At 71.8% G+C, this 56166-nt stretch carries 52 protein-coding genes, 3 tRNA genes and 3 pseudogenes (1 of these 58 only partly in view); 26 read left to right on the forward strand and 32 right to left on the reverse strand.

Features of this window, described 5'->3' with window-relative positions; translation table 11 throughout:
* Positions 1-17 precede the first annotated feature (17 nt).
* Together ABZ671_RS19455 and ABZ671_RS19460 are read right to left on the reverse strand one after the other, a co-directional pair.
* Positions 18-1118, reverse strand: coding sequence for a D-alanine--D-alanine ligase family protein (locus ABZ671_RS19455; protein WP_357859638.1), 1101 nt, complete (start codon positions 1116-1118; stop codon positions 18-20).
* A 187-nt stretch (positions 1119-1305) separates the two neighbouring features.
* The gene (locus tag ABZ671_RS19460; protein ID WP_357859641.1) at positions 1306-1536 is read right to left on the reverse strand and encodes a hypothetical protein; all 231 of its coding nucleotides are present in this window, start codon (positions 1534-1536) and stop codon (positions 1306-1308) included.
* Between the two features lie 271 nt (positions 1537-1807).
* Between ABZ671_RS19460 and ABZ671_RS19465 the strand changes: the two genes are divergently transcribed.
* Positions 1808-2653, forward strand: a complete 846-nt coding sequence (locus tag ABZ671_RS19465; RefSeq protein WP_357859644.1) for a helix-turn-helix transcriptional regulator — start codon at positions 1808-1810, stop codon at positions 2651-2653.
* 9 nt (positions 2654-2662) lie between these two features.
* On the forward strand, positions 2663-2866 hold the full coding sequence (locus ABZ671_RS19470) for a DUF397 domain-containing protein (RefSeq protein WP_357859647.1): 204 nt from the start codon (positions 2663-2665) through the stop codon (positions 2864-2866).
* 26 nt (positions 2867-2892) lie between these two features.
* Here the strand turns inward: ABZ671_RS19470 and ABZ671_RS19475 are convergent, their stop codons facing one another.
* The 4 genes from ABZ671_RS19475 to ABZ671_RS19490 all read right to left on the reverse strand — a co-directional run bounded on the left by ABZ671_RS19475 (position 2893) and on the right by ABZ671_RS19490 (position 6740).
* On the reverse strand, positions 2893-3678 hold the full coding sequence (locus ABZ671_RS19475; RefSeq protein ID WP_357859650.1) for a putative protein N(5)-glutamine methyltransferase: 786 nt from the start codon (positions 3676-3678) through the stop codon (positions 2893-2895).
* Positions 3679-3878: 200 nt separating this feature from the next.
* Positions 3879-4994 carry a cystathionine gamma-lyase gene (locus ABZ671_RS19480; RefSeq protein ID WP_357859653.1) on the reverse strand — a complete coding sequence of 372 codons (1116 nt, stop codon included), beginning with the start codon at positions 4992-4994 and terminating at the stop codon, positions 3879-3881.
* Positions 4995-5001: 7 nt separating this feature from the next.
* Positions 5002-6018 carry an NAD(P)H-dependent glycerol-3-phosphate dehydrogenase gene (locus ABZ671_RS19485; protein ID WP_357859655.1) on the reverse strand — a complete coding sequence of 339 codons (1017 nt, stop codon included), beginning with the start codon at positions 6016-6018 and terminating at the stop codon, positions 5002-5004.
* Entirely contained in the window at positions 6015-6740 is a 726-nt protein-coding gene (locus ABZ671_RS19490; RefSeq protein WP_357859658.1) for a lysophospholipid acyltransferase family protein, read from the reverse strand. Before ABZ671_RS19490 ends, ABZ671_RS19485 begins: the two co-directional genes overlap by 4 nt.
* 122 nt (positions 6741-6862) lie before the next feature.
* On the opposite strand from ABZ671_RS19490, the pseudogene cofC reads away from it, so the two are divergent.
* The 11 genes and pseudogenes from cofC to ABZ671_RS19545 form a co-directional block, all read left to right on the forward strand.
* Positions 6863-7474, forward strand: a pseudogene (gene cofC / locus ABZ671_RS19495) (2-phospho-L-lactate guanylyltransferase); the annotation flags it as partial.
* A gap of 30 nt (positions 7475-7504) precedes the next feature.
* Positions 7505-7702, forward strand: a complete 198-nt coding sequence (locus ABZ671_RS19500) for a cold-shock protein (protein ID WP_357859838.1) — start codon at positions 7505-7507, stop codon at positions 7700-7702.
* A gap of 84 nt (positions 7703-7786) precedes the next feature.
* On the forward strand, positions 7787-9952 hold the full coding sequence (locus ABZ671_RS19505) for an RNA degradosome polyphosphate kinase (protein WP_357859841.1): 2166 nt from the start codon (positions 7787-7789) through the stop codon (positions 9950-9952).
* Positions 9953-10245: 293 nt separating this feature from the next.
* A complete protein-coding gene (locus tag ABZ671_RS19510) occupies positions 10246-11235 on the forward strand; it encodes an ABC transporter permease (protein WP_357859661.1) in 990 nt (329 codons plus the stop codon).
* A 38-nt stretch (positions 11236-11273) separates the two neighbouring features.
* Complete coding sequence (locus ABZ671_RS19515) at positions 11274-13013, forward strand: ABC transporter substrate-binding protein (RefSeq protein WP_357859665.1); 1740 nt, start codon at positions 11274-11276, stop codon at positions 13011-13013.
* A 136-nt stretch (positions 13014-13149) separates the two neighbouring features.
* Positions 13150-14133, forward strand: a complete 984-nt coding sequence (locus tag ABZ671_RS19520; protein WP_357859668.1) for an ABC transporter permease — start codon at positions 13150-13152, stop codon at positions 14131-14133.
* Between the two features lie 69 nt (positions 14134-14202).
* Complete coding sequence (locus ABZ671_RS19525) at positions 14203-15342, forward strand: ABC transporter ATP-binding protein (protein WP_357859671.1); 1140 nt, start codon at positions 14203-14205, stop codon at positions 15340-15342.
* A 9-nt stretch (positions 15343-15351) separates the two neighbouring features.
* Positions 15352-16434, forward strand: coding sequence for a dipeptide ABC transporter ATP-binding protein (locus ABZ671_RS19530; protein ID WP_357859674.1), 1083 nt, complete (start codon positions 15352-15354; stop codon positions 16432-16434).
* Between the two features lie 22 nt (positions 16435-16456).
* Complete coding sequence (locus ABZ671_RS19535) at positions 16457-17338, forward strand: NUDIX hydrolase (RefSeq protein ID WP_357859677.1); 882 nt, start codon at positions 16457-16459, stop codon at positions 17336-17338.
* A 183-nt stretch (positions 17339-17521) separates the two neighbouring features.
* Positions 17522-17641, forward strand: a pseudogene (locus ABZ671_RS19540) (IS607 family transposase); the annotation flags it as partial.
* Between the two features lie 5 nt (positions 17642-17646).
* A complete protein-coding gene (locus tag ABZ671_RS19545) occupies positions 17647-17775 on the forward strand; it encodes a helix-turn-helix domain-containing protein (RefSeq protein ID WP_357859844.1) in 129 nt (42 codons plus the stop codon).
* A gap of 747 nt (positions 17776-18522) precedes the next feature.
* Here the strand turns inward: ABZ671_RS19545 and ABZ671_RS19550 are convergent.
* From ABZ671_RS19550 to leuC, 4 genes are all read right to left on the reverse strand, one after another.
* On the reverse strand, positions 18523-18777 hold the full coding sequence (locus ABZ671_RS19550; RefSeq protein ID WP_357859680.1) for a hypothetical protein: 255 nt from the start codon (positions 18775-18777) through the stop codon (positions 18523-18525).
* 130 nt (positions 18778-18907) lie between these two features.
* Positions 18908-19594: an HU family DNA-binding protein gene (locus tag ABZ671_RS19555; RefSeq protein ID WP_357859683.1), complete on the reverse strand. Its 687-nt coding sequence runs from the start codon at positions 19592-19594 to the stop codon at positions 18908-18910.
* A gap of 160 nt (positions 19595-19754) precedes the next feature.
* The gene (gene leuD / locus ABZ671_RS19560; RefSeq protein WP_357859686.1) at positions 19755-20342 is read right to left on the reverse strand and encodes a 3-isopropylmalate dehydratase small subunit; all 588 of its coding nucleotides are present in this window, start codon (positions 20340-20342) and stop codon (positions 19755-19757) included.
* 15 nt (positions 20343-20357) lie between these two features.
* Positions 20358-21800, reverse strand: a complete 1443-nt coding sequence (leuC, locus tag ABZ671_RS19565; RefSeq protein WP_357859689.1) for a 3-isopropylmalate dehydratase large subunit — start codon at positions 21798-21800, stop codon at positions 20358-20360.
* A 49-nt stretch (positions 21801-21849) separates the two neighbouring features.
* On the opposite strand from leuC, the gene ABZ671_RS19570 reads away from it, so the two are divergent.
* Positions 21850-22536 (forward strand): IclR family transcriptional regulator, encoded by a 687-nt coding sequence (locus ABZ671_RS19570; protein ID WP_013284529.1) that lies wholly within the window; start codon positions 21850-21852, stop codon positions 22534-22536.
* A gap of 185 nt (positions 22537-22721) precedes the next feature.
* On the opposite strand, the gene ABZ671_RS19575 is transcribed toward ABZ671_RS19570, so the two are convergent.
* The 4 genes from ABZ671_RS19575 to ABZ671_RS19590 form a co-directional block, all read right to left on the reverse strand.
* A tRNA-Glu gene (locus tag ABZ671_RS19575) sits at positions 22722-22797 on the reverse strand.
* Between the two features lie 204 nt (positions 22798-23001).
* Positions 23002-23074 (reverse strand) — tRNA-Glu (locus ABZ671_RS19580).
* A gap of 134 nt (positions 23075-23208) precedes the next feature.
* A tRNA-Gln gene (locus ABZ671_RS19585) sits at positions 23209-23280 on the reverse strand.
* Between the two features lie 106 nt (positions 23281-23386).
* Positions 23387-24190 (reverse strand): fumarylacetoacetate hydrolase family protein, encoded by an 804-nt coding sequence (locus tag ABZ671_RS19590; protein ID WP_357859691.1) that lies wholly within the window; start codon positions 24188-24190, stop codon positions 23387-23389.
* A 176-nt stretch (positions 24191-24366) separates the two neighbouring features.
* Here ABZ671_RS19590 and ABZ671_RS19595 point away from each other — a divergent pair, with 176 nt between their 5' ends.
* A complete protein-coding gene (locus tag ABZ671_RS19595; RefSeq protein ID WP_357859694.1) occupies positions 24367-25752 on the forward strand; it encodes a hypothetical protein in 1386 nt (461 codons plus the stop codon).
* 34 nt (positions 25753-25786) lie between these two features.
* Entirely contained in the window at positions 25787-26650 is an 864-nt protein-coding gene (locus ABZ671_RS19600) for a 3-methyladenine DNA glycosylase (RefSeq protein ID WP_357859696.1), read from the forward strand.
* Positions 26651-26734: 84 nt separating this feature from the next.
* Here the strand turns inward: ABZ671_RS19600 and ABZ671_RS19605 are convergent, their stop codons facing one another.
* From ABZ671_RS19605 to ABZ671_RS19645, 9 genes are all read right to left on the reverse strand, one after another.
* On the reverse strand, positions 26735-27859 hold the full coding sequence (locus tag ABZ671_RS19605; protein WP_357859699.1) for a cellulose binding domain-containing protein: 1125 nt from the start codon (positions 27857-27859) through the stop codon (positions 26735-26737).
* 85 nt (positions 27860-27944) lie between these two features.
* On the reverse strand, positions 27945-28538 hold the full coding sequence (locus ABZ671_RS19610) for a GNAT family protein (protein WP_357859702.1): 594 nt from the start codon (positions 28536-28538) through the stop codon (positions 27945-27947).
* A 57-nt stretch (positions 28539-28595) separates the two neighbouring features.
* Positions 28596-29021, reverse strand: coding sequence for an alternative ribosome rescue aminoacyl-tRNA hydrolase ArfB (gene arfB / locus ABZ671_RS19615; protein ID WP_357859704.1), 426 nt, complete (start codon positions 29019-29021; stop codon positions 28596-28598).
* Between the two features lie 9 nt (positions 29022-29030).
* Positions 29031-29327, reverse strand: a complete 297-nt coding sequence (locus tag ABZ671_RS19620) for a hypothetical protein (protein WP_357859707.1) — start codon at positions 29325-29327, stop codon at positions 29031-29033.
* 121 nt (positions 29328-29448) lie between these two features.
* A complete protein-coding gene (locus tag ABZ671_RS19625; RefSeq protein ID WP_357859711.1) occupies positions 29449-30309 on the reverse strand; it encodes a trypsin-like peptidase domain-containing protein in 861 nt (286 codons plus the stop codon).
* Positions 30310-30356: 47 nt separating this feature from the next.
* The gene (locus ABZ671_RS19630) at positions 30357-31316 is read right to left on the reverse strand and encodes a VWA domain-containing protein (protein WP_357859714.1); all 960 of its coding nucleotides are present in this window, start codon (positions 31314-31316) and stop codon (positions 30357-30359) included.
* On the reverse strand, positions 31313-32329 hold the full coding sequence (locus ABZ671_RS19635) for a DUF58 domain-containing protein (protein ID WP_357859717.1): 1017 nt from the start codon (positions 32327-32329) through the stop codon (positions 31313-31315). Before ABZ671_RS19635 ends, ABZ671_RS19630 begins: the two co-directional genes overlap by 4 nt.
* Entirely contained in the window at positions 32326-33381 is a 1056-nt protein-coding gene (locus ABZ671_RS19640; protein ID WP_357859719.1) for a MoxR family ATPase, read from the reverse strand. The genes ABZ671_RS19635 and ABZ671_RS19640 overlap by 4 nt, the downstream gene beginning before the upstream one ends.
* Before the next feature lie 213 nt (positions 33382-33594).
* Positions 33595-34119, reverse strand: coding sequence for a hypothetical protein (locus ABZ671_RS19645; RefSeq protein WP_357859722.1), 525 nt, complete (start codon positions 34117-34119; stop codon positions 33595-33597).
* Between the two features lie 394 nt (positions 34120-34513).
* Between ABZ671_RS19645 and ABZ671_RS19650 the strand changes: the two genes are divergently transcribed.
* A complete protein-coding gene (locus ABZ671_RS19650) occupies positions 34514-35449 on the forward strand; it encodes an endonuclease/exonuclease/phosphatase family protein (RefSeq protein ID WP_357859846.1) in 936 nt (311 codons plus the stop codon).
* Positions 35450-35502: 53 nt separating this feature from the next.
* On the opposite strand, the gene cimA is transcribed toward ABZ671_RS19650, so the two are convergent.
* On the reverse strand, positions 35503-37083 hold the full coding sequence (gene cimA, locus ABZ671_RS19655) for a citramalate synthase (RefSeq protein ID WP_357859725.1): 1581 nt from the start codon (positions 37081-37083) through the stop codon (positions 35503-35505).
* Positions 37084-37444: 361 nt separating this feature from the next.
* On the opposite strand from cimA, the gene ABZ671_RS19660 reads away from it, so the two are divergent.
* The 5 genes from ABZ671_RS19660 (at position 37445) to ABZ671_RS19680 (ending at position 41270) form a co-directional block, all read left to right on the forward strand.
* Positions 37445-38005 carry a peroxiredoxin gene (locus tag ABZ671_RS19660; RefSeq protein ID WP_357859728.1) on the forward strand — a complete coding sequence of 187 codons (561 nt, stop codon included), beginning with the start codon at positions 37445-37447 and terminating at the stop codon, positions 38003-38005.
* A gap of 2 nt (positions 38006-38007) precedes the next feature.
* Complete coding sequence (locus tag ABZ671_RS19665; protein ID WP_357859731.1) at positions 38008-38538, forward strand: carboxymuconolactone decarboxylase family protein; 531 nt, start codon at positions 38008-38010, stop codon at positions 38536-38538.
* Positions 38539-38625: 87 nt separating this feature from the next.
* The gene (locus ABZ671_RS19670) at positions 38626-39036 is read left to right on the forward strand and encodes a PRC-barrel domain-containing protein (RefSeq protein WP_357859734.1); all 411 of its coding nucleotides are present in this window, start codon (positions 38626-38628) and stop codon (positions 39034-39036) included.
* A gap of 58 nt (positions 39037-39094) precedes the next feature.
* A complete protein-coding gene (locus ABZ671_RS19675; RefSeq protein ID WP_357859737.1) occupies positions 39095-39844 on the forward strand; it encodes a tyrosine-protein phosphatase in 750 nt (249 codons plus the stop codon).
* 37 nt (positions 39845-39881) lie between these two features.
* Entirely contained in the window at positions 39882-41270 is a 1389-nt protein-coding gene (locus ABZ671_RS19680; protein WP_357859740.1) for an acyltransferase, read from the forward strand.
* Between the two features lie 14 nt (positions 41271-41284).
* On the opposite strand, the gene ABZ671_RS19685 is transcribed toward ABZ671_RS19680, so the two are convergent.
* Positions 41285-42382: a branched-chain amino acid aminotransferase gene (locus ABZ671_RS19685; RefSeq protein WP_357859743.1), complete on the reverse strand. Its 1098-nt coding sequence runs from the start codon at positions 42380-42382 to the stop codon at positions 41285-41287.
* Between the two features lie 161 nt (positions 42383-42543).
* Positions 42544-43575 carry a 3-isopropylmalate dehydrogenase gene (locus ABZ671_RS19690; protein WP_357859746.1) on the reverse strand — a complete coding sequence of 344 codons (1032 nt, stop codon included), beginning with the start codon at positions 43573-43575 and terminating at the stop codon, positions 42544-42546.
* A gap of 148 nt (positions 43576-43723) precedes the next feature.
* Here ABZ671_RS19690 and ABZ671_RS19695 point away from each other — a divergent pair, with 148 nt between their 5' ends.
* A complete protein-coding gene (locus tag ABZ671_RS19695) occupies positions 43724-44566 on the forward strand; it encodes an FAD:protein FMN transferase (protein ID WP_357859748.1) in 843 nt (280 codons plus the stop codon).
* Positions 44567-44911: 345 nt separating this feature from the next.
* Complete coding sequence (locus tag ABZ671_RS19700) at positions 44912-45268, forward strand: hypothetical protein (protein ID WP_357859750.1); 357 nt, start codon at positions 44912-44914, stop codon at positions 45266-45268.
* 67 nt (positions 45269-45335) lie between these two features.
* On the opposite strand, the gene serA is transcribed toward ABZ671_RS19700, so the two are convergent.
* The 5 genes and pseudogenes from serA to ABZ671_RS19725 all read right to left on the reverse strand — a co-directional run bounded on the left by serA (position 45336) and on the right by ABZ671_RS19725 (position 53268).
* On the reverse strand, positions 45336-46934 hold the full coding sequence (gene serA / locus ABZ671_RS19705) for a phosphoglycerate dehydrogenase (RefSeq protein WP_357859753.1): 1599 nt from the start codon (positions 46932-46934) through the stop codon (positions 45336-45338).
* 277 nt (positions 46935-47211) lie between these two features.
* Positions 47212-48243 (reverse strand): annotated as a pseudogene (gene ilvC, locus ABZ671_RS19710) (ketol-acid reductoisomerase); the annotation flags it as partial.
* Between the two features lie 70 nt (positions 48244-48313).
* Positions 48314-48829: an acetolactate synthase small subunit gene (gene ilvN / locus ABZ671_RS19715; RefSeq protein ID WP_357859756.1), complete on the reverse strand. Its 516-nt coding sequence runs from the start codon at positions 48827-48829 to the stop codon at positions 48314-48316.
* Entirely contained in the window at positions 48830-50707 is a 1878-nt protein-coding gene (locus ABZ671_RS19720; protein WP_357859759.1) for an acetolactate synthase large subunit, read from the reverse strand.
* 182 nt (positions 50708-50889) lie between these two features.
* Positions 50890-53268: a bifunctional diguanylate cyclase/phosphodiesterase gene (locus ABZ671_RS19725; RefSeq protein ID WP_357859761.1), complete on the reverse strand. Its 2379-nt coding sequence runs from the start codon at positions 53266-53268 to the stop codon at positions 50890-50892.
* Between the two features lie 112 nt (positions 53269-53380).
* On the opposite strand from ABZ671_RS19725, the gene ilvD reads away from it, so the two are divergent.
* Positions 53381-55228, forward strand: a complete 1848-nt coding sequence (gene ilvD, locus ABZ671_RS19730; protein ID WP_357859764.1) for a dihydroxy-acid dehydratase — start codon at positions 53381-53383, stop codon at positions 55226-55228.
* A 91-nt stretch (positions 55229-55319) separates the two neighbouring features.
* Positions 55320-56030: a hypothetical protein gene (locus ABZ671_RS19735; protein ID WP_357859766.1), complete on the forward strand. Its 711-nt coding sequence runs from the start codon at positions 55320-55322 to the stop codon at positions 56028-56030.
* Between the two features lie 21 nt (positions 56031-56051).
* Here ABZ671_RS19735 and ABZ671_RS19740 read toward each other — a convergent pair whose 3' ends face one another.
* Positions 56052-56166: the end of a dihydrofolate reductase family protein gene (locus ABZ671_RS19740; RefSeq protein ID WP_357859768.1), read on the reverse strand. It continues 485 nt past the right edge of the window; the window shows 115 of its 600 coding nt (coding positions 486-600); the start codon falls outside the window, past its right edge; the stop codon is at positions 56052-56054.

Here is a 56166-nt window from a genome sequence, read left to right on the forward strand (position 1 = left end):
GCCGCCGCGCCGGTCGGTCAGCGACCGGCGCGGCGGAGGGCGGCGCGGATGAGGCGGTGGACCAGCTTGGGATATTCCAGCCCGCTCGCCGCCCACATGCGCGGGAACATCGACGTCGGGGTCATCCCCGGCATGGTGTTGATCTCGTTGAGGTAGACGTCCAGCTCGGGGGTGACGAAGAAGTCGACCCGGGCCAGGCCGGAGCAGTCCAGCGCGGTGAACGCGCGGGTGGCGTACTCCTGCACCTGGCGGGTGACCCGCTCGGGCAGGTGCGCGGGGACGTCGAACTCGCAGACTTCGTCGGCGTGGATGTACTTGGCCTCGAAGTCGTACCAGTCGCGGCCGCCGACCATCCGCACCTCGGCCAGCACCGACGCCTCCGGGGCGCCGCCGGCCTCGCCCTCCAGCACGCCGCACTCGATCTCGCGACCGACGACGGCCCCCTCGACCAGCACCTTGGTGTCGATCTCCCGGGCGACGGCGACCGCCGCGTCGAGCAGCGACCAGTCGTCGACCTTGGTAATGCCGAAGGAGGAGCCGGCCCGGGACGGCTTGACGAACACCGGCAGGCCCAGCCGCTCCTTGTCCTCCTCGGTCATGGTCATCCCGTTGCGCAGCACCACGTACGGGCCGACCGGGATGCCCTCGGCGGCGCAGAGCTTCTTGGTGAACTCCTTGTCCATGGCGGCGGCGGAGGCGAACACGTTCGCCCCGACGTACGGGATGTCGGCCATCTCCAGCATGCCCTGGATGGTGCCGTCCTCGCCGTACGCGCCGTGCAGCACCGGGAAAACCACGTCCACGTCCGCGAGGGCCCGCGGGCCCTGCGTCGGGTCGAGCACCATCAGGCCACCCGCCGCCGGGTCCGCGCGCAGCACCAGCTCGGCCCCGGATCCGGAGGTGATCTCCGGCAGCTTGCGGTCCTGGATCGCCAGCTGGTTCGGGTCGCCGCTGGCCAGCACCCACTGGCCCTGCCGGGTGATGCCGACCGGGACCACCTCGAACTCGTCCGGGTCCAGCGCGCTCAGCACGCTGCCCGCGCTGACGCAGGAGATGCCGTGCTCGGGGCTGCGACCACCGAAGACGATCGCCACACGGATCTTGCCAGGGGTGGTCACTGGTGGTCACCTCTTCGTCGCGACTACGGCTGGTCGTGCTCGCCGGTGGCGCTCACCCGGTTGACCTTACTGCGCGTGCCGAGAGCGGGCAGCCGATACCCGGGGAGACGGGCGGCCGGCGGCGGGACCTGCCACCGGCCGCCCGACGGCCCGCCCCGACTCGTTCGGGTCTGCGAGGCGGGCGGATTCAGCCCGGGTGTACCGAAACACGGGGACGGCGACCGACCGCGATGACCTTGACCCGCTGCCGTCCGGCGCGGACCATGCCCAGCGCCATGAAGGCGCCGGCGATCCGGTCCGCCGCATCCCGGCTGCTCGCCCCGACCACCTGTCGGCGGCGCTCCGGGCTCACCCGCTCGTTGCGCGCCATGCCGTCGAGAGGCCGGACGTCGGTGAGGACCACGAGAAAGCGGGTCATGCCCGTCCACCGCCGTCCGGGGGGCAGCAGCGCGTCGTCATGCGATCCCCTTCCGTCGGTTCGCCGGTAGGGGCACGCGGCGGTCAGGCCGTGGGGGAGTTTCAACCCGACCACCGCGCGCCCCATCCCCTCCGGTCGCTCACCGCCACCGTCGCCACGACAACCGGCGGTGAGGACGTGGATACAGATTGACAGGTGGACACGCGTGAATGCAACTCTCATCGGCATTCTCTCATGCCCATCTTCCCGTTGAATGTGCGACCATCGATGCATGGCGCCTAAGACCGCCCGAGCCCGACGGCTCGGCATCGCCCTGCGAACCCACCGGGAGGCCGCCGGCCTGACCCTCGAGGCCGCGGCCGACGAGATCAACAGCACCCGGAGCACCCTGTCCCGCTACGAGAACGCCCAGACCCTGGTCACACCGGCCACCGTGCGCGCCCTGCTCACCCTCTACGGAGTGAGCCCGGACGACATCGCCGCGGCCGTGCAGCTGGCCAAGGACGCCCGAAAGCCCGGCTGGTGGGTCTCCTACTCGTACCTGCTGGACCGGCGGACCATCGACTTCATCGCCCTGGAGGCGGAGGCCACCGGGATCGCCAATTTCGAACCCTCGGTGGTGCCCGGGCTGCTCCAGACCGCCGACTACATCCGCGGCGTGATGCGCGGCGGCCCGCACACGCTCAGCGACGAGCAGGTGGAGCAGCGGGTCCACCTGCGGCTCGACCGGCAGCAGCGGCTCACGGATGACGAACCACCGATATTCGACGCCATCCTCGACGAGGGCGCGCTGCTTCGCCCGGTCGGCGGCCGGTCCGTGATGGAGGCCCAGTTACAGCACCTGCTGAAGATGGGCGAACTGCCCAACATCACCGTGCAGGTGATCCCACTCACGGCCGGCTACCACCGAGGCACCCGGGGCTCGCTGCACATTCTGGAGTTCGCCGACCCGGAGGACCCGATCATCGCCTCCGTGGAGACGGTCGCCGGGCAGATGATCCTGGACCGGCCGGGCGACCTGCGTACCTGCACCAAGATCATGGAGCACCTGCGGACCGTGGCGCTGAGCCCGGCGGCCAGCCGGGATCAGCTCCTCCGCCTGCTGAACGAGAGGTAGAACGTTGTGTTGACAAACGCCAGGAACAGCCCCCGCCCGCCGGTCAGCGGCTGGCGCAAGAGCAGCCACAGCGGCGACGAGGGCGCGTGCGTCGAGGCGGCGCTGCTGCCGGAGGCGGTCGCGGTCCGCGACTCCAAGGACCCGGCCGGCCCGGTGCTGGTCTTCTCCCCGGCCTCCTGGGCTGCCTTCACCAGCGCGCCGCCGCACCGCTGATCCCGCCCTTCGCCCTCGGCCCGTCGTCAGCCGGGCCGACGGGCGGTGACGGCCGTGGCGTCCAACTCCTCATCGTGCACCACGGTCGGCACCAGTCCCGCCGCGGCCAGCACCCCGCAGAGCGCCTCGGCCTGAGCGGCGCTGACCTCGACCGCCAGGTGCCCGCCCGGGGTGAGCCACTCGGCCGCCCCGGCCGCCACCCGGCGCAGCACGGCCAGCCCGTCCACGCCGCCGTCCAACGCCACCGGCACCTCGTACAGCCTCGCCTCCGCCGGCAGCAGCGCCAGCGCGCCACTCGGCACGTACGGAGCGTTCGCCACCACCAGGTCGAGCCGGCCCCGCCACTCGGACGGGACGGCCCCGAACAGGTCGCCCTGATAGACGGGCACACCCAGCGGGGCGAGGTTGCGGCGGGCGCAGGCCACGGCGGCCGGGTCGATGTCGGCGGCGGCCAGCCAGCGCGGGTCGAGCCGGCCGTGCAGCACCAGCGCGGCGGCGCCCGAGCCGCAGCAGAGGTCCAGCACTGCGGGCGCCGGCCCGGCGACCGCCGCGGCGGCGGAGACGAGCAGTGCGGTCCGACCCCGGGGCACGAACACCCCGGGGTCGACGGCGACTCGCAGGCCGCAGAACTCGGCCCAGCCGAGCAGGTGCTCCAGCGGCCGGCCGGCGACCCGGCGATCGACGAGGTCGGCCAGCGCCTGGCCCGTGTCGGCGGCGCCGATCAGCAGCTCCGCCTCCTCCTCGGCGTAGACGCAGCCGGCGGCGCGAAGCCGGGCGACGAGGGCGGAACGGTCAGGATGAGACGGTGCCATGGACATGCCTTTCGGGAACGCCTCGTCGGCACTCCCGGCGTCGCCTAGTTTCGGGGCGACGCGGACTCGGAGGGAGCGCCGGTCCTTCGCTGCTGGATCGGTCCCACCTCCTCCGGTCGGGGCCCTCGCGGGCCGTGGCTGCCCGTCACGATAGCGGAGCCGACGCCGTCGGGCCGCCCCGGCGGTCGGCCTGAGGCGCGTCAGGCCGCGCTGGCGTCCAGCGCGGCGGCGACGTCCGCTACCAGGTCGGCGGTGTCCTCGATGCCGCAGGAGAGCCGGACGAAGCCGGGGGCGGTGTCGTCGCCCCACTGGGCCCGCCGGTCGGCGGTGGTGTGCACCCCGCCGAACGAGGTGGCGGCGGCGACCAGGCGGGACGCGTCGAGGAACCGGGCCACCCGGTCGGCATCACCCAGGTCGAACGAGAGCACCCCGGGCATTCGTCGCATCTGGACCGAGGCGACCGGGTACGCCGGGTCCTCCGGCAGCCCGGGCCAGCGCAGGCCGGCGACGTCGGCGCGGCCGGCGAGCAGCCGGGCCAGGGCCGCTGCGTTGGCGGTCTGCCGGGCCAGCCGCAGGTCCATGGTGGCCAGCGAGCGGTGCGCCAGCCAGCAGTCGAAGGGTCCGGGCACCCCGCCGGTGGTGGTGCGCCAGGCGGTCACCGGGTCGAGCAGTTCGGCGCGGCGGGTCGCCACGTAACCGAGCAGCAGGTCGGAGTGGCCGGTGAGCGCCTTGGTGCCGGAGGCCACCACCACGTCGGCGCCGAGGTCCAACGGCCGCTGCCCGAGCGGCGTGGCGGTGGTGTTGTCGACCGCGACCAGGGCCCCGGCGGCGTGCGCGGCGGCGGCCAGCGCCGGCACGTCGGCCACGTCCAGGCCGGGGTTCGCCGGGGTCTCCAGCAGCACGAGCCGGACCCCCTCGAACGAGGGGTACGGGCCGGCGGTCGGCACGAAGTCGACGCGTACGCCGATGCCAGCCAGCGTGTCGGTGGCGAACCCGCGTACCGGGAAGTAGCCGTCGGTGGGGAGAAGCACCGTGTCGCCGGGGCGCAGCAGCGCCAGCAGCAGCCCGGTGATGGCCGCCTGGCCGGTGGCGAAGACTCGGCAGTCCCCGCCCTCCAGCTCCCCGATGGCCGCCTCCAGCAGCCGCCGGGTCGGGTTGTCGGGGCGGCCGTACCCGTTGGGTGCCGCCGCCGGCCCCTGCCACGGGTCGAGATGGTAGGGCGCGGCGAAGACCGGCCCGGGCAGAAACGGCGCCCCCGGCGTCGGCGCGGGCAGCCCGGCGTGCACGCTGCGGGTGCCGTCACCCCAGTCGGTCATCGCCGTCTCACTCGTACGACTCGGGCTTCGCGGTCCGGCTCATCAGGGCGTCCACGGCGAGCCGCGGGTCCATCCCCTCGTGGCAGATCCGCTCGACCTGCTCGGTGATCGGCATCTCCACCCCGTGTGCCCGGGCCAGGTCCCGGACGGCCAGCGCGCTCTTGACCCCTTCTGCGGTCTGCCGGGTGGCCACCTGCGCCTGCTCCAGCGTCGCACCTCGACCCAGGTGCTCGCCGAAGGTGCGGTTGCGGGCCAGCGGCGAGGAGCAGGAGGCGACCAGGTCGCCCATGCCGGCCAGGCCGGCGAAGGTGATCGGGTCGGCGCCGAGCGCCACCCCCAGCCGGGCGGTCTCGGCCAGGCCGCGGGTCATCAGCATGGCGCGGGTGTTGTCGCCGAAGCCCATCGCGGTGGCGATCCCGTACGCCAGGGCGATCACGTTCTTCACCGCCCCGCCCAGCTCGCAGCCGACCACGTCGTCGTTGGTGTACGGGCGGAAGTACGGGGTGCGGATCGACGACTGGACCAGGGTGGCCCGCCGGCTGTCGGTGCCGGCGACGACGGTCGCGGCGGGCTGCTCGGCGGCGATCTCGGGGGCCAGGTTGGGCCCGGAGACGACCACCACCCGGTCGGCGGGCACCCCGGCCGCCTCCATGATCACCTGGCTCATCCGCTTGGTGGTGCCGAGCTCGATGCCCTTCATCAGGGAGACCAGCGTGGCGTCGGGGTCCAGGTACGGGGTCCACGCGGCGAGGTTGCCGCGCAGCGTCTGCGACGGCACGGAAAGCACCACCACCTCGGCCCCGGCGATCGCCTCCTCGGCGTCACCGGTCGCGGTGACCCGGTCGGGCAGCCGCACGTCGGGCAGGTATTCCGGGTTGCGGCGCTCGGTCCGGATCGCCTCGGCCACCGACCGCCGCCGGGCCAGGATCGTCACATTCCGACCGGCGTCCGCGAGGATCTTGGCGAACGCCGTCCCCCAGGACCCCGCCCCCAGCACCGCCACATGCCCGCCCCGCTCGCTCATTCCTTCACCTCGCGGCTGCGGGTAGCTGCGGGACGCGCCCACAGCGGCGGTGGGGTGCCGCCGCGGATCTCGGCGACCATGTCGCGGATCCGGAGCATGATCTCGTCGGTCATCTCCTCCAGCGTGGCCCGGGTCGGCGTGGCACCCGCCCACTTGCTCAGGTCGATCGGCGGCCCGGCCACCACCGTCACCGGGGTCCGTGGGCGCAGCCCGAGCCGAGAGGTGCGCGGGTTGAACATCCGCTCCGGTCCCCACATGGCGACCGGGATCACGGGCGCGCCGGTGGCCAGCGCCAGCCGGGCCGCCCCGGTCTTGCCCTTCATCGGCCAAAGGTCCGGTTCACGAGTGATGGTCCCCTCCGGGTAGATCACCACCGCGCCACCCGCCCGCACCGCGGCGACCAGCTTGTCCAGCGACCTGGCCGCCTCGACGGTGCCGCGCTCCACCGGAATCTGTTGGCACCGGTGCAGGATCCCGCCGATCACCGGCACCCGGAACAGGCTGGCCTTGCCCAGAAACCGCGGCCAGCGCCCCGCGTCGTGGATGAAGTGCGCGGAGACCAGCGGGTCGGCGTGCGAGACGTGGTTCGGCACGATGATGATGCCGCCTTCGTGGCGCAGGTGCTCCATGCCCCGCCAGGTGCGCCGCGTCCAGACGATCAGCACCGGCTTGACCAGCACCACGGCCAGCCACTGCCAGAATCCCAGCCTCCGCGGTGCCACCCTGCCTCCTCGTAGTGCCCCGACCCGACCCGCACGCCACGCCACGCCCGCGACGAAATCATGCCTGCTCGCCCTGAGTCCGGCCAGTGAGGGTACCGCCGTCCGACTGGCAGGATGGTCACGTGCCCGAGCCGACCTGGACCGTCGTGGTGCCGGTGAAGCGCCTCGGGGCGGCGAAGAGCCGCCTGCGGGGCGCGCTGCCCGGCGTACCCCATGAGGAGCTGGCGCTGGCGCTGGCGGCCGACACGGTCCGCGCGGTGCGGGCCTGCCCGGCCGTGGGCGAGGTCCTGGTGGTCAGCGACGACGCGCGGGTGGCGACCGAGGCGACGGCGTCCGGCGCGCGGGTGGCACCCGACCCGGGTGCCGGGCTGAACGCGGCCTTCCGGCACGGCGCGGCGGTCGCCGGCCCGCGCGCCCCGGTGGCCGGCCTCACCGCCGACCTGCCGGCGCTGCGCCCGGGCGAGCTCGCCGCGGCGCTGCGGGCCGTCGAGGCCAATCCGCCCGGGGTACGCGGGTTCGTGGCCGACGCCCCGGCCAGCGGCACCGTGCTGCTCGCCGCGCCGGCCGGCGTACCGCTGGACCCCCGGTTCGGGGTGGGCTCGGCGGCGGCGCACGCGGCGAGCGGGGCGCTGCCGCTGGACGGCGACTGGCCGACCCTGCGCCGGGACGTGGACACTCCCGCCGACCTGGCCGCCGCCGTACGGCTGGGTCCGGGTCCACGCACGGCGGCGCTGCTGCGCCGGGCCGTCGGGTACGGTGCTGGCATGCAGGGCACGGTGGCCACCTACGACGCGTCGACCCGCAGCGGCCTGCTGTTGCTCGACGACGGCACCGAGCTGCCCTTCCCGGCCCGCGCCTTCGACGCCTCCGGGCTGCGGCTGCTCCGGCTCGGCCAGCGGGTCCGGATCGAGCGGGACGCGGCGGGTGAGATCGTCCGCGTGACGTTACCGACGATGGCCTGAGCAACCTGCCCCGAGTTCATTTTCGGTTCACCAGAATCGGGGAATCATGAGGGGGTGAGCACCCCTCGCGAGCACCCCGAGAACATGCCGACCGGCCTGGACCTCGCGGCGGCCTCCGCCGGTCTGGAGGAGTCACTCGACCCGGTCGAGGGCCCCGGCCTGTACGCCGACCGGGCGGCGGCGCAGCCGCTGCCCGAGGACCGGTTTCTCAACCGGGAGCTCTCCTGGCTCGACTTCAACGCCCGGGTGCTGGCGCTGGCCGAGGATCCGCGTACGCCGCTGCTGGAACGGGTGAAGTTCCTGGCCATCTTCGCCAGCAACCTCGACGAGTTCTACATGGTGCGGGTGGCCGGGCTGAAGCGGCGGCTCTCCGCCGGCCTGCCGGTCCGCGGCGGCGACCGGCTGCCGCTGCGTACGCAGCTGGAGTTGATCGCGGAGAAGGCCGCCGACCTGGTCGCCCGGCACGCCGGTTGCTTCGTCGAGGACGTGCTGCCGAGGCTGGCCGAGGAGGACATCCGGATCCTGCGCTGGGGTGAGCTGGACGATCCGGAGCGGGAACGGCTGCGCACCTGGTTCCGGGAGCACATCTTCCCGGTGCTCACCCCGCTCGCGGTGGACCCGGCGCACCCGTTCCCGTACATCTCGGGGCGGTCGTTGAACCTCGCCGTCTCGGTACGGGACCCGGACGGCGGTTCGGAGCTGTTCGCCCGGGTGAAGGTGCCCAACAACGTGCCGCGTTTCGTCCGGGTGTCCCGAGACGCCCCCGGCGTCCGGTTCATCCCGGTGGAGGACCTCATCTCGGTGCACCTCGGGCAGCTCTTCTCCGGCATGCAGGTGGTGGAGTGCCACCTGTTCCGCATCACCCGCAACGCCGAGGTGGAGGTGGACGAGGACCGCGACGAGGACCTGCTCCAGGCGCTCGAGCGGGAGCTGGCCCGGCGCCGCTTCGGCCCGCCGGTCCGGCTGGAGGTCGCCGCCTCGATCTCCGACCGCATGCTGGAGCTGCTCGTCCGCGAGCTGGACATGCACGACCAGGAGGTGCTGCGGGTGCCCGGCCTGCTGGACCTTTCCGCGCTCTGGCAGGTCTACGGCGAGGCCGACCGCCCCGAGCTGAAGGATCCACCGTTCGTGCCGGCGACCCATCCCCGGCTCACCGAGGGCGAGGTGCCGCGCAGCGTCTTCGCCACCCTGCGCGACGGCGCCGTGCTGGTGCACCACCCGTACCACTCGTTCGCCACCAGCGTGCAGCGCTTCATCGAGCAGGCCGCCGCCGATCCGGGCGTGCTGGCCATCAAGCAGACCCTCTACCGCACCAGCGGCGACTCCCCGATCGTGGACGCGCTGGTCGACGCGGCCGCCGCCGGCAAGCAGGTGGTGGTGCTGGTGGAGCTGAAGGCGCGCTTCGACGAGGTGGCGAACATCGGCTGGGCCCGCACCCTGGAACGCGCCGGCTGCCACGTCGTCTACGGCCTGGTCGGTCTGAAAACGCACTGCAAGACCGCCCTGGTGGTACGCCAGGAGGGCAATCAGATCCGCCGCTACTGCCACCTCGGCACCGGCAACTACCACCCGAAGACCGCCCGGACCTATGAGGACTTCGGCCTGCTCACCGCCGACCCGGAGATCGGCGCGGACCTGACCGATCTGTTCAACGTGCTCACCGGCTACAGCCGGCAGACCGCGTACCGGCGGCTGCTGGTGGCTCCGCAGGGCATCCGCAGTGGCCTGATCGAGCGGATCGAGCGGGAGATCGCGCACGTCCGGCTCGGCATGCCGGGCCTGGTGCAGATCAAGGTGAACGCGCTGGTGGACGAGGAGGTCACCGACGCCCTTTACCGGGCCTCCCGGGCTGGCGTGCATGTCGACCTGCTGATCCGGGGGATGTGCACCCTGCGCCCGGGGGTGCCGGGGCTGTCGGAGAACATCCGGGTCCGCTCGATCCTCGGCCGGTTCCTGGAGCACTCGCGCATCTTCCGGTTCGGCAACAACGGCGACGCCGAGTTCTGGATGGGGTCGTCCGACCTGATGCACCGCAACCTGGACCGGCGGGTGGAGGCGCTGGTGCAGGTGAGCGACCCGGTGGCCCGGGCCGAGCTCGACTATGTGTTGACCGCCGCATTCAGCCCGGAGGTGGACGCGTTCGAGTTGGCCGCGGACGGAAGTTGGAGCCGGCGTACCGGCACCGGAGACGAGCCGCTGGACCACCTGCAGGATCTGCTGCTGCGCCGAATCGGCGCGACGGCCGGCTGAGTGGGCGTCAGCGTCCCCTTAGGTCAGTAGTTATTGAACTGTAACGTAAATTGCGTTGTAATCGTTGTCCGCGCATGGGTGTTACGGTTGGGATACCCACTGTGGCCAATTGATCATGACGTTTTTCCCCACAGGCCAATGACGTAATGTATCTGTTATCGACGGGGCTGCCAAAGGTATTCCCTCACCCATGAACGATCACTAGGTTTCCAAGTGTGGATGGGTCAGGGGCGGCAGCCCAAGGGAAGCTTGGCAGTGCCGGCGATTCCCGCGGGGCCGAGAAGCCTTTCGTCGTGGTCAGTTCCGAGTCTCGGCCGCCGAGCCCACGGCTCGGGTCGGACGGGAAGCCGGCCACGACGAGCAGGTCACCGATACGGATCGCACTGATTCGGCTGCGGCAGGACAAGGTGGCGATGGTCTGCCTCGCCATCTTCATCGCCTATGTCCTGATTGCGATCTTCGCACCGCTGCTGGCCAAACTGGAGGGCCAGGACCCGTACACCAACGATTTCACGCTGACCGACCGCTACGGCTTCCCGATCGACGGCCCCAACAGCGAGCACTGGTTCGGGGTGGAGCCCCGGCTGGGCCGCGACCTGTTCGCCCGCTGGGTCTACGGTGCCCGCCCGTCGCTGATGGTCGCCGGTCTGGTAACCGTCATCACGACGATCGTCGGTGTGGTGGTGGGTTTGATCGCGGGCTTCTTCGGTGGCTGGATCGACCGGGTGCTCGGTTGGGTCATCGACTTCGTGTTGAGCCTGCCCTACCTGCTCTTTGCCATCGCGATGCCGGCCGTGATCATCTCCGTCGTCTACGGCGCGGTGGAGAACACCGACCCGGCGCAGGTCGGCCAGGTCCGCCTTTTCTCCCTGGTCGCGGTCCTTTCCTTCTTCGGGTGGGCGAGCCTCGCCCGGCTGATCCGCGGGCAGGTGCTGTCGCTGCGCGAGCGGGAATTCGTCTCGGCGGCCAAGGTGCTGGGCGTGGGCAACCGGTCGATCCTGTTCAAGGAGTTGCTGCCCAACCTGGTCGCGCCGATCGTCATTTCGATGTCACTCGCCCTGCCCGGCTACATCGTGGCCGAGGCGGGCCTGACCTTCCTCGGCGTCGGGCTGACCGAGCCGACGCCGTCCTGGGGCGTCACCATCGCCGCCGCCCAGACCTACTACCGGACCGAGCCGCTCTACCTGTGGCTGCCGGTCCTCGGCATCACGATCCTGGTGCTCGTCCTGAGTCTCCTCGGAGACGCCGTCCGTGACGCCTTCGACCCCAAGACCCGTCGTTGACGGGTCATCCAGCAAGCAACTGAGAGGAGTGCGAGGTCGTGAGGAAACTAACGGCTTTCGTCGCGGTGGCCGCCCTGGCCACCGTGGGCGTGACAGGCTGTGGCGACTCCAAGTCCAAGGACAAGGGCTCGCAGGGCAAGTCCGAGATCGCCCAGGATCAGATGGCGGCCGACCCGAACGCCAAGGGGCCGGCGCCGGAGGTGCCGGGGGCGCGCAGCGGCGGGACGCTGACGGTCTACTCGCAGTCGACGCCGAACACGTTCGACCCGACCGACATCTACTACACGGACAGCAATGAGATCGGCAAGCTGCTGTTCCGTACGCCCACACAGTTCACCATGCGCAAGGGCATGCCGGTGCTGGTGCCGGACCTGACCGACCTCGGGACGGTCTCCGACGACAAGCTGACGTGGACGTTCAAGATGCAGTCCGGCATCAAGTACGCCGACGGCACGGACGTCAAGGTCGAGGACATCGCGTACGCGATCAAGCGGTCGTTCGCCCACGACGTGTTCATCAACGGGCCGACGTACCAGACCGACTACTTCAAGGGCGCCGACGCGTACAAGGGCCCCTACGTCTCCGGTGACAAGTACGACGGTGTGGAGACGCCGGACGCCAACACCCTGGTGATCCACCTCGACAAGCCCTTCGCCGACCTGCCGTTCTACATGACCTTCCCGATGTTCACGCCGATCCCCAAGGCGAAGGACAACCGGCAGGACTACAAGAACAACCCGATGACGACGGGCCCCTACCAGTTCGACGCCTTCACCCCGGGCACCGAGCTCAAGCTCAAGAAGAACACCTACTGGGACGCCAAGACCGACCCGGCGCGCCACCAGTACGTCGACGCCTGGGACTTCAAGTGGGGCCAGGACGACGTCAAGACCCAGCAGCAGGTGCTCAACAGCGCCGGCCAGGACGCCAACGCCCTCAACTACGCGAACATCGACTCCTCGCTGATCCCGCAGCTGACCGGCGACAAGATGAACCAGCTGGTCAAGGGCTCCAGCCCGTGCACCATCGTGTACCAGATGGACACCCGCAAGATCCCGCTGGAGGTCCGCAAGGCGATCGCCAAGGCCTGGCCGTACGACCAGATCTGGAAGGCGGCCGGCCTCAACGACTACATCGCCGAGCCGGCCACCACCATCCTGCCGCCCAGCGTGCCCGGCTACAACAAGTACGCCCCGGTGGCCGACCTGACCGGCGAAGGCCAGGGCGACCCGGCCGCGGCCAAGAAGATGCTTGAGGAGGCGGGCAAGCTCGGCTTCGAGGTCAGCTGGTACTACGACAACACCAAGCCGATCCCGCAGCAGGTCACGCAGATCCGGTCGGAGGCGCTGAAGGCGGCCGGCTTCACGCCGAAGCCGATCGGCGTTGCCACCGCCGACCTGCGCTCCAAGGCCAACGACTACGACGAGAAGTCGCCGGTCAACATGGGCCAGTCGCCCGGCGGCTGGTGCTCGGACTGGCCGACCGGTGGTAGCTGGTTCCCGGTCCTGTTCCGCAGCCAGAGCCTCAAGGACAACCTGAGCTGGGGCATGATGAGCGACCCGGCGCTCGACGCCGAGATCGACGCCGCTGCTGCCCTGCCCGCCGCGGACGCCGCGGCCAAGTGGGGCGAGCTCGACAAGAAGATCATGGAAATGTACGTGGCGATCCCGCGCTACTACGACAAGATGGCCATCCTGGTCGGCACCAACGTCGGTGGCGGTGAGGGCGACGGCACGGTCGGTATGCCGTTCCTGCAGAACCTCTACCTCAAGAGCTAGCCAGCCCTTTGTGGGCCGCTCCCGGCCGAGCAGCTCGACCGGGAGCGGCCCGCCACCCGATACCCCCCAATCATCTGCGATTCCTTCCCGCCCGGACCGCGGTCCGGCGTCAGCACGACTTTTGAGGAGCCCGGCGATGCTGACCTACATCCTGCGGCGGATCGCCATCGCGATCTCCGTGATCGTCGTGACGATGGTGGCCAGCTTCGGTCTCTTCTTCCTCGCCCCCACCGATCCGGCGGGTGCCATGTGCGGTCGCAACTGCACCCCGGAGCGGATCGCGGACATCACCAAGAGCCTCGGCCTCGACGAGCCGTTCCTCGCGCAGGTCACCAACTACATGAAGGGCGTCGTCGTCGGCCGCACCTTCAGCTCCGGGGGCACCACCGTCGAATGCCCCGCTCCCTGCCTGGGCTACTCCTATCAGCTGGGTCAACCGGTCACGAAGCTGATCGGCAACGCACTGCCGGTGACCGTGTCCATCGTCATCGGCGGCGCGGTGGTCTATCTGTTCATCGGCGTGCTCACCGGGACCGTCGCGGCGCGGCTCCGCGGCACCTCGGTGGACCGGCTGACCGTCGGCGCGTCGTTGGGAATCAGTTCGGTCCCGTATTTCGTCGTGGCGCTGCTGGCAGCCCTGTACGTGGCCGGGACGATCCTGCCGAGATCCGAGTACACCTCGTTCTTCGACAATCCCTTCGCCTGGGCGGCCGGGCTGGTCAGCGCATGGGTCATCCTGGGCCTCACCAACGCCGCTGGTTACACCCGTTATGCCCGGGCGGCGATGATCGAGTCGCTCGGTGAGGACTACGTGCGGACGGCCCGGGCCAAGGGCATCAGTGAGCGCCGCGTCGTCTACCGGCACGGTCTGCGGGCGGCGATCACACCGATCGCGACGATCCTCGGGCTCGACCTCGCGTTCCAGCTGACCGGAGCGATCTTCACCGAGGCGATCTTCGGCCTGCCGGGGCTCGGCGTGCTGACGCTGCGGGCCTTCTCCTTCTTCGACCTGCCGGTGCTCATGGGCGCCGTCCTGGTCGGCTCTGTCGCGCTGGTCGTCATGAACCTGATCGTCGACATCGTTTACACCGTTCTCGATCCTCGGGTGAGGCTTGCATGATCCACACAGGGCGCGCGTGGCAACACGCCTTCGGCGCAGCGACCGGGACTTTCGAGACGAGGCGACAGCATGGCTGAGGAGACCGTGGGAGCCCACGTTCCAGCGGCTCGCGACGCCGCCGACGCCGCCGGCGTGGGGAAGCCGGAGACCGTCGGCCGCGCCCGGCGTGCTCAGGGCCGACCGGACGGTGAGCCGTACCTGTCCGTACGGGACCTCACCGTCGCCTTCCCGACCTCGGACGGCGAGGTGCATGCCGTCCAAGGGCTCAGTTATTCGGTGCCGCTGGGTCGTACGGTGGCCATCGTCGGTGAGTCCGGCTCGGGCAAGAGCGTGTCGAGCATGGCGATCATGGGTCTGCATGATCCCAGGAGCACTCGGGTCGCCGGTTCGATCAGCCTGGGCGGCACCGAGATCGTCGGCATGAGCCAGGAGGGGCTGCGGCGCCACCGTGGGGCCGACGTCGCGATGATCTTCCAGGATCCGCAGTCCTCGCTGCACCCGTTCTTCACAGTGGGCAACCAGATCATGGAGGCCTACCGGGAGCACAACAACGTGTCCAAGCGCGCCGCGCGGGAGCGGGCGGTCGAGATGCTGAGCATGGTCGGCATCCCGAGCCCCCGGCGCCGGTTGGACGACTTCCCCCACCAGTTCTCCGGCGGGATGCGCCAACGCGTCATGATCGCGATGGCGCTGGTGAACAACCCCAAACTGCTCATCGCCGACGAGCCGACGACGGCCCTCGACGTCACGGTGCAGGCGCAGATTCTCGACCTCATCATGGATCTGCAGCAGGAGTTCGGGTCCGCGGTGCTGTTCATCACCCACGACCTCGGCGTCGTGGCGGAGATCGCCGACGACATCCTCGTCATGTACGGCGGCAGATGCGTCGAGTACGGCCCGGTGAACTCGATCCTCGCGGCACCGGCGCACCCGTACACCTGGGGGTTGCTCGGCAGCATCCCGGCGGTGTCCGGGGCGTCGGCCCGGCTGCGCCCGATCCCCGGCACGCCGCCGAGCCTGCTCGCGCTCCCCAAGGGCTGCTCGTTCCACCCGCGTTGCGAGTACGTGTCCCGCGTCCCGAACGCGGCCTGCCGGGAGGAGTTGCCGGAGTTGAGGCCGCGCACCACAGACGGCGCACGGATGTCCCGATGCCACCTCTACCAACCTGACCAGCTCTTCGAGGCCGAAGTTCTGCCTCGGCTGCCTTGAGGGAACCTCATGACAACGACTGCCACCGAGTCCGCAGCGCCCCCGGCCCGCGCCCGCATCCCGAGCGTGCCGGGCGCCCCGTTGCTGGAGCTCAAGGACCTCGTCATGCACTTCCCCCTCCGCGGCGGTGGCCTGCTGCGGCGTAGCTCGAGCGCGGTGCAGGCGGTCAACGGCATCTCGCTGACCCTGCGTGAAGGGGAGACCCTCGGCCTGGTCGGCGAGTCCGGCTGCGGCAAGACGACCACCGGCCGGCTGATCACGCGGCTGCTGAAGCCGACGAGCGGGCAGATCCTCTACCAGGGGGTCGACATCGCCCAGCTGGACGAGCGGCAGCTGCGCCCGTACCGGCGGGAGATCCAGCTGATCTTTCAGGATCCGTACTCGTCGCTGAACCCGCGTCACACGGTCGGCACGATCGTGGGTACGGCCCTTCGGGTGCACGACATCGTGCCGAAGGGGAAGGAGATCCCCCGGGTACAGGAGTTGCTCGAGGTGGTGGGGCTCAACCCCGAGCACTACAACCGTTACCCGCACGAGTTCTCCGGCGGTCAGCGGCAGCGCATCGGCATCGCTCGGGCGCTGGCGGCCCGGCCGCGCGTCATCGTTGCCGACGAACCGGTCAGTGCGCTCGACGTCTCCATTCAGGCGCAGGTCATGAACCTCCTTGAGGATCTGCGCAAGGAGTTCGGCATAGCGTTCATCTTCATCGCCCACGATCTCGGCGTCGTGCGGCACTTCTGTGACCGGGTCGCCGTGATGTATCTCGGCCAGGTCGCCGAGATCGGCCCACGCGAATCTGTCTACACCGCGCCGCGGCACCCGTACACCCAGGCATTGCTCTCCGCAGTGCCGGACCTCGGCGTGGTGCGCGGTACGCCGCCGAAGCAACGCATTCGGCTCGCCGGGGATGTGCCCAGTCCGGTCGATCCGCCCTCGGGCTGCCGGTTCCGCACCCGCTGCTGGAAGGCAGCGGAGATCTGCACCACCACTGCGCCGCCGCTGGAGGAGAAGGCGGCAGGGCAGCTCGTGGCCTGCCATTTCGCGGCCCCGCCGGCGGCCTCGCTCGTTGCGGAAACCGGCGACGACGCCTGAGCGCGGCCCTTACCGTGAGCGGATGACGGACGACGAGCCGGTGGGCATCCGAGCGGCGGGCGGGGTCGTCTGGCGTCCGGGGGCCGGTGGCGTCGAAATCTGCCTGGTGCACCGCCCCCGGTACGACGACTGGTCACTGCCCAAGGGCAGGCTGGACGCCGGGGAACACCCGCTGCGGGCCGCCGTCCGCGAGGTCGCCGAGGAGACCGACGTACGGGCCGTGCCGCAGGTGCGCCTGCCCACGGTCCGCTACCGCAGCGAGGGGCGGCCGAAGACGGTCGACCACTGGTCGATGCGGGCCGCCGCGAGCGGCGGATTTCAGCCGGGCACCGAGGTCGACGACGTGCGCTGGTTCGGGGTCGACGAGGCGGTACGCCGGATCAGCTACCCACGCGACGCCGAGGTGATCGCCGCGTTCGCGGCGCTGCCGCCGGTCACCAACACCGTGCTGCTGCTCCGGCACGCACACGCCGGCCGGCGAGGCACCTGGACCGGCCCTGACACCGGGCGGCCGCTGGACGCGCAGGGCTGGGCCCAGGCGCGGGCGCTGGCCGAGCTGGTGGCCGTGGTCCGCCCGGTACGACTGCTCGCCGCCTCGGCCCGCCGCTGCGTGCAGACCCTCGATCCGGCCGCCGCACTGCTGGACCTGCCGATCGAGGTGACCGGCGACCTGGACGAACCGAAGCCCGGCCAGCAGCCGGACGAGTGCGCCCTGGCCGCGGCGGCCTGCCTCACCGCCCTGGCCGCCGCCGGCGACCCGGTCGCGGTGTGCAGCCAGGGCAAGGTGATGCCGGGCCTGCTGGAACGCCTCACCGGCCGGACGGACGACTTCACCACCCCCAAGGGCGGCGGCTGGCTGCTCGCCTTCGCCAACGACCACCTACTCGCCGCCGACCGCTTGTAAGGAAGGGCCCCCTGTTAACGCCTCCGGTAGAGCAGGGGCCCCTTGTTAACGGCCGCCCCCCGGGGCGGGGGCGGGGCGGGGGCGGGGCGGGGCTCAGCCCAGGGTGCGGGTGACCGCGACGGGAAGGTGGTCGCTGGCCGTGGTACGCGGGGTGGCCACGTCGCCTGCGGTAAGCCCGGGCCGGTCGGGGACGTCACGGAGGTCTTGACCTCGTTGTGCGCGCGTCTTTACGGCCGTCGGGCTGGCGCGGATCGGGCGCGTCGGGCGGTCGAGGCCGCCACCACGCAGGACCCGCCGTCGTGACGGCGATGCAGGCGTACCGGTTCGCCCTGGACCTGACCCCGTCACAGGAGCGGGCGGTGCTGGCGCACGCGGGCGCGGCCAGGGTGGCGTACAACTGGGCCTTGGCCAGGGTGAAGGCGGCCGCCGCCGCGTAGTAGACGACCGTCGCGATGGCGAAGAGCAGCATCCCGCCGACGGCGGCGTAGCCACGCCGCGAGGAGGCGTTCTCGGTGCCGTTGCCGGCATCCGTGTCGGCGAGGGCGAGACAGCCGGCAAGGCCGCCGGCGACCAGCACGTACGCCGGTCTCAGCCAACCGGTCCGGCCGGCGGCGAAGAGCACCACCCCCGTCAGCAACGCGGCCGGCCAGAGCACCCGGGCGAGGTGCCTCGGCGGTCGGGTGAACGCCGCCAACAGGAACACTCCGACGGCGACTTCGGCGAAGGTCGAGACGTGTTCCGGCGGGAGGCCCAGCCCGGGAAAGTCGGACGGGTGAGCCCGAAGCCCGCGTGCTGTGGCCGTAGGACTCGGCGGCGTTCCACAGTGCCGGGGAGAGGGCCACCTGACCGGCCAGCAGCACCGCTGGGCCGGCCAGCAGCCAGGCCCGTGCGCCGCCTTGACCGTACGCCGCTGATGCGGCCCGGATCGCCGCCGTGCTGCGGGCCTGTGCGGCAAGGAACGCCCCGACCAACAGCGCGCTGAGCGGCCACGCCAGCCGACCGTCCCGCCAGACCAGGTCCGCCGTGCCGAGCAGGGCGTGACCGACCGCGTTGCCGGACCAGGCCCAGCACCAGTCCGCGCACCGGCCGCTCGGTGCGGGCGGCGGTGGCGGCGAGCCAGAGCAGGCCGGCGAGGAGCCCGGCGCAGGCCAACCAGAACTGGAGCCGACCGCCGGGCCCGGGGGTCAGGGCGAGCCGGGCCGCCGCCAGTACCCCGGCCGCCGCCAGACCAACCGGCCGGGGCCGAGCCGGCGTACGAACGGCGGAGCGGCGGGCGCGGCGAGGAACCAGGCGAGCGCGAAGGCGCCGAGGAGTTCGGCCGGGGTTCCGGCCGCCTGCCCGAAGATGGTGATGACCGAGGGCAGCCAGATTCGAAGGACGTCCAGCAGGATGACGACGCCGAGGGCGAGCGCGGCGGTGGGTAGCTGGCGGTGGCGCACGGCGCCTCTTCTCGTGGCCGACGGGGGTTTCGGCACGAGGATTCTGCGGGCACGCGCTACGGCGGGTCAACGCCCTACCCACAAAAAGGGGCGCCCACCCGGATGGTGGGCGCCCCTTTCGCCGGTGCGGTCAACGCCGCGTGGTGGCCTTCCGGGCCGGTGCCTTCTTCGCGGGCGCCTTCTTGGCGGCGGTGGTCTTCTTCGCCGCCGTGGTCTTCTTCGCCGCCGTGGTCTTCTTCGCCGACACCGTCTTCTTGGCGGCCGTGGTCTTCTTCGCCGCCGTGGCCTTCTTGGCGGCCGTGGTCTTCTTCGCCGCCGTGGCCTTCTTGGTCGGGGCGGCCTTCTTCGCCGCGGTGGTGGTCTTGGCGGCCTTCGCCGCGGTGGTCTTCTTGGCGGCGCCGGCCGCGGTGGTCTTCTTCGCCGCGCCGGCCGCCGTGGTCTTCTTCGCCGCGGCCGCCTTGGCCCCGGCCGCCTTCGTGCCGGCGGCGGCCTTGGCGGCGGCTGCGGTGATCTTCTTGGCGGCGGCAGTGTCCTTCGGCACCTTGCCGCTGGCCACCATCTCCTTGAAGCCAGCGCCCGGGCGGAAGGTCGGGACGGAGGTCTTCTTGACCTTCACCGCCTCGCCTGTCCGCGGGTTGCGCGCTGTTCGGGCACCCCGGACGCGCTTTTCGAACGCTCCGAATCCGGTGATCGCCACCTTCTCGCCCTTGGTGACCGCCGCCTGGACCTCAGCGAGGACCGCGTCGAGCGCGGCCGTCGCCGTCTTCCGGTCCCCCAGGCGAACGGCGAGCGCCTCGATGAGCTCGGCCTTGTTCACGACTTCCTCCCGATTGTGCAACTGACTCGACGCGAGCCATTCTGCGCGCACGGTATGCCCTGTGATGCCGGGATACAAACATTCGGTGGAAAAAAGGCGTTGTGTCGTAACGGAATCGCCCCCACCGGCCGGGCCGGTGGGGGCGAAAAGCTATCTGCGGTCAGGCGACCGACGGCAGAAACGCCGGCCGGGACAACTCGTACGCGCTGATCTCGGCCTCGTGCCGCAGGGTGAGTCCAATGTCATCCAAGCCCTCCATCAGCCGCCAACGGCTGTGGTCGTCCAGCGGGAAGGCCCAGGTGGCATCCCCGGCGTGGACCTGGCGGGCGGTGAGGTCGACCGTGATCGGGGTGGTCGGGTCGGATTCCACCAGATCCCAGAGCTCCTCCACGGCCTTCAATTCCAGCTCGACCGGAAGGAGTCCTTCCTTGAGCGCGTTGCCGCGGAAGATGTCGCCGAAGCGGGGCGAGATCACGGCCCGGAAGCCCCAGTCCCGCAGCGCCCAGACGGCGTGCTCACGGGAGGAACCCGTACCGAACTCGGGGCCGGCAAGGAGAATCGACGCTCCCGAAAAGGCGGGGTCGTTGAGGACGAATGACGGATCCTCCCGCCACGCGCTGAAGAGCCCGTCGGCGAAGCCGGTCCGGGTCACCCGCTTGAGGTACACGGCGGGAATGATCTGATCGGTGTCCACGTTGGATCGGCGCAGCGGCACGGCGGTGCCGGTGTGGGTGGTGAACTTGTCCATCTCTCGGCTGCCCTTCTACAGGTCGGCGGGGGCGGCCAGCCGGCCGACCACGGCGGTGGCGGCGGCGACCGGCGGGGACACCAGGTGGGTACGCCCGCCCCGGCCCTGGCGGCCCTCGAAGTTGCGGTTGGAGGTCGAGGCCGAGCGCTGGCCCGGCGACAGGGTGTCCGGGTTCATCCCGAGGCACATGGAGCAGCCGGCGAAGCGCCACTCGGCGCCGGCGTCGGTGAAGACCTTGTCCAGCCCCTCCGCCTCGGCCGCCTCGCGGACCGCGGCGGACCCGGGCACCACCAACATGCGTACGCCGTCGGCCACCCGGTTCCCCCGCAGCACGTCAGCGGCGGCGCGGAGGTCCTCCAGCCGGCCGTTGGTGCAGGAGCCGACGAAAACCACGTCGACGGCCAGGTCGCGCAGCGGGGTGCCGGGCCTGAGGTCCATGTATTCCAGCGCCCGGCGGGCGGCGGTCCGTTCCGGCTCGGTGCCGAACTCCTCCGGGTTCGGCACCGCCGAGCCCAACGGTGCGCCCTGACCGGGGTTGGTGCCCCAGGTGACGAACGGGGTGACCCGGCTGGCGTCCAGGGTCACCTCCGCGTCGAAGGTCGCCCCCTCGTCGGTGGGCAGCGTCTTCCAGTACGCCACGGCGGCGTCCCAGTCGGCCCCCTGCGGCGCGTTGGGCCGCCCCTTCAGGTACGCGAAGGTGGTCTCGTCCGGCGCGATCATGCCGGCCTTGGCGCCCCACTCGATGGACATGTTGGCGATCGTCATCCGGCCTTCCATGGAAAGGCCACGGATCGCCTCACCCCGGTACTCCACGATGTGGCCGCGTCCGCCGCCGGTGCCCACCTGCGCGATCAGCGCCAGCACCAGGTCCTTGGCGGTGACGCCCTGGGCGAGCCGGCCGGTGACGTTGACCGCCATTGTCTTCGGTCGGGCCTGCGGCAGCGTCTGGGTGGCCAGCACGTGCTCCACCTCGCTGGTGCCGATGCCGAAGGCGAGCGCACCGAACGCGCCGTGGGTGGCGGTGTGCGAATCGCCACACACGATCGTCATGCCCGGCTGACTGAGGCCCAACTGCGGGCCGATGACGTGCACGATGCCCTGGTTCTCGTCGCCCAGCGGGTGCAGCCGCAGGCCGAACTCGGCGCAGTTGCGGCGCAGCGTCTCGATCTGGGTGCGGGAGGTGGGGTCCGCGATGGTCAGCAGGTCGCCGCGTCGGGACCGGAACGCCGGGTCGTCGTACCCGGTCGGAGTGTTGTGATCCTCGGTCGCGATCGTCAGGTCGGTGCGCCGGACCCGGCGCCCGGCCAGGCGTAGCCCGTCGAACGCCTGCGGGCTGGTGACCTCGTGGAGCAGGTGCAGGTCGATGAAGAGCAGGTCCGGCTCGCCGGCGGCGGAGCGAACGACGTGCGCGTCCCAGACCTTCTCGGCCAGGGTCCTCGGTTGAGTGACTCCCACCATCTGGACATCCTAAATTCTGGGAGGTAAATTTCGGTTTGTGGGACACAGTATGAGCGGTGTTGGCGTTCTCGACAAGGCGGTGGTCATCCTGGCCGCCTGTGTCGACGGCGCCAGCCTGGCCGAGCTCGTTGAACGCACCAAGCTGCCGCGGGCCACCGCGCACCGGCTGGCACAGGCCTTGGAAATCCATCGGATGCTGGTCCGGGACACCCAGGGGCGCTGGCGCCCGGGCCCCCGGCTCGGCGAACTGGCCAACGCCGCGCCGGACGTGCTGCTGACCGCGGCCGAGCCGCTGCTCGCCGCGCTGCGCGACGCCACCGGCGAAAGCGCCCAGCTCTATCTACGCCGCGCCGACGAGCGCATCTGCGTGGCCGCCGCCGAGCGGGCCAGCGGCCTGCGGGACACCGTGCCGGTCGGTTCGGTGCTGCCCATGACGGCTGGTTCCGCGGCCCAGATCCTGCTCGCCTGGGAGCCGCCGGAGGCGGTCATGCCGCTGCTCCCCCGGTCGAAGTTCACCGGCCGCACCCTGGCCGAGGTGCGCCGCCGCGGCTGGGCGCAGAGCGTGGCCGAGCGCGAGGCCGGTGTGGCGAGCGTCTCAGCCCCGATCCGCGACCGCACCGGCCGGGTGATCGCGGCGATCAGCATCTCCGGCCCGATCGAACGCCTCGGTCGCCGCCCCGGCGAACGCCACGCCATGGCCGTAGTCCGCGCCGGCCAACGCCTCTCCGGCCTCTAACTCCGGCAACTCCGGCAACTCCGGCAACCGTGTCGATCATGGACTTGTGGCACCCGGTATGGCCTGTTCGCGGCTTATCTCCCGTGCCACAACTCCATGATCGTCGTGGGGGCGGGGGTGCGGGGGGGGGGGGAAGGGGAAGGGGAATGGCCCGGTCTCGTGGAGTGAGACCGGGCCATTCAGTGTGGTAGCCCCGACCGGATTCGAACCGGCGCTACCGCCTTGAGAGGGCGGCGTCCTGGGCCGCTAGACGACGGGGCCAGGCACTTTCCTGCTTCACCGCCCTGGCGAGCGGTGCGGGAAGTAGTCTAGCGGCACCGCCCGAGGCGCCCAACGGCGGGGGCGACGCCGACCGGGGCGCGGCGTTTTGCCGCACACCGCGTTGATCATGGTCGGCTTGTGCGTGATAACGGGCCGAAATACGAAACAGCCCGCCCCACCAAGTGAGACGGGCTGTTTGCGATGTAGCCCCGACCGGATTCGAACCGGCGCTACCGCCTTGAGAGGGCGGCGTCCTGGGCCGCTAGACGACGGGGCCAGAACCAGATGCTTCCCCGCCCGAAGGCGAGGAAGCTGCACTCTATCAGAGATCACCGGCCGCCCTCCGAGGAGGAACGGAGTGGAACTCCACCAGAATCCAGCGTCCGGGGTTCTTGCGAACCCGCGGCAGCGCTGGGGTACCAGGACTCGAACCTAGACTAACTGAACCAGAATCAGTCGGGCTGCCAATTACCCCATACCCCATTGGCCCCTTGCGGTGCCGGGAATGAACTTTACCCTCCCGGTGCCGGCAGGCCAAATCCAACCCCTCGGACCGCTCCTGACCAGCGGAAACGAGACGTCGGACGCATCAGGCGACCGGCACCACCGGGTTGGTGAGCTCGCCGATCCCCTCGATCCGCACGGTGACCGTATCCCCGTCGGTGAGCGGACTAACCCCGGCCGGAGTGCCGGTCAGCACCACGTCGCCCGGGAGCAGCGTCATCACGTGGGAGATGTACGACACCAGGGCCGGCACGTCGAAGACCATGTCCTTGGTCCGGCCGAGCTGGCGTACCTCCATCTCGTCCGGGTTGCGGCCCACCTCACACCGGATCTCCAGGTCGGCCACGTCCAGCCCGGTGGTGATCCACGGACCCAGTGGGCAGAACGAGTCGAAGCCCTTGGCGCGGGTCCACTGCCCGTCGGAGCGCTGCAAATCCCGAGCGGTGACATCGTTGGCGCAGGTGTAGCCGAAGATGGCCCGCTCGGCGGCAGCCCGGTCGGCGCGCCGCGCCCCCGGAGCGCCGATCACCACGGCCAGCTCCGCCTCGTGCTCCACCTGCTTGGAGAAGATCGGCAGACGGATCGCGTCCCGGGGGCCGATCACCGAGGTGGACGGTTTGAGGAATAGCAACGGTTCTTTGGGCACCTCGCTGCCGTGTTCGGCGGCGTGCTCGGCGTAGTTGCGGCCGACGCAGACCACCTTGCTCGGCAGGATCGGCGAGAGCAGCCGGACGTCGGAGAGCGCCCACCGGGCGCCGGAGAAGGTGACCTGACCGAACGGATGGCCCTCGATCTCGGCGATGGTCAGGCCCTGCGGCCCGGCCCCCGACTCGCCCTCGACGACCCCGAACGACATTCCCTTGGCATGAGCGAAACGAGCGATACGCACCCGGCCAATCTATCGCCGCCGCCAGCCCGACCACGCCGGACACGGGCATGCCACGTCGGCGTCGGCCTGTGGACGCGCCACAGTACGCCGCCCTACGCCGACCGGGGCGGGAATGCCGACTTCGTACCCGCACGGCGGGACGGGGACCATAGCTTCGGGTCCGGGAGGTTCGGCCGATGAGTGCAACGAAGCGACACCACAGGTCCCTGGCCGTGATTGTGAACTGCCTCGGGGTCATGGCCGCCGTACCGGCGCTGCCCGCCGCGGCGCCCCGGGCCGCGGCCGCACCCGCGCATCCGGCCCCAGTGGCGGCGCCGGCCGCCCCGGTGGGACAGGCCACACCCATCCAGACCGGCGCGCCGGCGGCCCCACCGGCGGTGCCGCCCGAGAAGCCGGCCCCGGTCCAGCCGTCGAACCCGCCGGTCACCGTGGCGATGACCGCGGCCAACACTCCGGCACCCGGCTATCAGATCCTGGTCCGCAACGGCGGGAACACCACGATCGAGGCGACCGTACGGCAGGAGCTGCCGGCCGGGTCGAAGGCGACCACGGTGACCGGCGGCGGCCGGGCCACCCCGGCGGCCGGCTCGTCCACCCCGGCTGAGGTGACCTGGCAGCTGAAGCTGCCGCCGCACAGCACCACCACCCTGAACACCGCCCTCAGCACGACCACGCCCGGACAGTCGGTGACCGCACCCGCCTGCGCGTACGGCGCCGACGGCACCCGCCCGTACGACTGCGCCACGGCGACCTGGGCCGCGACGGCGACACCCGGCACGCAGGTGGCGGCGGCACCACCGGTGTGGCGGCGACCGCCCGTCCTGTTGGCTGCGCTGGCGGCGCTTCTGGTCGTCACCTTCGGTGTGCTCGCCTGGTGGTGGAGCCGCCGCCGGCGCTCCGGGGCGGCGTCGGCCGGCACGGCGGTGACGGGCGCCGGCGCGCCGGCGTTCGCCGGCGGGCCGGCCGACCCGGCGCAACGCGGCACGGTCTATTCGCGCCCGGCGACGGCGGGACGGGCCGGGCGACGCACCCCACCGGTCTGGCTGATGACCGGCGCTGCCGCGGCGGTGCTGGCCGGCGTGGTCCTCGCGGCCACCTGGACGGCCACCCAGCGGGTCGCCGCGATCGACACCGGCAAGCAGCCGACCAGCGGCGCCTGGATGGGCCGGAGCGTGACCGGGGCGGTCGGCGTCCCACTGCGCGAGACCGCGTTCGAGTTCACGGTCTACCGGGTGGCCTGCGGCGTCGGCACGCTGCCCTCGACCTCGGCGGGCGGCCGGCAGTGCCTGGCCACGGTCGGGGTGCGCAACCTCACGTCGGGCGAGCAGACCTGGCACGGGCAGTTGCAACGGGCGTACCTGCCGAACGGCAACTGGGTCGCCGCCGACGAGGACGCCACCCGGGTCGCCAACCTCGGGCGGGACATCTTCGCCCAGCCGGTCGCCGCGGGCAGCCGGGTGCTCCTTCCGCTGGTCTTCACCGTGCACGGCAGCGACCAGCCCAAGCAGTTGGAGCTGCGCAGCGGCGTCTTCTCCGCCGGGGTCCGGGTGGACGTGCCCTGATCGGAGCGCGGGCGGCGGTCGTACCCTGGGGTGCGTGACCGCCGCCCTCGCCCCCGCCACCGCGCTCGACGCGGCCGACTGGCAGGCCCGTCGGCACGCCCACGAACAGCGGGTGGACGCCTGGCTGACGCCGCACCTGGCCCGCCGGCGCGGCGGTGTGAAGCACCCGGTCGAAGACTTCCTCTTCACCTACTACTCGCACCGTCCGGCGCAGCTGCGCCGCTGGCATCCGGGTGCCGGGGTGGTGCTGCGGGACGCGGACCCGGCCGAGTTCGGCCGGGACTACCGCGCCACCGCCGCCGGGCTCACCGTCGACACCGATGGGGTACGCGCACGGCGGGCCGAGTCGATCGACTGGATCCGTACGCTGCTCGCGGCGACCGCCGGCCGCCCGGCCCACCTCGGCTGTTTCGGGATGCACGAGTGGGCGATGGTCTACCGGCAGACCCAGGACGAGGTACGCCACAATGCCTGGCCGCTGCGGCTCGGCCCGGAGGCCACCGCCGCCGTCGTCGAGGAGCGGGGGGTACGGTGCAGCCACTTCGACGCGTTCCGTTTCTTCACCACGCCGGCCCGGCCGCTGAACGTGCTCACCCCGACCCGGGAGACTCAGCACGCGTTGGAGCAGCCGGGCTGTCTGCACGCCAATATGGACCTCTACAAGTGGGCGTACAAGTTGTCGCCTCTGGTGCCCTCGGAGCTCGTCGCCGACTGCTTCGAGCTGGCGAGGGAAATCCGGACCCTGGACATGCGGGCCTCGCCCTACGATTTGGCCGACTTGGGCTACCCGCCGGTGCGGGTGGAGACGCCGGATGGCCGGGCCGAATACGCCGCCGCCCAGCGCGGCTTCGCCGAGCGGGCCGCCAGCCTGCGAGCCCGGCTGCTCGCCGCCTCTTGATCAACTCCGTGTGCGGCATGCTGTGGCCACAGCCGGCGGCATGACCACCTGTTGCCGCACACGGAGTTGATCGCCCGAGCGAGATCAGCTCACAGCGCAGGTCACCGCGGGTACGGAGTTCGAGCCGGTGACGTCGGCCAGGAAGCCGAAGGCGGTCTGGGCGCCCGGGGCGAGCGCGCCGTTCCAGCTCACGTTCCGCGCGGTGACCTGGGCGCCGCTCTGGGTCAGGTCGGCGTTCCACGACTGGCTGATCCGTTGGCCGTTGGCGAAGGTGAAGCGGATCGTCCAGCCGGCGATCGGCGCGGCGCCGGTGTTGCGGACGTTCACCTCGCCCTGGAAGCCGCCCGGCCACTCGCCCACGATCCGGTAGTCGGCGGCGCAGCCCGTGCCGGGTGTCCTGGTCGGCGTTGACGTGGGCTTCGTGGTGGGCGTCGACGTGGGCGTGGGGCTGCCGGTGGGCGCAGTGGTGGGCGTGGGGGTCGTCCGACGCAGGGCCGCGGTGAGCGCCGGGTACCAGCGGTCGGACATCTTCTGGTCACCGGAGGCGCTCGGGTGCACCCCGTCGTACGTGTCGGTGGCGGTGTTGAAGCCGGTCCATTGGTCGACCACCACCACCGGCGAGGCGGCGGTGGTCTTCCCCGCCGCCCAGCCGTCGATCGTGGCGTTGAGCGCGACGGCCCGCTGGCCGCACTCCGGGCAACTGCTCGGCGCCATTGGAATGATCTTCGCGACGATGATCGTCATCGCCGGGTTGCTGGCCCGCATCTGGTCCACCAGCTTCGAGTACGCGGCCAGAATCGTGGCCGGCGCGATGTTGCTCCAGACGTCGTTGGTGCCGAAGTGCATCAGCACGATGTCCGGTCGGGTGGCGGCCAGCCACCCGGGCAGCAGATTCTGGTTGGCCACGTTGGTCACCAGGTAGCCGCCGTGTCCCTCGTTGTCCCCGTCGTACGGCACGCCACACCCCTGCGGGCCGAGGGTGCCGACGAAGTCGATGTCGGTGTAGCCGGTGGACTGGAGGCGGTTCCAGAGCACCGCCCGCCAGCAGCCCGGCGAGCCGGTGATCGAATCGCCGAGCGGCATGATGCGGACCGGGGTGGTGGCGGCGGTGGCCGGGGGCGCCGTCGAGATGACGGCCAGCCCGACGGCGAGGATGGGAAGGAGGGCGGCGACCGCGATCAGCGCGGCGCGCAGGGGTGCACGGAGCATGGCGACGGGACTCCTGTCACGTGACGTGGTGGTCGGTGACGGCCCTTGCTCCCGCACACATTGAAGCGGTTCGACGGCCCCTCGCTCAACCCCGGTCCCGCTGGCCGGACTCCGGGTGGCCCCGGTGCGCGGCCCACTCCGGCGCGAGGATCGACATGACGGTGGCGTCGACCCAGTGCTCGCCGTCGCGGAGCACCTGGCGCAGCGTTCCCTCGGCGACGAAGCCGACCTTCTCGTAAACCCGTCGGGCGCGCGGGTTGAAGGCGAACACCTCCAGGGAGATCCGGTGCAGGCCGAGCTGCTCGAAGCCGTACCCGACGATCAGCCGGACCGCCTCGGTGCCGAGCCCCCGGTCACGACCGGCCGGGCCGATCAGCGTGCGGAAGTTGCAGCTGCGGTTGTGGCCGTCCCACTCGTTGAGGACCACCTCGCCCACGCACGCCCCGGTCGCCCGGTCCACCACGGCCAGGTCGAGCCGGTCGGTCTGGCTGTTGCGGGTGCCGTACCAGGCCCGGAGCCGTCCCAGGTCGAACGTCTCGCCGGGCGGGCTGCCGGTGAACCGGGCCACCTCCGGATCGGTCATGGCGGCCTCGAAGGCGGCGACGTCGTCGTCGACGAACGGGCGCAGCACGACCCGGTCGCCGGTGAGGGTGGGCTTGACGGAGAAGTCGGCGGGCACGCGGCGAATTGTGGGCGACACGCCGGTGCGGCGACAAATCTTTTTCCGGACGGCCGGTCAGTCGCCGTCCACCCGCCGGTCGCGTTTGCGCTGGGACTGGCGTTTCTTCTCGGCCAGCCGGCGCTCCTTCGCCGCCCGGGACGGGCGGGTCGGGCGGCGGGGTTTCGGCGGCGGGGCGACCGCCTCCCGCAGCAGGGCGACCAGCCGGTCGCGGGCGGCTTCCCGGTTGGCCAGTTGCGCCCGGTGCTCGCTGGCGGCCACGGTCAGCACGCCGTCGACCAGCCGGCCGGCGAGCCGCTCCAGCGCGCGGGCGCGCAGCGGCTCGGGCACGCTCGGCGAACCGGCCAGGTCGAAGCTGAGTTCCACCCGGGAGTCGGCCGTGTTGACGCCCTGCCCGCCCGGCCCCGACGAGCGGGAAAACCGTTCCCGCAGCTCGGCTTCGGGCACCACGATCCGGTCGGTCACCCGCAGTCCGTCGTCCATCCGGTGAGGTTAACGCTCGCTCGGGTGACTCGGGGTGGGTGTCGAGGTCGGCGTGGGATCCGCCCGCTCGTGACCCGAGCCGACCGCCGCGTACGCGGCTGCCCCGCCGAGCAGCAGAGCGATCACGCCCACCTTGGTGATGACCGCGCGGGTCGCCAGCCAGGCGGTCCGTCGGGCGCCGGGAACGAGGTTCCGGGCACCGCGGTAGTCCTTCCAGCCGCGCTTCGCGCGAGCGTACGCCGCGCCGACGCCGGCGCCGATGACCAGGCCCACCACGAGGAGGGCCGCGATGACAGCTTGCTCCACCCATGCCAGTATCCACAATCAGCGTAATATTTCCATAGCCTGATACTCCCACGCCAAATATCCGACAGTTCACCCGATCCAGCTGGATGTTCCGATACGGCGGTGCAGAGCCAGGGCCGGGTCAGCCGCTCCGGCCGATGATCGTGTCGGCGGTCTGCTGCACCTGGTCGATCGGGATCGCGAACCCGATGCCGATCGAGCCGTTGCCGTCGATCGTGGCGATGGCCGTGTTCACGCCGACCACCTCGCCCCGCGCGTTGACCAGCGGGCCACCCGAGTTTCCCGGGTTGATCGACGCGTCGGTCTGCACGGCGGTGTGCCGGCCGTCGCCGATGCGGACCTGGCGGTTGAGCGCGCTGACGATACCGGCGGTCACCGTACCGGCCAGGCCGAGCGGAGAACCGACCGCGAGCACCGGCTCGCCGACCCGGGTGGAGTTGGGCTTGGCCAGCGGCAGCGGGTTCAGCCCGGCCGACGCGGGCACCTTGAGCACCGCCAGGTCGCTGCTCGGCTCCCGCCCGACCACCTCGGCGGCGAACCGGCGGCCGTCGGAGGTCTCCACAGTCACCGGACCGGAGCCACCCTTGGCCAAAATATGATCATTGGTGACGATGTGCTGCTCCCGGTCGAGGGCGAAACCCGACCCACTGGCCGACGACGCGGACGTACCACCGACCATCACCGAAACCACCCCGGGCACGGTCTTCTCGGCGGCCGTGACCAGCTCGGCCGGCACCGGCGCGGCGGAGGCCGCGGCGGGCCCGGCCGCGTCATGGCCGGCCACCCAACTGCCCGCCGCCGCCCCGGACAGCGTGGAGAGGGCCACCACCGCCAGCCCGCTGAGCAGCCGGCCACGCCAGCCCCGTCGCCCCGGGCCCCGCTCCGATCCGGGTGTCGCCCAGTACCCGCGCCCGTCCGGATCCAGCTCGGGCGAGACGAACCACGGGCCGCGCGGCTCGCCGAGTCCCGTCTGCACTGCCATACCTGGCTCCTCACGTGTCGTGTCGACATCCGGGTCGGTGGTGCGGATCAGGGCAACCGGGAGAACCACCGCAGGGATCCGGCAGCCGCGCCCATCGCGAAGACCAGTCCCAGGCCGATGAAACGGGCGGAAATGTCCTGCCGTTCCTTGCGGTAGCCGACCGACGTGCCAATGTCCTCGTAGACGGCGCGCAGCTCCGAGCTGCTAGTCGCCTCGTGGAAACGACCCCCGGTCTCCTCGGCCACCGCCTTGAGGGTCTGCCCGTCGACCGGCACCTGGATGGCCCGCCCGCCCCGGTCGACGAAGCCGGACGGGGTGCCGAACGAGATGGCGTGCACCGGTATCTTGGCCGCCGAAGCCTGTGCGGCGGCCTCCATCGGGTCCATCCCGGAGGTGTTCGCGCCGTCGGAGAGGATGATGATCCGGGCCGGCGGAGGGTCCTTGGCGGCCTTGGCGTCCAGGCTCTTCACCGCGCCCATACAGGTGCTGATCGCCTCCCCGATGGCGGTGCCCTGGACACCGGTGATCCCGTCGGCCAGCCGACCGATCCCCTCGTGCAGGGCATCCCGGTCGGTGCCCGGCGGAACCAGCACCGCCGCGCTGCCCGCAAAGGCGACCAGCCCGACGTTGAACTCCTTCGGCAGGCCGTCGGCGAACCGGCGGGCGGCCCGTTTGGCGGCGGTCATCCGGTCCGGCTCGACGTCGCTGGCGAGCATCGAGGTGGAAACGTCCACCGCCAACATCACGGTGGCCCGTTCCCGGGGCACCCGTACCTCGGCGGTGGGCCGGGCGAAACCGACCACCAGCAGCGCGAGCATGGCGAGGAAGAGGCCCGCCGGCACGTGGCGACGCCAGGCCGGTCGGCGCGGCGCGACCCGGTCCAGCAGGCGCAGGTTGGTGAACCGGAGCGCGTACCGGCTCTGCCGGCGCTGCATCCCCAGGTAACCCAGGACGAGGCCGGCGACGCCGAGCAGGAGCCAGAGCCGGGCGGGCGACTGCCAGTTCATGCGGCGCCTCCCCGGGCCGGGGCGGGCGCGGTGGCCAGCCGGCGCTGGTGGTGCACGTGCCGCACGATGTCGGCCGTCCAGTCCCGGTCGGTCCGCAGCGCCAGGTGGGTCGCCCCGGCCCGGCGCAGCGCCTGGCGTACCTGGTCGCGTTGGGCGACGGCAGCCTCGGCGTACCGCTCCCGCAACCTCCGGTCGCCGGTCCACACCTCGCGGCGCCGCCCGGTCTCCGGATCGACCAGGGTGACCAGGCCGACGTCCGGGAGTTCGAGCTCGCGCGGGTCGGTCACCTCCACCGCGAGCACCTGGTGCCGGGCGGCGAGCCGGCGCAACTCCACCTCCCAGGGCGGGGCGGCATCCGGATCGTCCGGCAGACCGTCCAGGAAATCGGAGACGACCACCACCAGACCGCGCCGGGTGGCGATCCGCGCGACGCCGGCCAGCCCGTGGACGAGGGTCGGCAGGTCCTCCGCGACGGCTTCCGGTCGCGGCGCGGCGTCGGACGCGCCGAATCGGGGTGCGCCGAGCAGGGCGCGCAGCAGCCCGAGCAGGTGGGTCCGCCCGCTGCGGGCCGGAAACCGGCGTACGCCGTCGGGTGCGAGCACCTGCGCGCCGAGGCGGTTGCCGACGCCCGCGGTGAGGAACCCGACCGCCGCCACGGCGGCCACCGCGAGTTCGCGTTTGTCCAGCGTGGCGGTGCCGTACTCCATGCTGGGGCTGGCATCGACGAGCAGCCAGGTGGTCAGCTCCCGGTCGGCGTCGACCTCGCGGACGTGCGGCACGGTGGTCCGGGCGGTGACCGCCCAGTCCATCCGGCGTACCTCGTCCTCGCCGGGGCGGTACTCCCGGCTGCCGGCCATCTCGCTGCCCGGTCCGGGCAGCAGGCCGCGGTACTGGCCGTGCAGCAGCCCGTTCAGGCGCCGGGTGACGGTCAGTTCGAGCCGGCGCAGTCGCTGGTCGGGGGCGAGGTCCGCCAGGCCGGGCCCGGGTGGGGTCGCGCTGGCCCGGCGCCTCATGCCGCCGCCAGGTCGGGCGCCGTCTCGGGACGACCGGCGACGACCCGGGGCGGCGGCACCGCCTCGACCAGTCGGCGTACCACCGCGTCGGCGGACACTCCGTCGGCCACCGCGTCGAAGGAGAGCACGAGGCGGTGGGACAGCACGTCCACTGCCAGGTCCCGGACGTCCTCCGGGAGCACGTGGTCCCGGCCCCGGATCAGCGCCTGCGCGCGGGCGGCGGCGACCAGGCCGAGGGTGGCTCGGGGGCTGGCCCCGTACGTCAGCAGCGGCGCGACGTCGGCCAGCCCGAACCGGCCGGGGTCCCGGCTGGCAAGGATGAGCCGGACGACGTACTCGGCGAGCGCGTGGTGAACGAAGACCTGGCTGGCGCGGCGCTGGAGTTCGCGCAGCCGGACCGGGTCGAGCACCGGCCGGGCGGTGGGCCGGTCGCAGCTCATGCGGTAGAGGATGTTCAGCTCGTCGGCGTCGCTCGGGTAGTCGACGACGACCTTCATCAGGAACCGGTCCCGCTGGGCCTCGGGAAGTTGGTAGACGCCCTCCGACTCGATCGGGTTCTGGGTGGCGAGCACCAGGAACGGCTCGGGGACCGGCCAACTCCGGCCGCCGATGGAGACCTGCCGTTCGGCCATCGCCTCCAGCAGCGCCGACTGCACCTTGGCCGGGGCCCGGTTGATCTCGTCGGCGAGCACCAGGTTGGCCATGATCGGGCCCAGCTCGACGTCGAACGTCTCGGTGGAGGCGCGGTAGATGCGGGTACCGACGATGTCCGAGGGGACCAGGTCGGGGGTGAATTGGATGCGGGAGAAGGTGCCGCCGACGACGGTGGCGAGGGTCTGCGCGGCGAGGGTCTTGGCCACTCCCGGCACGCCTTCCAGCAGGCAGTGCCCGTCGGCGACGAGGGCGGTGAGCAGGCGTTCGACGAGGCGGTCCTGCCCGACGATCACGCGCTTGACCTCGAAGAGGGTCTGTTCCAGCTCGACACCGCTGGCGTCGGCATCGGCGTCGGCCGGGCTGGGCACGCTGGTCAGGGTGTCCGAGATGTCCGTCACGGTGCTTGCTTCCCGTCCGGACGGTCGGACAAACGTCGGATTATCAGGCCCTGCCAGGCCGTTGCCGGGTCGGATCGGGACGACCCGCCCGGCCGGGCGCCAACGGCACGAGCGGGTGCGGGCGACGCATCCTGGCGCGGACAAGGCCGCCGGTCCGACGCGAGTACGGCGTGCTGGCCCCCGCCGGAGCGGAGGCCAGCACGGCGGGGCGGATCAGTTGGCGATGAGGATGTGGAACGGCCTGTCGGCGGCGCCGCCGGCGGAGTTGCGGGTCTGCACGAAGACCGCGTTGGGGATCAGGTAGCGGGGAGAGACGGAAACCTCGCCGCCCGGCGGGACGTTGTTCGGGTCGTTGGTGCCGATGGTGGCCTGGTACGACTTCAGGTGGACGTCGTAGTCGAGCGTCACCTGATACTGCCCCGCGGTCACCCCGCCGCCGCAGCAGGGGAACCTGAAGGCGCCGGTGACGTTGGCCGAGTGCTGCAACAGGGTGCCGTCGATGCTGACGACGGCCCAGGCCACCGTGCCGGCGGCGGGCGGCGCGGCGGCCACGCGGATCGCGGCCTTCGCGGCCTGGGACTGCGCGGCGGTCACCGGGGGCTGGTGGCCGGGCTGGACGGCCCCGACCGGCGCGTTCGCCGCTGGTTGGGCGGCGGCCGCGATGCCCCCGCCGGCCAGGGTGAGGGTCAGGACGCCGAGTGCTAGCACCGCCGCCTTGCGTCTGAGGAATGTGGCCATGACGGGTCTCCCTTTTGTGACCGTGCTGATCCGACCGGCCCACGATTCGCGGGTCGGTTAGCTGTCGTCGAGAAGCCGGGCGGAAAACGGCGGACCATCGGGATCCACTTCTCTCGCGCACCATCGGTGCACCCGGCCTGACCTGGGACTACTACCGAAGTTGGGACGTCGCAACCCAGGTTGGAAGGTAGCACCGTAAAAAGCAGGCGGTCAATAGCACTGATCTGCGTTTCGCCTGGTCAGGACCGTTTGAATAATTGCGAAAGACGAATCGGTGACCATTCACAAAAACCGTGGCGGGACATCCCGAAGGCCGCCGGACGGTACGGTGACGGCCGTGGTCACGACGACAGACGAAGGACGGACCGACATCCCGACCCGCTGGATCGCGGCGCTGGTGTGCTGGCTCGCCGTCGCGCCCGCGGCCGCCTGGGTGGTGCTCCGGTTGGCCTGGTCGGATCGGGGACCGATGGTGCAGGCGGTCGCCTTCACGCCGTACGCCGCCGCCGGTTCCCTGGTGCCGCCGGTGCTGGCGCTCGCCCTGCGGCGGCGCGGGGCGGCGGTCGTCGCGGCCGTCGCCGCGCTCATGCTGGTCGGTGCGGTGACGCCCCGGGCGGTCGCCTCCCGGCAGCCGGCGGCCGACGGGCCACCGCTGCGGCTGCTCACCGCCAACCTGCTCAAGGGCGGCGCCGACCCGGATCGACTGGTCGGCCTGGTTCGCGAGCGGCGGGTGGACGTGCTGGCCGTGCAGGAGTTCACCCCGGAGATCGCGGCCGAGCTGGACCGGCTCGGGCTGGCCACCCTGCTGCCCCACCGGATGCTCAACCCCGAGGTCGGCACCACCGGCTCGGGGCTGTACGCGCGCTTCCCGCTCAGCGAGGTCGGGTTCCGGCGCAACCAGGGCTTCGCCTTCACCCAGGCGTACGGGACGCTGGCGGTGCCGGGCGCGCCACCCGTGCGGGTGGAGTCGGCGCACCCGGCCGCCCCCTGGGCCGTCCACGTGGTGCCGGACTGGCGGACCGACCTACGCGGGCAGCCGGCGGCCACTCCTCGGGGGCGGCTGAGCATCCTGGCCGGGGACTTCAACGCCACCCTCGACCACGCCCCGCTGCGCGACCTGATCGCCACCGGATACGTCGACGCCGCCGACGCGGCCGGCGCCGGGCTCGCCGGCACCTGGGGCCCGTACGACGGCGACCGGATCCCGCCGGTCACCATCGACCATGTGCTGGCCGACCGGCGCATCGCGGTCCGCTCGGTGGCCGTGTACGCGTTGCCCGGCAGCGACCATCGGGCCGTCCTCGCCGAGCTGCGGCTGCCCGCCGGCTGACGTGTTAACAGGGGCCCCCTCCTCTACCGGAGGCGTTAACAGGGGGCCCCTCCTTAAACGTGGGTCCGGGCGAGGCCGTAGGTGAGGGCGTCTACTAGGGCGTGCCAGGACGCCTCGACCACGTTCGGGTGGACGCCGACCGTGGTCCAGTCGCGGCCCGCGCCGGCCGTCTCCAGCAGCACCCGGGTCACCGCGCCGGTGCCGCTGCTGCCCTCCAGGATGCGGACCTTGTAGTCGGCCAGCTCGAAATCGCGCAGCTGCGGGTAGTGCCGGGCCAGCCCCGCCCGCAGCGCCTCGTCCAGGGCGTTGACCGGGCCGTTCCCCTCGGCGGTGGCGATCACCCGCTCCCCGCGTACCCGGATCTTGACGGTGGCCTCGGAGACCACCGCGCCGTCCTCGCGGTGCTCGACAATCACCCGGTACGACTCCAACGCGAACGGCCGGGGCACGGCTCGACCTGGCAGCTCGGAGCGGACGAGCAGCTCGAACGAGGCGTCGGCGGCCTCGAACGACCAACCGCCGGCCTCCAGCTCCTTGACCCGCTTGGTGACCGTGGACAGGGTCTCCGGATGGCCGGACAGGTCCAGGCCCAGCTCGCGTGCCTTGAGCTCGACGCTGGCCCGCCCGGCCATCTCGGTCACCAGGATCCGCATGTCGTTGCCCACCACCGACGGGTCCACGTGGTTGTAGAGCAACGGGTCGACCTTGATCGCGCTCGCGTGCAGCCCCGCCTTGTGGGCGAAGGCCGCGGCCCCGACGTAGGCCTGGTGGGTGTCGGGGGCGATGTTGGCGATCTCGGCGATGGCATGCGAGACCCGCACCAGCTGTTCCAGGCAGCCCTCCGGCAGGACGGGCAGCCCGAGCTTGAGCTGGAGGTTGGCGACGATCGCGAAGAGGTCGGCGTTGCCGGGGCGTTCGCCGTACCCGTTGGCGGTGCCCTGGAAGTGCCGCACCCCGGCCTCGACGGCGGCGATGGTGTTGGCCACGGCACAGGAGGTGTCGTTCTGGGCGTGCATGCCGAGTAGTTCCGGGGCCACGCCGGTGCGCGCGGTGACGTCCGTGATGGCGGCGGTGACCTGGGACGGCAGCATCCCGCCGTTGGTGTCGCAGAGCACGAACCGCTCGGCGCCCGCGGCCAGCGCCGTCTCCAGCACCGAGGCGGTGTACGACGGGTCGTGCCGGTAGCCGTCGAAGAAGTGCTCCCCGTCGACGAAGACCCGCCGCCCCTGCGCCACCAGGTGCCGCACCGTGTCGTGGATCATCGCCAGGTTCTCCGCCGCGGTGGTGCGCAGCGCCCGCTCGACGTGCCGGATGTCCGCCTTGGCGACCAGCGCCACGGCCGGGGTCTCGGCGTCGAGCAGCCCGCGCACCTGTGGGTCGGTCTCGACCGCGACCCCGGCTCTACGGGTGGCCCCGAAGGCGACCAGGAGCGCGTGCTTGAGCTGCAGTTCGGTACGGGCTCGCCGGAAGAACTCGGTGTCCTTGGGAACGGCCCCCGGCCAGCCGCCCTCGATGAAGCCGACCCCGAGGTCGTCGAGCAGGCGGGCCACCGCCAGCTTGTCGACCACCGAGTAGCTGAGCCCCTCGCGCTGGGCGCCGTCGCGCAGCGTCGTGTCGTACACCTGGAAGGTCATGAGAGTCCTCTTCTCGAGCCGTGAGGGGAACAACAAAAAGACCCCCCGCGGATGCGGGAGGTCTGCGCGCTCGGCGAGAGGGAAGCCGGCGCGCTAGCTGCAAATGATCAGGGAGTTGCTGGTCACGATCCGTACTCTGCCACCCCGACCTCGGATATGGGAGGAGCAATCCACATGCCGGGACGATGACGGAGGGTGGCATTACCTGATCAAGGAACGGAGCCGGGGCAGAACGCGCCACTGGTGATCGACTTCACAAGTCATCCGGGCAGCGACAAGCGAAAACAAGGCTTCAGGTTAATCTGGAACCGATCCAGTTACCGGCCTCGCGCCGTTGACAAGCCGCTCTCAAGGAGGACCTGTGCTCACTGTCGGTGACCGCTTCCCCGAGTACGAACTCACCGCCTGCGTGTCGCTGGACGCCGAGAAGGCGTTCGAGACGATCGACCACAAGTCCCACCAGGGCAAGTGGCGGGTGGTCTTCTTCTGGCCGAAGGACTTCACCTTCATCTGCCCCACCGAGATCGCCGAGTTCGGCCGCCTCAACGGCGAGTTCGCCGACCGGGACGCCCAGGTCCTCGGCGTCTCCGTCGACAACGAGTTCGTCCACTACGCGTGGCGCAAGGACCACCCGGACCTGCGCGAGCTGCCCTTCCCGATGCTCAGCGACATCAAGCGTGAGCTGACCGCCGCCTGCGGCGTGCTCGGCGAGGACGGCGTCGCCCAGCGGGCCACCTTCATCGTCGACCCGAACAACGAGATCCAGTTCGCGATGGTGACCGCCGGCTCGGTCGGCCGGAACGTCTCCGAGGTGCTGCGGGTGCTGGACGCGCTGCAGACCGACGAGCTCTGCCCGTGCAACTGGAACAAGGGCGGCGCGACCCTGGACGCCACCACGCTGCTCGCCGGCACCGGGGCCTGACAATGGGCCTGGACGCGGTCAAGGCGGCGCTGCCCGAGTACGCCAAGGACATCAAGCTCAACCTCGGCTCCACCATCGCCACCTCGACGCTCAAGCCGGAGCAGGCCTGGGGCACCGCCCTGGCCTGCGCGGTGGCGGCCCGCAACCCGGTGGTGCTGAAGGAGATCGCCGCCGAGGCGGCCGGTCACCTCACGCCGGAGGCGGTCGAGGCGGCCAAGGGCGCGGCCACGATCATGGCGATGAACAACGTCTACTACCGGGCCAAGCACCTGATCGGCGACGAGCAGTACGCCTCGCTGCCGGCCCGGCTGCGGATGCAGATCATCGCCAGGCCGGGGGTGGAGAAGGGCGACTTCGAGCTCTGGTGCCTCGCCGTCTCGGCGATCACCGGCTGCGGTGTCTGCCTGGAGTCGCACGAGAAGACCCTGCGCGCCGCCGGGTTCAGCCGGGATCAGGTGCACGAGGGGCTGCGGATCGCGGCCGTCGTGCACGCCGCCGCGGTGGCCCTCGACGCGGAGGCCGCGCTGGCCTGAACCGCCGGTGTAGCGATCCCCACAACCGGGTACGAAGGGTCCGACAGGGCACATCCCCCGAAGAAGTCGAGAAAGGGAGTGGACGCGATGGAGCGGCTCGACCCTCGAACGACCCCCGGGACGCCCGCGGGGCGCTTCGACCCGTGGCGCTACCGGGACGATGCCGGGGTGACCGGCATCGACCTGGTCGGCTACAAGGTGGAGGCGAGCGACGGCGGTATCGGCAAGGTGGACCAGGCCAGCCACGAGGTGAACTCCAGCTATCTGGTGGTCGACACCGGGCCGTGGATCTTCGGCAAGAAGGTCATGCTGCCGGCCGGCACCGTCAACCGCGTCGACCACGACGAACGGACGGTCCACGTCGACCGGAGCAAGGACCAGATCAAGGCCGCGCCCGAGTACGACGTGTCCACCGACACGGATCCGGCGTACCGGGAGCGGCTCGGCGGGTACTACGACGACACCTACTCGTCGCTCCCGCCGGGCACCGCCTGGTAACGGAGGCACCTGCACCTGACGGCCGGCGGGGCACATCTGTGCCCCGCCGGCCGTTACCGTGTCAGAGGTGGACGCCACGGACACCCCTCACCGGAACCCCTTCCCCGCCCTGTTCAACTTCCGCGACGTCGGCGGCCTGACCGGCCACGACGGACGGAAGGTGTGCTGCAGCCGGCTCTACCGCTCCGACTCGCTGCACCGAATCGACGAGACCGACCGGGCGGCGTTCACCGCCCTCGGCATCCGCACCGTCATCGACCTGCGCCGTCCCAGCGAGGTGGCCCGCGACGGCCGGGTGCCGGCCTACGACGGCCTCACCTACCGGCACATCCACCCTGAGCACGAGAACTGGGCCGACATCCCGTACGACCCCGAGGAGAGCCTGGCGCGCTGGCTCGCCGACCGGTACGCGGCCCTGGCCCAGACGGGCACCACCGGACTGGCCGAGGCGGTCGGGCTGATCGCGGACAGCGCCAACGCGCCGGTGGTGGTGCACTGCGTCGCCGGCAAGGACCGCACCGGCATCGTCTGCGCGCTCACCCTCGCCGTGCTCGGCGTAGCCGACGAGGACATCGCCGCCGACTACGCGTTGAGCACCGAGCCGTCCGCACGGTTCAGCGCGTGGGTCGCGGCCACCAGCCCGGCGGACGGGAAACTGCCGCAGCCGTTCCTCGCCTCCCCCGCCGAGGCGATGGCGCTCTTCCTCACCGAACTGCGCGCGGGGCACGGCTCCGTGGAGGGCTATCTGCGCCACGCCGGCGTGACCGACGGGCAGTTGGCCGCACTTCGCGACCACCTCCTCGACTGAGCCGCCGAGACGCATGGGGTCCCGGTAACGTGATCTCATGCGCCGCCTGCAGCGGCTCGCCGAGCGGACCCCGGCGGGGCGGGAACGCTACATCGATCTGCTCCGCGCCCTGGCGATCATGACGGTGGTGCTCGGCCACTGGGCCATTGCCGTCATCGGCCACGACCCCGCCGGCCGTCCCACCGGCCACTCGGCGCTCGCCGACATGCCCTGGGCGTACCCGATCACCTGGGTGGTGCAGGTGATACCGGTCTTCTTCCTCGTCGGCGGCTTCGCCAACGCGGCGTCGCTGACCAGCCAGTTGCGGCACGGCGGAACCGTCACCGGGTGGCTGCTGGACCGCAGCGCACGCCTGGTCCCGCCCACCACGGTGTTGCTGGTGGTGCTCGCCGGCACCGCCCTGGCGGGCTGGCTGCACGGCACCGATCCGGTGGACATCCGGATCGTGGTCTGGTTCGCCACCATCCCACTGTGGTTCCTCGGCGCCTACCTCGTCGTGGTTCCGCTGGCCCCGGCGATGTACGCGCTGCACCGCCGGTTCGGCCTCACGGTGGCGGTGGCGCTGGTCCCGCTCGTGGCGCTCGGTGACGTGGCTCAGCTGACTGGGCGGGACATCCTGGCACAGGGGAACTACGTGCTGGGCTGGCTGGCTATCCACCAGCTCGGCTTCGCCTGGTACGACACCCGGCTCCGGCCCGACGACGCCCCACAGCGCCGGGGGCTGTGGACACGCCGGCTGCCGATGACCCGTCGAGCGGCCCTGGCGTTCCTCGGCGGCGGGCTCGCGGCGCTGGCGCTGCTGACCCTGCTCGGCCCGTACCCCGTGGCCATGCTCGCGGTGCCCGGTGAGCGGCTGAACAACTCCTCCCCACCCACCGTGGCGCTGCTCGCCGCCGCCACCGCCCAACTCGGGTTGATCCTGCTGCTGCGGGGCCGGGCGGAGCGGTGGCTGCGCCGGCGGCGCCCCTGGCAGGCGGTGGTCGCGGTCAACTCAGTCGTCCTCACCATGTTTCTCTGGCACCTGACCGCGGCCGTGCTGCTGATCGCTCTCCTGGACACGCTGCACCGGCTGCCCACCCCGCCGGTGGCCTCCCTCGCCTGGTTCGCCTGGCGGGTGCCCTGGCTGCTCACGCTCAGCGTGGTGCTGACCGGGCTGGTCGCGATCTTCGGACCGGTCGAGGCCCGGTCCGGCCACCGACGGCCGCGGCGCCGGCCCAGGGCACGCGGCTGGGGGCTCGCCCGCGCGCTGCCCATGACGTTCGCCGTCACCGGCTTCGGCCTGCTGGTGCTGGGCGTGACGATCAACGTCCGCACGCCGGAGTCGGCCCCCGAGCCGCTCGGCGTGCCGGTCCCGGCGCTCATCGCCTATCTGGCCGGGGCCGGCACGCTAAGGTTTCTCAGGTCTGGGTCGGGAAGCCGAGGTTAACCCGCCGACGTAGCTCAGAGCACCCGCTGCACCCAGCCATGCCGGTCCTCGGCCCGGCCGCGCTGGATGTCGACCAACTGCTGCCGCAGGGCCATCGTGGAGCGTCCCGGCTCGCCACCGCCGATGAGGAACTCCCCGTCGGGGAAGCGCACCCCGCCGATCGGGGTGACGACGGCGGCGGTGCCGCAGGCGAACACCTCACGCAGCCGGCCGCTGGCCGCGTCCGCCTGCCAGTCGGCGAGGCTGATCGGCCGCTCCGCCACCCGGTGCCCGGACTCGGCGGCCAGGGTGAGGATCGCGTCCCGGGTGATACCCGGCAGGATGGTCCCGGTCAGTGGCGGGGTGACCAGCGTGTTGTCGTCATAGACGAAGAACACGTTCATGCCGCCCAACTCGTCGACGAAGCGCCGTTCCACCGCGTCCAGGAAGACCACCTGGTCGCAGCCCGCCTCGATCGCCTCGGCCTGCGCGGCCAGCGAGGCGGCGTAGTTGCCGCCGCACTTCGCCGCGCCGGTGCCACCCGGCGCCGCCCGGGTGTAGTCCGGCGAGACCCAGACGGTGACCGGCTTGACCCCACCGGCGAAGTATGCGCCGGCAGGGGAGGCGATGACCGCGTAAAGGTATTCGTTGGCCGGCCGGACGCCGAGGAAGACCTCGCTGGCGAACATGAACGGCCGCAGGTAGAGACTGCTGTCCTCGGGCTGCGGGACCCAGTCCTGGTCGATCTCGACGAGCCGGCGCAGCGACTCGACGAACGTTTCCGGCGGCAGCTCGGGCATCGCCAGCCGCCGGGCGGACGCGTTGAAGCGGGCCGCGTTCGCCTCCGGGCGGAACAGCGTCACGCCCCCCTCCGCGGTCCGGTACGCCTTCAGCCCCTCGAAGATCTCCTGCGCGTAGTGCAGGACGGCGGCGGCCGGGTCCATCGGGATCGGCGCGCGTGCCTCCACCCGTGCGTCGTACCAGCCCTTGCCGTCGGCGTACCGGATCGTCACCATGTGGTCGGTGAACACGCGACCGAACCCGGGATTCGCCAGCAGGGCGGCCCGGTCGGCGGCGGATACCGGCGCGGGATTCGGACGGGTCTCGAAATCGAGCTTGTCACCACCGCTCATTCGCGCTGACCTCCCTGCGGGTCTTTACGGCACGCGTCATCGCACGCCGACGTCACTGGTGCCAGAAACTTACCCCGAACGGTCGTTCAGCGGGTAGCGCCATCCAACGCATCGGAACATCCGATGGTGCTGCGGCGTTTCGGCGTCGGCGGCGAGCCCGGTCAGGCTACGGCGTAGCCGGCGAGCCGGTCGCCGACCTCGTCGGTGCGCAGCGGCGCCCCCGGCGTACGGCCGGCCAGCTCGGTGGCGACGGCGGCGGTGACCCGGGCGGCGGCGTCGGCGTGGCCGAGCTGGTCGAGCAGGAGCGCGGCGGAGAGCACCGCGGCGACCGGATCGGCGACACCCCGACCGGCGATGTCCGGCGCGGAGCCGTGCACCGGCTCGAACATCGACGGGTAACGCCCCTCAGGGTTGATGCAGCCGCTGGCCGCCAACCCGATGCCACCGGTCACCGCGGCGGCGATGTCGGTGAGGATGTCGCCGAAGAGGTTGTCGGTGACCACCACGTCGTACCGCTGCGGCTGCGTGACCAGGAACATCGCGGCGGCGTCGACGTGCTGGTATTCGGTGGCCACGTCGGGGTGCTCGGCGGCGACGGCCTCGAAGGTGCGGGCCCAGAGCGAGCCGGCGTGGGTCAGCACGTTGGTCTTGTGCACCAGGGTGACCTTGCGCCGCTCGCGGCGGCCGGCCCGGGCGAAGGCGTCCCGGATGACCCGCTCCACGCCGTGCCGGGTGTTCAAGCTCTCCTCGGTGGCCACCTCGGCCGGCGTGTCCCGGTGCAGCGAGCCACCGGCGCCGGCGTACAGGCCCTCCGTCCCCTCGCGGACCACGACCAGGTCGACCTCGCCCGGCTTCACGGTGGCCAGCGGCCCGGACACCCCCGGCCAGAGGCGCGACGGACGCAGGTTCACGTACTGGTCGAACGCGAAGCGGAGCTTGAGCAGCAGACCGCGCTCCAGCACCCCCGGCGGCACCGTCGGGTCGCCGACCGCACCGAGCAGGATGGCGTCGTGCCCGGCCAGCTCGTCGAGGACCGAGTCGGGCAGCACCTCGCCGGTGCGGTGGTAGCGGGCCGCGCCGAGGTCGTACTCGGTGGCGGTCACGCCGGGCAGCACCGCGTCGATGACCTTGCGGGCCTGCTCGACCACCTCGGGTCCGATCCCGTCTCCGGCCACCACCGCGATCCGTGCCACCTGCGCTCCTCACCTCGTCGTTTCGCGCAACGGTACGCCGCCGTCCCGCCCCCCGGTACACATCTTCCAGCATTCGGGATGGGCGAGATTCAGCAGGCTCTCAGGCTGCACCCATGCTGCGGTCAACTCCGCTGCCTAGGGTCGAAGAATGATCGACGAGCGGCGACGGACCCGGTGGATCGACCAGCCTTCCTTCCTCAGCCGGCCCGACCTGCGTCTCGGCGCCCGCAGCAACCGGCTCGGCCGGCCCGGCGCCGCCGCCGTCGACCGGATCAGCGTCCGGCACACCGTACGCACCTCGACCGCCGAGTACTCCTTCCTGCTCAACGCGCCCGCCTGGCTCGGCCGGCGAGGCGTTGGGGAGGCGCTGCGGGACGCGGTCGCCGAGCTGCGCGCCATCGACCTCACGTACGGGCCGAACCAACCGGACAGCCTGGTGTCGAAGTTGCGCCGGGGCGAGATCAGTCCCGGATCGTACCCACCGCTCGCCGACCTGGTGGAGCGCTGCGCCGCGATGCGAGCGGCGACCGACGGGTGGTTCGACGCCTGGGCGGTGCCGGGCGGCTTCGACCCGGGCGGCCTGCTCGGCGGCTGGGCCGTGGAGCGCGCCACGGCCCGGCTGCGCGCGGCCGGCGTCCACGACTACGCCGTGCTCAGCGGCGCTGACGTCACCGTACGCGGCTACGCGCCGCACGGCGGTCCGTGGCGGGTCGCCGTGCACCATCCGACGGACGCGCAGCGCGCACCGCTGATGCTGGAGATGACGGCCGGCGCGGTGGGCACCTCCGGGGTGACCGGACGCCAGGGACACGTGGTCGACCCGCACACCGGCGAACCGGCCGAGCAGCTCGTCGCCGCCACCGTGGTGGGCCCGGACCTCGCGGTGGCCGACGCCTACGCCACCGCCCTCTACGCCGCCGGACCGGTCGGGTTGGCCTGGTTCCGCGACGGCTCGGACTATCAGGTGCTCTGCGCCGACCGGCGACGCTGAATCACCCGCGCGGCCCGCGCCGCCCCGCCCTCGTTTCCGGGGCACGATCCGCGATCGGCCCCCACGGTCGCGGCAACAACCGTGGGAGCCGGTCAGCGACGAGTGCGCGTGGCTCGCGCAATCGAGGGGTGCGGGCCGGCAGGCCGGACGCCCGACCACGCCACCCGAAGACGGGCCGAAGTCTCAACTCAGCCAGTGACCGCACGAGTACGCTAGCGAATCGGCGCAACTCGACGCAAGAGTCTCCACAGCGGACTGTCTTCGCACCCGGATCCGCCATCCCTGGACCGACCTGCGGCGCGGCAGGGATGACGGACAGGTGCCGGAAATGGCACGCTGTCCGCCGTGAGTTTCGATCTGAGCGTGTGGGCCATGCCTGCCGGCGCCACACCCGAGCAGGTGCGGGCGGCGGTGCAGCGGTGCCGCGAGGGGTGGCACGGCCAGCAGCACCCCGACCCGAGGGTGGTCGGCTTCTACCGGGCGATCACCGCCGCGTATCCCGACCGTCCGACCGGTCCGGGCACCCCGTGGGAGGTCACCCCACTGCACGCGGCCAGCGACCACATCGAGCTGAACCTCGTGCCGACCTGCGAGGACCAGGTGCTGCTCGACATCGAGCGGCTGGCCGCCGAGCACGATTTGATGCTCTTCGACGCCCAGGACGGCACGGTCTATCCACCGCCGGCTCGCGTCGCTCCCTGACCGACCGCGGGCGGATACGACGAGGGGCCCGGCCTGCCGGCCGGGCCCCCGATCCGTCGGATGTGGACTACTCGTCGCGCAGGTCGGCCGCGCTGGCCGCGACCGCGCCGATCGACTCGGCGGCCGAGCTGAGCAGGTCGGCGCCGAGTGCCTGGTCAACGGTGAGCGTCATCAGCGTTTCGCCACCGGCCTCGCGACGGGCGACCTGCATGGCGGCGATGTTCACCCCCGCCGCGCCGAGCAGGGTGCCCACGGTGCCGACCACGCCCGGCCGGTCGGCGTAGCGCAGGAAGACCAGGATGCCCTCCGCGCCGATCTCGACGTCGAAACCGTCCACTTCGGTCAGCTTGAGGACGTCGCGGGCGCCGGCGTGAGTCACGGTGCCGGAGACGCTGACCGTCCGGCCGTCCGGCAGCGCGCCGCGTACGGTCACCAGGTTGGCGTGGTCGACCGTGTCCGCCTGGGTGGTCAGGGCCACCTCGACGCCACGCTCGGCGGCCAGGTGCGGCGCGTTGACGTAGGTGACCTGCTCCTCCACCACGGAGCTGAACAGCCCCTTGGTGGCGGCGAGCTTGAGCACCGACACGTCGTGCGTGACGATCTCGCCGCGCACCTCGACGGTGACGCTGGCGGCCACCCCGCCGGCCACCGCGGTGAAGGCCCGACCGAGCTTCTCGGCCAGCGGCAGCAGCGGTCGGACGTCCTCGGCGACCACGCCGCCGGCCTGCACGTTGACCGCGTCCGGCACGAACTCGCCCTGGAGCGCCAGCTTGACGCTCTTTGCCACGGCCAGGCCGGCCTTGTCCTGCGCCTCATGAGTGGAGGCGCCCAGGTGCGGGGTGGCCACCACGTTGTCGAAGGCGAACAGCGGCGAGGAGGTGCAGGGCTCCTTGGCGTAGACGTCGACGCCGGCACCGGCGACCCGACCCTCGGCGATCGCATCGGCCAGGGCCTGCTCATCGACCAGGCCGCCGCGCGCGGCGTTGACGATCCGGACGCCCGGCTTGACGATCGCCAGCTCCTTCTCGCCGATCAGGCCCACCGTCTCCGGCGTCTTGGGCAGGTGAATCGAGATGAAGTCGCTCTCCCGCAGCAGCTCCTCCAGCCCGACCAGGCGGACGCCGAGCTGCGCGGCGCGGGCCGGCTGGATGTAGGGGTCGTACGCGATCAGCCGGGTGCCGAAGGCGGCGATGCGCTGCGCGAACAGCACACCGATGCGGCCGAGGCCGACCACGCCGACGGTCTTGCCCTGGAGCTCCACGCCGGTGTACTTGGACCGCTTCCACTCGCCCGCCTTGAGCGCGGCGCTGGCGCTGGCCGTGTTGCGGGCCACGGCGAGCAGCAGCGCGACGGCCTGCTCGGCGGCGGAGACGATGTTGGAGGTGGGCGCGTTGACGACCATGACGCCACGCGCGGTGGCGGCCGGCACCTCGACGTTGTCCAGACCGACGCCGGCGCGCGCGACGACCTTCAGGCGCGGCGCGGCGGCGATCGCCTCGGCGTCGATCTGGGTGGCGCTGCGTACGATCACCGCGTCGGCCTCGGAGAGCGCGGAGAGCAGGGCCGGACGATCGGTGCCATCGACGTGACGCACGTCGAAGTCGTGCGCGAGCACCTCGATGGCGGCGGGGGCGAGTTCTTCGGCGATCAGTACGACAGGATTCATCGGTCCTCGTAGACGCTCGTATGTGGTCGGCCTTCGGCGACGGGACGCCGCGCTGCGCCCCACGCTGGTCGGTGCCATGGCCGTCAGTGCCGGATTACGCACCTAGGAGGATCGTAGGGGGCCGTCCCGGCAGCGTGTCCCAGAGTGCGTGGTGAGTGCCCTCACACACGATCGAACCGGGGACCAGGCAAGATCCGCGCACGTTCGGGGAAGTTGCTGCCTCCCGGCGTCGGGAGACAGCAACTTCCCCGAAGTTGTGCGCCTCAGGCGGCGGGCGTCAGGCGGTTTCGGTGATGGGGCGGTCGACCCAGCTCATCATGGCGCGCAGCTTCTGCCCGGTCTCCTCGATCGGGTGCGCCGCGCCCTCGGCCCGCCACTTGACGAAGTTCGGCCGGCCGGCCTCGTCCTCGGCCACCCACTCGCGGGCGAACTCACCCGACTGGATCTCGCCGAGAATCTTGCGCATCTCCTCCTTGACGCGGGAGTCGATGACCCGGGGGCCGCGGGAGAGGTCACCGTACTCGGCGGTGTCCGAGATGCTGTAGCGCATCCGGGCGATGCCGCCCTCGTACATCAGGTCGACGATGAGCTTCAGCTCGTGCAGGCACTCGAAGTAGGCCACCTCGGGGGCGTAGCCGGCCTCGGTGAGCACCTCGAAGCCGGTCTGCACCAGCGCGGCGGCACCGCCGCAGAGCACCGCCTGCTCGCCGAAGAGGTCGGTCTCGGTCTCCTCGGTGAACGTGGTCTTGATCGCGCCGGCCCGGGTGCCGCCGATCGCCTTCGCGTACGCCAGGGCCAGGCCGAAGGCGTTGCCGCTGGCGTCCTGCTCCACGGCGACCAGGCAGGGCACGCCCTTGCCGTCGACGTACTGGCGGCGGACCAGGTGGCCCGGCCCCTTCGGGGCCACCATCGCCACGTCCACGTCGGCCGGGGGCTTGATCAGGCCGTACCGGATGTTGAAGCCGTGGCCGAAGAAGAGCGCCTTGCCGGCGGTCAGGTTGGGCGCGATCGACTCCGCGTACAGGGCGCGCTGAGCGGTGTCCGGCGCCAGGATCATGATGACGTCGGCCTCGGCCGCCGCCTCGGCCGGCGTGAGCACGCGCAGGCCCTGCTCCTCGGCCTTCGGCCGGCTCTTGGAGCCGGCGGGCAGGCCGATCACCACGTCGACGCCGGAGTCGCGCAGCGACAGCGCGTGGGCGTGGCCCTGGCTGCCGTACCCGATCACGGCGACCTTGCGGCCCTGGATCAGGCCCAGGTCGGCGTCGTCGTCGTAGTACACCTCAACGCTCATGACTTCCCTTTCGTACGGCGGTGCCCGTCGGCCCGTCGTGGACTCGTGCGGTGGTTGCGGCGGCGCGTGGGACGCCGGGTCAGGTGGGTCAGGCGGCGCGCAACGAGGGGCCGGCGGTGATCGCGCGCGAGCCGCGCCCGATCGCCACCGTGCCCGACTGCACCATCTCCTTGATGCCGAACGGCTCGAGGTCGCGCAGCAGCGCGTCGAGCTTGTCGGGGGTGCCGGTCGCCTCGATGGTCAGGGTGTCCGGGCCGACGTCGACCACCCGGGCGCGGAACAGGTTCACCGTCTCCAGCACCTGGGCACGGGCGTTACGCTCCGCGCGGACCTTGACCAGCAGCAGCTCCCGGGCCACCGAGACCTGCGGGTCCAGCTCGACGATCTTGAGTACGTTGACCAGCTTGTTGAGCTGCTTGGTCACCTGCTCCAGCGGGGACGACTCGGCGTTGACCACGATGGTGATCCGGGAGACGTCCGGGTTCTCGGTCTCTCCCACCGCGAGGCTGTCGATGTTGAAGCTGCGCCGGGAGAACAGACCGGAGACCCGGGCCAGAACACCCGGCTTGTTCTCCACCAGCACGGACAGGGTGTGCAGGTTCATTTAGAGTTCGTCCTCGTCGAAGGCGGGGCGGACGCCCCGGGCGAACATGATCTCGTCGTTGCTGGTGCCGGCGGCGACCATCGGCCAGACCATGGCGTCCTTGCCGACCACGAAGTCGACGACCACCGGGGCGTCGTTGATCGCCATGGCCGCCTCGATGGTCCGGTCCACGTCGGCGGCGTTCTCGCAGCGCAGGCCGACACAGCCGAGCGCCTCGGCGAGCTTGACGAAATCCGGGATGCGGTGCTTGTGGGTGCCCAGCTCGGTGTTGGAGTAGCGCTCCCCGTAGAACAGGGTCTGCCACTGCCGGACCATGCCCAGGTTGCCGTTGTTGATCACGGCGACCTTGATCGGGACGCCCTCCAGCGCGCAGGTGGCCAGTTCCTGGTTGGTCATCTGGAAGCAACCGTCGCCGTCCACCGCCCAGACCGTGGTGCCCGGCTTGCCGACCTTGGCGCCCATCGCCGCCGGGACGGCGTAGCCCATCGTGCCGAGGCCGCCGGAGTTGAGCCAGGTGTGGGGCTTCTCGTACGAGATGAACTGGCTGGCCCACATCTGGTGCTGGCCGACGCCCGCCACGTAGATCGTGTCCGGGCCGGCGATCTCGCCCAGCCGCTTGATCACGTACTGCGGGGAGAGGGTGCCGTCGGCCGGCTCCTCGTAGCCCAGCGGGTAGCGCCGGCGCAGGTCGTCGAGCTGAGCCCACCAGTCGCCGAGATCGACGGCCGGCCGGGCCGCCCGCTCGGCGGTGACCGCGGCGATCAGCTCGTCGATCACGTGCCGGGCGTCGCCGACGATCGGGACGTCCACGTGCCGATTCTTCCCGATCTCGGCGGGGTCGATGTCGGCGTGCACGATGGCCGCGTCCGGCGCGAACGAGTCCAGCTTGCCGGTGACCCGGTCGTCGAAGCGGGCCCCGAGCGCCACGATCAGGTCGGCCTTCTGCAGGCCGTAGACCGCGGCGACGGTGCCGTGCATGCCGGGCATGCCCAGGTGCTGCCGGTGCGAGTCGGGGAACGCGCCGAGCGCCATCAGGGTGGTGACCACCGGGATGTCGGTCTGCTCGGCCAGCCGACGCAGGCCCTCGGTGGCACCGGCCTTGAGCACGCCGCCGCCGACGTAGAGCACCGGTCGGCGGGCGTTGGTCATCAGCCGGGCCGCCTCGCGGATCTGCTTGCCGTGCGGGTGCAGGGTCGGCCGGTAGCCGGGCAGTTCGAGGGTGGGCGGCCAGGCGAAGGTGGTCTGCGCCTGCAGGACGTCCTTGGGGATGTCCACCAGGACCGGGCCCGGCCGGCCCGTCGCGGCCAGGTGGAACGCCTCGGCCAGCACCCGCGGGATCTCCTCGGCGGTCTGCACCAGGAAGTTGTGCTTGGTGATCGGCAGGGTGATGCCCTGGATGTCCGCCTCCTGGAAGGCGTCCGTGCCGATCGCCGGCCGCGCGACCTGACCGGTGATCGCCACGATCGGCACCGAATCCATGTACGCGTCGGCGATCGGGGTGACCAGGTTGGTCGCGCCCGGACCGGAGGTGGCCATGCAGACACCGACCTTGCCGGTGGCCTGGGCGTAGCCGGTGGCGGCGTGCCCGGCACCCTGCTCGTGGCGGACCAGGATGTGTCGGACGCTGGAGTCGTAGAGCGGGTCGTAGGCGGGCAGGATCGCGCCGCCGGGGATGCCGAAGACGACATCGACACCGAGCGCCTCGAGCGACCGCACCAGCGAGCCGGCGCCGGAGACCGGCGCGGGGCCGGGCTGCCGCGCGGCCGGGGCGGCCCCGTTGCGGGCGGTGGAGGCGTGGTCGGCGACGCCGGCCGACTCGGCGCCCGGGCGGGCTCGCCGGGCGGAGTTGGCGAGGGTCTCTGGCGTAGGTCTCGTCATGGCGGTTCAGGCCTTCGGCTGGAGTGGGTGATGCGCTTCTCAGGATGGAACGCGAGCGTCCCGGTGGTGGTCCGATGGCAACAAAAACGGCCCACGTGCAGATGCACGGGGCCAGCGCACTCTCGATCAGCAGAGAGTGCGCTCAGGTAAGTACTCGCAGAGACCGGTTCGACGACATGCGGCTAAGCCTGACGCATCTCACGCGCTGAGTCAACTGATCCCACATTTTGGTTAACGGGCGTCGGCCGGCTACCCCGCGGCGCACCCGCGACGTCCGGCTCCACCGGCGCGGTTCCCTCCCTGGAGAGACGCGGCGCGGGCACCGGCGACGCCGAGGTGGGACGCGCGCCCGGCGAGGTGGCCGCCTCCAACATCGCCTCCAGGTGCTCGGCCGGCACCCCCCAGCCGAACAGCGCACCCTGCCCGAACCGGCACCCGGCGGCGACCACCGCAGCCAGCTCGGTGGGGTTGGTGACGCCCTCGGCGATCACCTCCAGGCCGAACTGGTGGCCGAGGCGCATGACGATGTCCACCATCGGGGCGAACGCCGGGCCGTCCCGACCGACCGGGCGCACCGGCTCGTGCTCGGCGACCAGACTGTGGTCAATCTTGAGGATGTCGATCGGCAGCCGGCGCAGCTGCCCCAGCGACGAGTAGCCCGCGCCGAAATCGTCCAGCGCGATCCGCACGCCGGTGAGCCGCAGCGCGGCCAGCCGTCGGATCAGCTCGTCCAGGTCGATGGCGACCGCGTGCTCGGTCACCTCCAGCACCAGCCGCTGCGGCGGTACGTGGTGGGCGCGCAGCGCGTCGGCGACCTGGACCACGTACTCCGGGGCGTGCAGCTCCCGCGGCGAGACGTTCACCGACACCCAGACGTCGTGCCCGTCGGCCAGCCAACGGGAGAGCTGGTAGCAGGCCTGGTGCAGCACCCAGGCGCCCAGCTTCGAGATCATCCCGCACTCCTCGGCGAGGGGGATGAACTCGTCCGGACGGACGTTGCCCAGCTTGGGATGGTGCCAGCGGAGCAGCGCCTCGGCGCCGACCGGGCGGACCGACGGCAGCGACGCCACCGGCTGGAAGGCCAGCCGCAGCTCGTCGCGCTCGATCGCGCCGCGCAGCTCGTGCTCCAGCAAGGTGCGCCGGCGCAGCAGCTGGTCGTACGTGGCGTCGTAGCGCTCGATCCGGTTCTTGCCCCGCTGCTTGGCGTAGCGCAGCGCCAGGTCGGCGTTGCGCAGCAGCAGCGCGACGTCGGTCTCGCCGTGGTTGCCGGCCACCCCGATACTGACCGAGAGGAAGACCGGCCCGTCCGCCTCCTCGTACGGGCGGCCGAGCACCCCGAGCAGCCGTTCCGCGACCGGCCCGGCGTCGTTCGCGCCGTGCATCAGCACCGCGAACTCGTCACCGCCGAGCCGGGCGGCCAGGTCACCCGGGCGCAGGTTGCCGCACAGCCGCTGACCGACCTCGACCAGCACCGCGTCGCCGACGTCGTGCCCCCGCATGTCGTTGACGTTCTTGAAGCCGTCCAGGTCGAGCCCGAGCAGAACGCACGGCACGCCGGCCTCGGCGCAGCGGTGCAGCGCGCGCAGCAGCCCGCGCCGGTTGGCCAGGCCGGTGAGCGGGTCGGTGTGTGCCAGCTCGCGGAAGTGCGCCTCCCGGGCGGCCAGCCGGCCGGCGTAACCCCGGACGTCGTTGAGCGCCAGATACTGCCGGGCCACCAGGGCGAAGCCCTCGACACTGCCCGCGACGATGCCGAAGGCGTCGAACCTGCCGCCCTGGCTCAGGTGGTACATCGCCGAGGCGGCCATCGCGAACATCGGCACGAAGGCGTACTCGCCGTCGCTGCTGATGAGGTCGACGTCGACCTGCCCGGGCAGGTCGACCCGGTGCGCCGCCGCGGTGGTGGCCAGCAGGCCCGCGGCCAGCACCGCGGCGCCGGCGAGGGCCAGCACCGGGCCGGCCTGACAGAGCCCGGCGGACAGGCCCAGCCCGCCGCCGGTCACCCCGGTCATTCCGGCGCCGAGCAGGGCGAACCGCCCGCGCGGCGGAGCCACCCGCACCACCATGATCAGGATCAGCCCGGCGGTGAGCGCCGCGCTCAGCGTGGCCAGCACGACGGGTACGCAGGCCACCGGGGTGAGCGGGCCGAGCAGCCGGGTCGGCTCGCTGAACACCACCCAGCCGACGAACCAGAGCGCGCTGCCCATGATCACACCGTCGAGCAGCAACCGGGCGGTGCCGGCCCGGGTGGTCGCCGCGCCGGGCAGGCGGAGCAGGGCGGCGCCGAGTATGAGCCCGCTGAGCGTGCCGCCCACCGAGACGAGCGTCGCCCAGCCGGTGCGCTGCCCCTGCCGGTGGGCCCAGTGATCCCCGGTGGCCAGCACGGCGGTGACCCCGACGAGGAGGCTGAACAGCGCGATCCCGGCGGCCACGGCGAGCAGCACGTGGGTCCGCCGGTGCGGCCCGACCCGGCGACGGGCCGAGGCGGCGAGCAGCGCGGTGGCGCCGGCTGCGGCGAGCCCGCTCAGGGCCGCGACGGCGACCACGCCCGGGGACGAATGCACGACCTCAACTCTGCCGGATGGGCGCACCCCGAGGGGTACCGGGTGTGCAACTGTTGGGACACGGCCCGCGCGCACACGGGGCCGGTCGGGCGGCGGTGCCACACTGGTAGTCATGCCTGAGCTGCGGTCGAGAACCTCCACCCACGGTAGGACGATGGCCGGCGCCCGCGCCCTGTGGCGGGCCACCGGGATGACCGACGACGACTTCGGCAAGCCGATCGTCGCCATCGCCAACAGCTTCACCCAGTTCGTGCCCGGCCACGTACACCTCAAGGACCTCGGCGGCCTGGTCGCCGACGCGGTGGCCGAGGCCGGCGGAGTGGGTCGGGAGTTCAACACCATCGCGGTGGACGACGGCATCGCCATGGGCCACGGCGGCATGCTCTACTCGCTGCCCAGCCGGGAGCTGATCGCCGACGCCGTCGAATACATGGTCAACGCGCACTGCGCCGACGTCCTGGTCTGCATCTCCAACTGCGACAAGATCACTCCGGGCATGCTGCTGGCCGCGCTGCGGCTCAACATCCCGACCGTCTTCGTCTCCGGCGGCCCGATGGAGGCCGGCAAGACGGTGGCGATCGAAGGGATCGTGCACTCCAAGATCGACCTGATCGACGCGATGATCGCCTCGTCCAACGAGGCGGTCACCGACGACCAGCTCGGCGAGATCGAGCGCTCGGCCTGCCCCACGTGCGGCTCCTGCTCGGGCATGTTCACCGCCAACTCGATGAACTGCCTCACCGAGGCGATCGGGCTGGCGCTGCCCGGCAACGGATCGACGCTGGCCACCCACGCCGCGCGCCGGTCGCTCTTCGTCGAGGCCGGCCGCACCGCCGTGGAGATCGCGCGGCGTTGGTACGACGCCGACGACGCCTCGGTGCTGCCCCGCTCGATCGCCAACCGGGCCGCCTTCGAGAACGCCGTCGCGCTCGACGTGGCGATGGGCGGCTCGACCAACACCGTGCTGCACCTGCTCGCCGCCGCCCGGGAGGCGGAGCTGGACTTCGGCGTCGCCGACATCGACGCCATCTCCCGGCGGGTGCCGTGCCTGGCCAAGGTCGCCCCGAACTCGCCGAACTACCACATGGAGGACGTGCACCGGGCCGGCGGCATCCCGGCCATCCTCGGCGAGCTGGACCGCGCCGGTCTGCTCCACCGGGACGTGCACGCGGTGCACTCCCCCAGCCTGGCCCAGTGGCTCGCCGACTGGGACGTGCGGGGCGGCTCGGCCACGCCAGCGGCCGTCGAGCTGTTCCACGCCGCGCCGGGCGGAGTGCGCACCACCGAACCGTTTTCCACCACCAACCGCTGGTCCTCACTGGACACCGACGCGGCCGGCGGCTGCATCCGGGACCGGGAGCACGCATACAGCGCCGACGGCGGGCTGGCCATCCTGCACGGCAACCTGGCGCCGGACGGCTGCGTGGTCAAGACCGCCGGGGTGCCCGAGGAGTGCCTGACCTTCCGCGGGCCGGCGAAGGTCTACGAATCGCAGGACGACGCGGTCTCGGCGATCCTGGCCAAGGAGGTCGTCGCCGGGGACGTGGTGGTGATCCGGTACGAGGGCCCGAAGGGCGGCCCCGGCATGCAGGAGATGCTCTACCCCACCTCGTTCCTCAAGGGCCGTGGGCTGGGCCGCTCGTGCGCCCTGCTCACCGACGGGCGGTTCTCCGGCGGCACCTCCGGCCTGTCCATCGGCCACGTCTCCCCCGAGGCGGCCTCCGGGGGGCTGATCGCCCTGGTCGAGCCGGGTGACGAGATCGTCATCGACATCCCAAGCCGGTCGATCGAGCTGAACGTGCCCGACGACGAGCTCCAGGCCCGCCGGGTCGCGCAGGAGAAGCGGGACCGCCCATACACCCCGACCGACCGGCAGCGACCGGTCTCCGCAGCCCTGCGCGCGTACGCCTCGATGGCCACCTCGGCCAGCGACGGCGCCTACCGCCGCGTACCCGAGTGAAAGGAGGGGCCCCCTGTTAACGCCTACGGCATAGCAGGGGCCCCCTCTTAACGCCTGACCCCCGGTAGGGTCGCGCGGCGTGGAGACGACCATGAGCTACGCGCGACGGATCCGGCCGGTCATCGACCGGGTGTACGTGGGTGCCCGCTGGGCGGCCCGGGCGAGGTTGGAGACGTTCTACGCCGAGCGGGGCGCGGACCTCGGCGCCGAGAGCAGCTTCTTCTCCGGCCTGCTGGCCCGGCCGATGCCGGCCGACGCGCTCGCCGACGGGCTGGTCTACACCGACGGCGACATGAGCGCGGAGCTGGCCCAGGGCGTGCTGACGGTGGACGCCGAGGGCACCTGGCACCTCACCGAGCTGGGCCGGGAGTTGGCGCTGTTCGCACAGCGGGCGACCGGCGAGGCCGCCGAGGAGCTCTGGTCCTCCGGACCTCCGATGCTTCCCGGCCTGGCGTCGGTGCCCCGGCTGGCCGAACTGGTCGGCCGGGTGCTGACGCACGGCATGGTTACCGGCGGGCCCGCGTTCCACGCCATGACCCCGGCGTACGAGCCGGCCGACGCCTCCCCGGCGATGCTGCTCACCACCCGGCTCGGCTCGCTGCGCCACCACCGGGCCGACGCGCACCGGGCCGCGTGGCGGGCCGCCGGGCTGACCGCCGAGCAGATCACGGCGCTGCCCGACGGGCCGCAACGCGTTGCGATCGAGGCCGAGACCGACCGACTCGACGCGCCCGCGTACGCGGTGCTCACCGAAAATGAGCGGGAGGAACTGCTCGCCGGCATGGGTGCCCTGCCAGGTTAGGGCCGGCGGGCAGCGGGCCGGTCAGGGTCCAGCACGCCGGACCCGGTACGTCACATGCGTGGCCTCCGGGGTGTCCGCGGTGTCCAGGTGTGCCAGCTCCGGGCCGGCACCGTCGAACAGGGCGGTGCCGGACCCC

Origin of the sequence: Micromonospora sp. NPDC006766 (assembly GCF_040636055.1) — a bacterium.
GTDB lineage: Bacteria > Actinomycetota > Actinomycetes > Mycobacteriales > Micromonosporaceae > Micromonospora.

Excerpts from the sequence above, each read along its gene's own strand:
- ABZ671_RS19695 (WP_357859748.1), top strand. The coding sequence starts at position 43,724 with ATGATCGACGAGCGGCGACGGACCCGGTGGATCGACCAGCCTTCCTTC.
- ABZ671_RS19475 (WP_357859650.1), bottom strand. The coding sequence starts at position 3,678 with ATGGCACCGTCTCATCCTGACCGTTCCGCCCTCGTCGCCCGGCTTCGC.
- ABZ671_RS19635 (WP_357859717.1), bottom strand. The coding sequence starts at position 32,329 with ATGAGGCGCCGGGCCAGCGCGACCCCACCCGGGCCCGGCCTGGCGGAC.
- ABZ671_RS19505 (WP_357859841.1), top strand. The coding sequence starts at position 7,787 with ATGCCGACCGGCCTGGACCTCGCGGCGGCCTCCGCCGGTCTGGAGGAG.
- ABZ671_RS19520 (WP_357859668.1), top strand. The coding sequence starts at position 13,150 with ATGCTGACCTACATCCTGCGGCGGATCGCCATCGCGATCTCCGTGATC.
- ABZ671_RS19685 (WP_357859743.1), bottom strand. The coding sequence starts at position 42,382 with ATGAGCGGTGGTGACAAGCTCGATTTCGAGACCCGTCCGAATCCCGCG.
- ABZ671_RS19645 (WP_357859722.1), bottom strand. The coding sequence starts at position 34,119 with ATGGCCACATTCCTCAGACGCAAGGCGGCGGTGCTAGCACTCGGCGTC.
- ABZ671_RS19465 (WP_357859644.1), top strand. The coding sequence starts at position 1,808 with ATGGCGCCTAAGACCGCCCGAGCCCGACGGCTCGGCATCGCCCTGCGA.
- ABZ671_RS19595 (WP_357859694.1), top strand. The coding sequence starts at position 24,367 with ATGAGTGCAACGAAGCGACACCACAGGTCCCTGGCCGTGATTGTGAAC.
- cimA (WP_357859725.1), bottom strand. The coding sequence starts at position 37,083 with ATGACCTTCCAGGTGTACGACACGACGCTGCGCGACGGCGCCCAGCGC.
- ABZ671_RS19480 (WP_357859653.1), bottom strand. The coding sequence starts at position 4,994 with ATGACCGACTGGGGTGACGGCACCCGCAGCGTGCACGCCGGGCTGCCC.
- serA (WP_357859753.1), bottom strand. The coding sequence starts at position 46,934 with ATGAATCCTGTCGTACTGATCGCCGAAGAACTCGCCCCCGCCGCCATC.
- leuC (WP_357859689.1), bottom strand. The coding sequence starts at position 21,800 with ATGGTGGGAGTCACTCAACCGAGGACCCTGGCCGAGAAGGTCTGGGAC.
- ABZ671_RS19665 (WP_357859731.1), top strand. The coding sequence starts at position 38,008 with ATGGGCCTGGACGCGGTCAAGGCGGCGCTGCCCGAGTACGCCAAGGAC.
- arfB (WP_357859704.1), bottom strand. The coding sequence starts at position 29,021 with ATGGACGACGGACTGCGGGTGACCGACCGGATCGTGGTGCCCGAAGCC.
- ABZ671_RS19605 (WP_357859699.1), bottom strand. The coding sequence starts at position 27,859 with ATGCTCCGTGCACCCCTGCGCGCCGCGCTGATCGCGGTCGCCGCCCTC.
- ABZ671_RS19680 (WP_357859740.1), top strand. The coding sequence starts at position 39,882 with ATGCGCCGCCTGCAGCGGCTCGCCGAGCGGACCCCGGCGGGGCGGGAA.
- ilvD (WP_357859764.1), top strand. The coding sequence starts at position 53,381 with ATGCCTGAGCTGCGGTCGAGAACCTCCACCCACGGTAGGACGATGGCC.
- ilvN (WP_357859756.1), bottom strand. The coding sequence starts at position 48,829 with ATGAACCTGCACACCCTGTCCGTGCTGGTGGAGAACAAGCCGGGTGTT.
- ABZ671_RS19625 (WP_357859711.1), bottom strand. The coding sequence starts at position 30,309 with ATGGCAGTGCAGACGGGACTCGGCGAGCCGCGCGGCCCGTGGTTCGTC.
- ABZ671_RS19545 (WP_357859844.1), top strand. The coding sequence starts at position 17,647 with ATGCAGGCGTACCGGTTCGCCCTGGACCTGACCCCGTCACAGGAGCGG.
- ABZ671_RS19525 (WP_357859671.1), top strand. The coding sequence starts at position 14,203 with ATGGCTGAGGAGACCGTGGGAGCCCACGTTCCAGCGGCTCGCGACGCC.
- ABZ671_RS19630 (WP_357859714.1), bottom strand. The coding sequence starts at position 31,316 with ATGAACTGGCAGTCGCCCGCCCGGCTCTGGCTCCTGCTCGGCGTCGCC.
- ABZ671_RS19485 (WP_357859655.1), bottom strand. The coding sequence starts at position 6,018 with ATGAGCGAGCGGGGCGGGCATGTGGCGGTGCTGGGGGCGGGGTCCTGG.
- ABZ671_RS19530 (WP_357859674.1), top strand. The coding sequence starts at position 15,352 with ATGACAACGACTGCCACCGAGTCCGCAGCGCCCCCGGCCCGCGCCCGC.
- ABZ671_RS19670 (WP_357859734.1), top strand. The coding sequence starts at position 38,626 with ATGGAGCGGCTCGACCCTCGAACGACCCCCGGGACGCCCGCGGGGCGC.
- ABZ671_RS19570 (WP_013284529.1), top strand. The coding sequence starts at position 21,850 with ATGAGCGGTGTTGGCGTTCTCGACAAGGCGGTGGTCATCCTGGCCGCC.
- ABZ671_RS19720 (WP_357859759.1), bottom strand. The coding sequence starts at position 50,707 with ATGACGAGACCTACGCCAGAGACCCTCGCCAACTCCGCCCGGCGAGCC.
- ABZ671_RS19460 (WP_357859641.1), bottom strand. The coding sequence starts at position 1,536 with ATGACCCGCTTTCTCGTGGTCCTCACCGACGTCCGGCCTCTCGACGGC.
- ABZ671_RS19500 (WP_357859838.1), top strand. The coding sequence starts at position 7,505 with ATGCAGGGCACGGTGGCCACCTACGACGCGTCGACCCGCAGCGGCCTG.
- ABZ671_RS19735 (WP_357859766.1), top strand. The coding sequence starts at position 55,320 with ATGAGCTACGCGCGACGGATCCGGCCGGTCATCGACCGGGTGTACGTG.
- ABZ671_RS19535 (WP_357859677.1), top strand. The coding sequence starts at position 16,457 with ATGACGGACGACGAGCCGGTGGGCATCCGAGCGGCGGGCGGGGTCGTC.
- leuD (WP_357859686.1), bottom strand. The coding sequence starts at position 20,342 with ATGGACAAGTTCACCACCCACACCGGCACCGCCGTGCCGCTGCGCCGA.